Annotated in this window: 62 protein-coding genes (1 of these 62 cut by a window edge); 51 read left to right on the forward strand and 11 right to left on the reverse strand. The window is 65.1% G+C overall.

What is annotated here, in order from left to right; all coding sequences use genetic code 11:
* Positions 1-248: 248 nt before the first annotated feature.
* From ACERNI_RS10660 to ACERNI_RS10670, 3 genes are all read right to left on the reverse strand, one after another.
* Positions 249-872, reverse strand: a complete 624-nt coding sequence (locus tag ACERNI_RS10660; protein WP_448833274.1) for a hypothetical protein — start codon at positions 870-872, stop codon at positions 249-251.
* Positions 873-1018: 146 nt separating this feature from the next.
* Positions 1019-1471 carry a hypothetical protein gene (locus ACERNI_RS10665; protein ID WP_448833275.1) on the reverse strand — a complete coding sequence of 151 codons (453 nt, stop codon included), beginning with the start codon at positions 1469-1471 and terminating at the stop codon, positions 1019-1021.
* 52 nt (positions 1472-1523) lie between these two features.
* Positions 1524-2201: a LexA family protein gene (locus tag ACERNI_RS10670; RefSeq protein ID WP_448833276.1), complete on the reverse strand. Its 678-nt coding sequence runs from the start codon at positions 2199-2201 to the stop codon at positions 1524-1526.
* Positions 2202-2300: 99 nt separating this feature from the next.
* Here ACERNI_RS10670 and ACERNI_RS10675 point away from each other — a divergent pair, with 99 nt between their 5' ends.
* The 24 genes from ACERNI_RS10675 (at position 2301) to ACERNI_RS10790 (ending at position 22951) form a co-directional block, all read left to right on the forward strand.
* Positions 2301-2552, forward strand: coding sequence for a hypothetical protein (locus tag ACERNI_RS10675; RefSeq protein ID WP_448833277.1), 252 nt, complete (start codon positions 2301-2303; stop codon positions 2550-2552).
* Positions 2553-2873: 321 nt separating this feature from the next.
* Positions 2874-3320 carry a hypothetical protein gene (locus ACERNI_RS10680; RefSeq protein WP_448833278.1) on the forward strand — a complete coding sequence of 149 codons (447 nt, stop codon included), beginning with the start codon at positions 2874-2876 and terminating at the stop codon, positions 3318-3320.
* 11 nt (positions 3321-3331) lie between these two features.
* Positions 3332-3565 (forward strand): hypothetical protein, encoded by a 234-nt coding sequence (locus tag ACERNI_RS10685; protein ID WP_448833279.1) that lies wholly within the window; start codon positions 3332-3334, stop codon positions 3563-3565.
* A 7-nt stretch (positions 3566-3572) separates the two neighbouring features.
* Entirely contained in the window at positions 3573-3797 is a 225-nt protein-coding gene (locus ACERNI_RS10690) for a helix-turn-helix domain-containing protein (protein WP_448833280.1), read from the forward strand.
* Positions 3797-4612, forward strand: coding sequence for a DUF5131 family protein (locus ACERNI_RS10695; RefSeq protein ID WP_448833281.1), 816 nt, complete (start codon positions 3797-3799; stop codon positions 4610-4612). The genes ACERNI_RS10690 and ACERNI_RS10695 overlap by 1 nt, the downstream gene beginning before the upstream one ends.
* Complete coding sequence (locus ACERNI_RS10700) at positions 4612-5790, forward strand: DUF7146 domain-containing protein (protein WP_448833282.1); 1179 nt, start codon at positions 4612-4614, stop codon at positions 5788-5790. Before ACERNI_RS10695 ends, ACERNI_RS10700 begins: the two co-directional genes overlap by 1 nt.
* Complete coding sequence (locus ACERNI_RS10705; protein ID WP_448833283.1) at positions 5787-6377, forward strand: MT-A70 family methyltransferase; 591 nt, start codon at positions 5787-5789, stop codon at positions 6375-6377. Before ACERNI_RS10700 ends, ACERNI_RS10705 begins: the two co-directional genes overlap by 4 nt.
* Positions 6378-6379: 2 nt before the next feature.
* Positions 6380-6607 carry a Lar family restriction alleviation protein gene (locus tag ACERNI_RS10710; protein ID WP_448833284.1) on the forward strand — a complete coding sequence of 76 codons (228 nt, stop codon included), beginning with the start codon at positions 6380-6382 and terminating at the stop codon, positions 6605-6607.
* Positions 6604-8328: a DNA primase family protein gene (locus ACERNI_RS10715; RefSeq protein WP_448833285.1), complete on the forward strand. Its 1725-nt coding sequence runs from the start codon at positions 6604-6606 to the stop codon at positions 8326-8328. Before ACERNI_RS10710 ends, ACERNI_RS10715 begins: the two co-directional genes overlap by 4 nt.
* 323 nt (positions 8329-8651) lie before the next feature.
* Positions 8652-9416, forward strand: coding sequence for a hypothetical protein (locus ACERNI_RS10720; protein ID WP_448833286.1), 765 nt, complete (start codon positions 8652-8654; stop codon positions 9414-9416).
* Between the two features lie 235 nt (positions 9417-9651).
* A complete protein-coding gene (locus ACERNI_RS10725; protein ID WP_448833287.1) occupies positions 9652-10230 on the forward strand; it encodes a hypothetical protein in 579 nt (192 codons plus the stop codon).
* A 183-nt stretch (positions 10231-10413) separates the two neighbouring features.
* Positions 10414-10977, forward strand: a complete 564-nt coding sequence (locus ACERNI_RS10730; protein WP_448833288.1) for an ArsR family transcriptional regulator — start codon at positions 10414-10416, stop codon at positions 10975-10977.
* Positions 10974-13079, forward strand: coding sequence for a terminase gpA endonuclease subunit (locus ACERNI_RS10735; RefSeq protein ID WP_448833289.1), 2106 nt, complete (start codon positions 10974-10976; stop codon positions 13077-13079). The genes ACERNI_RS10730 and ACERNI_RS10735 overlap by 4 nt, the downstream gene beginning before the upstream one ends.
* Before the next feature lie 7 nt (positions 13080-13086).
* On the forward strand, positions 13087-13293 hold the full coding sequence (locus ACERNI_RS10740; protein ID WP_448833290.1) for a phage head-tail joining protein: 207 nt from the start codon (positions 13087-13089) through the stop codon (positions 13291-13293).
* A 3-nt stretch (positions 13294-13296) separates the two neighbouring features.
* Positions 13297-14811 (forward strand): phage portal protein, encoded by a 1515-nt coding sequence (locus ACERNI_RS10745; RefSeq protein WP_448833291.1) that lies wholly within the window; start codon positions 13297-13299, stop codon positions 14809-14811.
* Positions 14801-16822 (forward strand): prohead protease/major capsid protein fusion protein, encoded by a 2022-nt coding sequence (locus ACERNI_RS10750; protein WP_448833292.1) that lies wholly within the window; start codon positions 14801-14803, stop codon positions 16820-16822. The genes ACERNI_RS10745 and ACERNI_RS10750 overlap by 11 nt, the downstream gene beginning before the upstream one ends.
* A 59-nt stretch (positions 16823-16881) precedes the next feature.
* On the forward strand, positions 16882-17205 hold the full coding sequence (locus tag ACERNI_RS10755; protein ID WP_448833293.1) for a DUF2190 family protein: 324 nt from the start codon (positions 16882-16884) through the stop codon (positions 17203-17205).
* Position 17206: 1 nt separating this feature from the next.
* Positions 17207-17599 carry a hypothetical protein gene (locus ACERNI_RS10760; RefSeq protein WP_448833294.1) on the forward strand — a complete coding sequence of 131 codons (393 nt, stop codon included), beginning with the start codon at positions 17207-17209 and terminating at the stop codon, positions 17597-17599.
* 2 nt (positions 17600-17601) lie between these two features.
* On the forward strand, positions 17602-18270 hold the full coding sequence (locus ACERNI_RS10765) for a hypothetical protein (protein WP_448833295.1): 669 nt from the start codon (positions 17602-17604) through the stop codon (positions 18268-18270).
* A 19-nt stretch (positions 18271-18289) separates the two neighbouring features.
* Positions 18290-18487 (forward strand): DUF2635 domain-containing protein, encoded by a 198-nt coding sequence (locus ACERNI_RS10770; protein WP_448833296.1) that lies wholly within the window; start codon positions 18290-18292, stop codon positions 18485-18487.
* A 15-nt stretch (positions 18488-18502) separates the two neighbouring features.
* The gene (locus tag ACERNI_RS10775; RefSeq protein WP_448833297.1) at positions 18503-20008 is read left to right on the forward strand and encodes a hypothetical protein; all 1506 of its coding nucleotides are present in this window, start codon (positions 18503-18505) and stop codon (positions 20006-20008) included.
* Between the two features lie 54 nt (positions 20009-20062).
* Positions 20063-20434, forward strand: coding sequence for a hypothetical protein (locus ACERNI_RS10780; protein WP_448833298.1), 372 nt, complete (start codon positions 20063-20065; stop codon positions 20432-20434).
* A gap of 25 nt (positions 20435-20459) precedes the next feature.
* Positions 20460-20828: a hypothetical protein gene (locus ACERNI_RS10785; RefSeq protein ID WP_448833299.1), complete on the forward strand. Its 369-nt coding sequence runs from the start codon at positions 20460-20462 to the stop codon at positions 20826-20828.
* A gap of 86 nt (positions 20829-20914) precedes the next feature.
* A complete protein-coding gene (locus ACERNI_RS10790) occupies positions 20915-22951 on the forward strand; it encodes a phage tail tape measure protein (protein WP_448833300.1) in 2037 nt (678 codons plus the stop codon).
* A 3-nt stretch (positions 22952-22954) separates the two neighbouring features.
* Here ACERNI_RS10790 and ACERNI_RS10795 read toward each other — a convergent pair whose 3' ends face one another.
* Complete coding sequence (locus ACERNI_RS10795) at positions 22955-23446, reverse strand: WYL domain-containing protein (RefSeq protein WP_448833301.1); 492 nt, start codon at positions 23444-23446, stop codon at positions 22955-22957.
* Positions 23447-23517: 71 nt separating this feature from the next.
* Here ACERNI_RS10795 and ACERNI_RS10800 point away from each other — a divergent pair, with 71 nt between their 5' ends.
* The 9 genes from ACERNI_RS10800 (at position 23518) to ACERNI_RS10840 (ending at position 30014) form a co-directional block, all read left to right on the forward strand.
* Positions 23518-23973, forward strand: coding sequence for a DNA circularization N-terminal domain-containing protein (locus ACERNI_RS10800; RefSeq protein ID WP_448833302.1), 456 nt, complete (start codon positions 23518-23520; stop codon positions 23971-23973).
* The gene (locus tag ACERNI_RS10805) at positions 23970-24758 is read left to right on the forward strand and encodes a hypothetical protein (protein WP_448833303.1); all 789 of its coding nucleotides are present in this window, start codon (positions 23970-23972) and stop codon (positions 24756-24758) included. Before ACERNI_RS10800 ends, ACERNI_RS10805 begins: the two co-directional genes overlap by 4 nt.
* An 8-nt stretch (positions 24759-24766) precedes the next feature.
* The gene (locus ACERNI_RS10810) at positions 24767-25864 is read left to right on the forward strand and encodes a hypothetical protein (RefSeq protein WP_448833304.1); all 1098 of its coding nucleotides are present in this window, start codon (positions 24767-24769) and stop codon (positions 25862-25864) included.
* Positions 25861-26295, forward strand: coding sequence for a phage baseplate assembly protein domain-containing protein (locus ACERNI_RS10815; RefSeq protein ID WP_448833305.1), 435 nt, complete (start codon positions 25861-25863; stop codon positions 26293-26295). Before ACERNI_RS10810 ends, ACERNI_RS10815 begins: the two co-directional genes overlap by 4 nt.
* Entirely contained in the window at positions 26292-26855 is a 564-nt protein-coding gene (locus tag ACERNI_RS10820; RefSeq protein WP_448833306.1) for a phage GP46 family protein, read from the forward strand. Before ACERNI_RS10815 ends, ACERNI_RS10820 begins: the two co-directional genes overlap by 4 nt.
* Entirely contained in the window at positions 26824-27897 is a 1074-nt protein-coding gene (locus ACERNI_RS10825; RefSeq protein WP_448833307.1) for a baseplate J/gp47 family protein, read from the forward strand. The genes ACERNI_RS10820 and ACERNI_RS10825 overlap by 32 nt, the downstream gene beginning before the upstream one ends.
* Positions 27897-28646: a hypothetical protein gene (locus tag ACERNI_RS10830; protein WP_448833308.1), complete on the forward strand. Its 750-nt coding sequence runs from the start codon at positions 27897-27899 to the stop codon at positions 28644-28646. The genes ACERNI_RS10825 and ACERNI_RS10830 overlap by 1 nt, the downstream gene beginning before the upstream one ends.
* Positions 28643-29533, forward strand: a complete 891-nt coding sequence (locus ACERNI_RS10835; RefSeq protein WP_448833309.1) for a hypothetical protein — start codon at positions 28643-28645, stop codon at positions 29531-29533. The genes ACERNI_RS10830 and ACERNI_RS10835 overlap by 4 nt, the downstream gene beginning before the upstream one ends.
* Before the next feature lie 85 nt (positions 29534-29618).
* Complete coding sequence (locus tag ACERNI_RS10840; RefSeq protein WP_448833310.1) at positions 29619-30014, forward strand: DUF4376 domain-containing protein; 396 nt, start codon at positions 29619-29621, stop codon at positions 30012-30014.
* Positions 30015-30196: 182 nt separating this feature from the next.
* On the opposite strand, the gene ACERNI_RS10845 is transcribed toward ACERNI_RS10840, so the two are convergent.
* Entirely contained in the window at positions 30197-30691 is a 495-nt protein-coding gene (locus ACERNI_RS10845; RefSeq protein ID WP_448833311.1) for a hypothetical protein, read from the reverse strand.
* A gap of 14 nt (positions 30692-30705) precedes the next feature.
* Positions 30706-31836 carry a hypothetical protein gene (locus tag ACERNI_RS10850; protein ID WP_448833312.1) on the reverse strand — a complete coding sequence of 377 codons (1131 nt, stop codon included), beginning with the start codon at positions 31834-31836 and terminating at the stop codon, positions 30706-30708.
* A gap of 182 nt (positions 31837-32018) precedes the next feature.
* Between ACERNI_RS10850 and ACERNI_RS10855 the strand changes: the two genes are divergently transcribed.
* From ACERNI_RS10855 to ACERNI_RS10875, 5 genes are all read left to right on the forward strand, one after another.
* Positions 32019-32696, forward strand: a complete 678-nt coding sequence (locus ACERNI_RS10855; RefSeq protein ID WP_448833313.1) for a glycoside hydrolase family protein — start codon at positions 32019-32021, stop codon at positions 32694-32696.
* A 35-nt stretch (positions 32697-32731) separates the two neighbouring features.
* Entirely contained in the window at positions 32732-33100 is a 369-nt protein-coding gene (locus ACERNI_RS10860; protein WP_448833314.1) for a hypothetical protein, read from the forward strand.
* On the forward strand, positions 33097-33390 hold the full coding sequence (locus ACERNI_RS10865; protein ID WP_448833315.1) for a Pam3-gp28 family putative phage holin: 294 nt from the start codon (positions 33097-33099) through the stop codon (positions 33388-33390). The genes ACERNI_RS10860 and ACERNI_RS10865 overlap by 4 nt, the downstream gene beginning before the upstream one ends.
* Before the next feature lie 9 nt (positions 33391-33399).
* Complete coding sequence (locus tag ACERNI_RS10870) at positions 33400-33750, forward strand: hypothetical protein (protein WP_191318058.1); 351 nt, start codon at positions 33400-33402, stop codon at positions 33748-33750.
* 439 nt (positions 33751-34189) lie between these two features.
* Entirely contained in the window at positions 34190-34900 is a 711-nt protein-coding gene (locus ACERNI_RS10875; protein ID WP_448833316.1) for an SOS response-associated peptidase, read from the forward strand.
* Here the strand turns inward: ACERNI_RS10875 and ACERNI_RS10880 are convergent.
* The 4 genes from ACERNI_RS10880 to ACERNI_RS10895 form a co-directional block, all read right to left on the reverse strand.
* Positions 34842-35420: a hypothetical protein gene (locus ACERNI_RS10880; RefSeq protein WP_448833317.1), complete on the reverse strand. Its 579-nt coding sequence runs from the start codon at positions 35418-35420 to the stop codon at positions 34842-34844. The two genes, ACERNI_RS10875 and ACERNI_RS10880, sit on opposite strands and share 59 nt — an antisense overlap.
* A gap of 77 nt (positions 35421-35497) precedes the next feature.
* A complete protein-coding gene (locus tag ACERNI_RS10885) occupies positions 35498-35929 on the reverse strand; it encodes a hypothetical protein (protein WP_448833318.1) in 432 nt (143 codons plus the stop codon).
* Positions 35926-37071: a type I-C CRISPR-associated protein Cas8c/Csd1 gene (locus ACERNI_RS10890; protein WP_448833319.1), complete on the reverse strand. Its 1146-nt coding sequence runs from the start codon at positions 37069-37071 to the stop codon at positions 35926-35928. The genes ACERNI_RS10885 and ACERNI_RS10890 overlap by 4 nt, the downstream gene beginning before the upstream one ends.
* Positions 37072-37122: 51 nt before the next feature.
* A complete protein-coding gene (locus ACERNI_RS10895) occupies positions 37123-37530 on the reverse strand; it encodes a hypothetical protein (RefSeq protein ID WP_448833320.1) in 408 nt (135 codons plus the stop codon).
* 128 nt (positions 37531-37658) lie between these two features.
* Between ACERNI_RS10895 and ACERNI_RS10900 the strand changes: the two genes are divergently transcribed.
* The 12 genes from ACERNI_RS10900 to ACERNI_RS10955 all read left to right on the forward strand — a co-directional run bounded on the left by ACERNI_RS10900 (position 37659) and on the right by ACERNI_RS10955 (position 54106).
* Entirely contained in the window at positions 37659-38207 is a 549-nt protein-coding gene (locus ACERNI_RS10900) for a deoxynucleotide monophosphate kinase (protein ID WP_448833321.1), read from the forward strand.
* A 689-nt stretch (positions 38208-38896) separates the two neighbouring features.
* A complete protein-coding gene (locus ACERNI_RS10905; RefSeq protein ID WP_448833322.1) occupies positions 38897-40687 on the forward strand; it encodes an ABC transporter ATP-binding protein in 1791 nt (596 codons plus the stop codon).
* Between the two features lie 219 nt (positions 40688-40906).
* Positions 40907-41872, forward strand: a complete 966-nt coding sequence (locus tag ACERNI_RS10910) for a DUF808 domain-containing protein (RefSeq protein WP_448833323.1) — start codon at positions 40907-40909, stop codon at positions 41870-41872.
* Positions 41873-42045: 173 nt separating this feature from the next.
* Positions 42046-43020 carry a hypothetical protein gene (locus tag ACERNI_RS10915; protein WP_448833324.1) on the forward strand — a complete coding sequence of 325 codons (975 nt, stop codon included), beginning with the start codon at positions 42046-42048 and terminating at the stop codon, positions 43018-43020.
* Positions 43021-43185: 165 nt separating this feature from the next.
* Positions 43186-44013 carry a polyphosphate kinase 2 family protein gene (locus ACERNI_RS10920; protein WP_448833325.1) on the forward strand — a complete coding sequence of 276 codons (828 nt, stop codon included), beginning with the start codon at positions 43186-43188 and terminating at the stop codon, positions 44011-44013.
* Between the two features lie 754 nt (positions 44014-44767).
* Positions 44768-45907 (forward strand): ABC transporter ATP-binding protein, encoded by a 1140-nt coding sequence (locus ACERNI_RS10925; protein ID WP_448833326.1) that lies wholly within the window; start codon positions 44768-44770, stop codon positions 45905-45907.
* Positions 45904-46953 (forward strand): ABC transporter ATP-binding protein, encoded by a 1050-nt coding sequence (locus ACERNI_RS10930; protein WP_448833327.1) that lies wholly within the window; start codon positions 45904-45906, stop codon positions 46951-46953. Before ACERNI_RS10925 ends, ACERNI_RS10930 begins: the two co-directional genes overlap by 4 nt.
* A gap of 84 nt (positions 46954-47037) precedes the next feature.
* The gene (locus tag ACERNI_RS10935; RefSeq protein WP_448833328.1) at positions 47038-48594 is read left to right on the forward strand and encodes an ABC transporter substrate-binding protein; all 1557 of its coding nucleotides are present in this window, start codon (positions 47038-47040) and stop codon (positions 48592-48594) included.
* A 123-nt stretch (positions 48595-48717) separates the two neighbouring features.
* On the forward strand, positions 48718-49647 hold the full coding sequence (locus ACERNI_RS10940) for an ABC transporter permease (RefSeq protein ID WP_448833329.1): 930 nt from the start codon (positions 48718-48720) through the stop codon (positions 49645-49647).
* Positions 49647-50525 carry an ABC transporter permease gene (locus ACERNI_RS10945; protein WP_448833389.1) on the forward strand — a complete coding sequence of 293 codons (879 nt, stop codon included), beginning with the start codon at positions 49647-49649 and terminating at the stop codon, positions 50523-50525. The genes ACERNI_RS10940 and ACERNI_RS10945 overlap by 1 nt, the downstream gene beginning before the upstream one ends.
* Before the next feature lie 93 nt (positions 50526-50618).
* A complete protein-coding gene (locus ACERNI_RS10950) occupies positions 50619-52343 on the forward strand; it encodes a class I adenylate-forming enzyme family protein (protein ID WP_448833330.1) in 1725 nt (574 codons plus the stop codon).
* A 32-nt stretch (positions 52344-52375) separates the two neighbouring features.
* Complete coding sequence (locus ACERNI_RS10955; protein ID WP_448833331.1) at positions 52376-54106, forward strand: AMP-binding protein; 1731 nt, start codon at positions 52376-52378, stop codon at positions 54104-54106.
* 42 nt (positions 54107-54148) lie between these two features.
* Here the strand turns inward: ACERNI_RS10955 and ACERNI_RS10960 are convergent, their stop codons facing one another.
* Entirely contained in the window at positions 54149-54916 is a 768-nt protein-coding gene (locus ACERNI_RS10960) for an enoyl-CoA hydratase/isomerase family protein (protein WP_448833332.1), read from the reverse strand.
* A 276-nt stretch (positions 54917-55192) separates the two neighbouring features.
* Between ACERNI_RS10960 and ACERNI_RS10965 the strand changes: the two genes are divergently transcribed.
* Positions 55193-55276: the 5' portion of a ribonuclease D gene (locus tag ACERNI_RS10965; RefSeq protein ID WP_448833333.1), read on the forward strand. The gene runs 531 nt beyond the window's last position; only the first 84 of its 615 coding nucleotides appear in the window; its start codon is at positions 55193-55195; its stop codon lies beyond the right edge, outside the window.

Genomic DNA, 55276 nt, shown 5'->3' on the forward strand with positions numbered 1-55276 from the left:
GTCCGAGCAGCCCGAGCAGCGCGAGCAGTCCGAGCAGCGCGAGCAGTCCGAGCAGCGCGAGCAGCCCGAGCAGCCCGAGCAGCGCGAGCAGCCCGAGCAGTCCGAGCAGTCCGAGCAGTTGGTGCAATCGCGGCAATTGCTGAGGGTCGCGAGCGAGGCGCGGGCGGCCTCCTCGCTGCCCCACCATGAAATGCTGGCGCGGTTTCCGGCGTCGTCAGTCACCCAGCCGTTTTGGAGGGTTGGCTCGCTCATGCCGCGTCCCTCCGCTTGCCAGCGGTGGCGGCGTCGATGGCGGCGGCGGCGTGCAGGTTGATCTGGCAGTCAGTCCAGCCGCGCCGCCGGAAGTCGTCAGCGCTGATCGTGGCGTCGGCGCCGGCGCGGTTGATCTCCGCCCTCACCTCCCCGGCCATGCGCTTGCGGATCGCCCTGGCGTCCGTCATGCGCTGGCGCGGCTGCGGCCAGATGTGGCCGTCGTGGGTGGCGACCCTGTTTTCGTTGCGCGGGGGGAGCGGCGCGGTAAAGTCGATGGGGCCATTGCCATGGGGGGCAACATGACCACACTCGAATCCGCCGCTTACGCCATCCGACAGCCGCGCAGCATACGGCTTGTCATCAACGCCGGCCGCCTGATGCAGGTTGACCTGAGCGAGGACGAGGCGCAGCGCCTCGTCGCGACCCTGAGCCAGGCACTGGATGACCTCAACCGGCCCGATCTGCCCGACAATGAGGGCAAGGCGGGTTGAGCGCAGCCGCTGGCCGAGCGTGCGGTAGACCACGGGGCGGTCGCCGCCAAGGTGGTCGAGCAGGGATTGGTGGTGAGCCTTGCAGGCTGGCGCGCTATCAGCAGTCTGCGCGCGAAGCGGAAGATACATGTGCGGTCGCCTTCCAGATGTGATCTGGAGCGACCGTAGTTCGGTTTTTATATCGCGTCAATAAAAATGCGATTAATATATCCCATAACCCCGATGCCGGTGCGCGACCGTAGCGAGCTGCCACGATGTGGGAGCGGGGCCCAGGGCTATCGTTCGCCCCTGCTGATCTCCCCCATAATCTGCTTGGCAATTGCATTGGCCTGCGCGGAGCTTGTGACGTAGCGATGCCCGCAATACAGCCGCTGATTGGAGGCGTCGCTGCTATCCATGCTTGCGTGGCGGGATAGGGTAATGACCTGCCGCCATGCGCATCCGCCGTCAGGATCAAAGCGCACAGCTTTGTCGCAAGTCGTTGACATACAAAACGAAACATTGCGCTGGGCTTGGTAGTCACCCTTCATCGCCTTGGCGTGCCAATCTGCAATCTGTTGCCTTGTGGCCTCGCACATCGCTGCATCATTAGCCGATGTGCAGGCTTCACTTCCGGCCTGTGGAGCGCCGGCAGCGTCCGCCCCGGCGTCACTTCCGGCCATCGAGAGCGCCAGGACGCCGAGAAAACCAAAAAGGATGACCACAGCCATCAGATTGCGGCTTACCATGACGCTCCTCCCTGGTGTCCGGGGGCTCTACGACCTGCCTAGATGGCCCGGCTTATAGCTGACGATAAGACCAGAGCACGCGCGCTATGACGGCAACCGTTTCGTCTGGATCCCGCGTGTTGGCCCCAAGAATTATGGGGGTTTGCCACCGGTCATCGTCAGAGTCCGGCCAGAGCTCGATATGCCAATCCCTGCGGCGCAGCCGCTTGGCCGTCGTTTCCACCTGCCCGCCTTGTGCGCGGCGGCGCTCGACAATGCATAGCGCCCCATCAGCAAGGCCGGCGGCAGGCGCGTCGAATCGCAGACAGCGCAGATAGTCGCCCTCACGCGCCACGCGGTTGATCGACGTGCCCCGGACGATCAAATCAAACTGGTCATCCGGGTCGTAGCGCGAATCATACGGGACGGAGGATGTCTCATAGCGCGGCGTATCCACCGCATCACCCACATCCAGCCACTGGCCGGCGGCGACCTCCCCCATCACCGGGACGTTATAGGACGATGGTGTAACCGGGGGCGCTTCATCACCGAAGGCCAGCCAGGCAGGGCTGACTTCAAGCGCAGCGGCAATGTCGCGCACGCTATCAACTCTCGGGAATTGGTCCGGCTTACGTCTAAGGTTGCGAATAAGCCCCGCTGAGCCCCCGGCCTTGAGGCCTGCGGCCCGCTCGGACATACCAAGATCGCGCAGCCGCGTCTCAATGCGCGCCAAAATGTCTTCATTTGTCATCGACTTATCCATGCGCGATAGATTAATCGTATCCAGCGCGAAGGGTTAGCGATCAAAAAACCCCTTGACGATGCGATATTTTAATCCCATCGTCTGAGCATGACTCTCAAAGAGACCCTTCTTGGCCTGATCGAGGCCTATTGCGCGGCGCGCGAGATCAGTCTCGGGCGGGCGTCCACTCTTATTTTCGGCGACGGCACCAAGGTGGCCAAAATGCTGGCCGGGTCGGATATCACGACCGTGCGCCTTGAGGCGGCGGTGCAGTGGCTTTCCGACAACTGGCCCGCCGATCAGCCTTGGCCGCGTGGTTTTGCGCGCCCCGCGCGCTCCCCCGCCGGAGTAGCCGCATGACGTCGTCTGATCGTCTCCAGCCTTTGCACTGCATCGCGCAGGGCCAACATCGTCGGATGGGGACCCGCGTCGGCCACGCCCTTGTGCGCGCCGGCATCGTTTGGGGCGACGGCGTCGCCCTGGCGGCGCTGTGGCTTGGGCGCCCGTCCATCTGGATGGTGTCCGTTGGCGTGTGGCTTGTCCGTCATTCCCGTGCTCCCCCGTAGTTGTTCCGCGCTGATCTGATGCGCTGACCCTGCCCGCAAAACCCGAGTTTCGTAACGAAAATCCAAAGGGGGATTTTTCGTGAGCGCTGATGCTTTGCCTGATGGCCTCTTTTCTTTGATCAAAGCTGCGGTGCGCGCCCAGTTCCTCGCCATGACCGCGCCGGGCTCAACGCCGGCGCAGCGGGTGGCGCAAATCACGGGCGCATCTGCCGGCACGATCAGCCGCTGGCAGGGCGACGCCTATGGCGAGCTGCCGCCGCTCGAGGTGATTTTCCAGCTCGAATACCTCTCCCAAAAACCCATTGTTTCGCGGGCGCTGGCGCAGCTTAGCAGTCACCGGCTCACGCCCATCGCCGACGATGAGGCGGAGCGCGATTGCTTTGTCTCCGACCTGGTGGAGCTGACGGGCACCTCCTCCGGCGTCACCGCCGAGATGTCCGCAGCCCTGGCCGATGGCGTGGTGACGCCGGCCGAGGCCAAGCGGGTGCTGGCGCGGATGGCCCCGCACCAGGACGCGCTGACCCGCGTGACCCGAAAACTCTCCACCGTAGCCAACGATTGAGGACGCGCCCCATGCCTGTGACCGATGTGATGATTGATGAGTTGCCCGAGCAGGAGCGCCTGTATGTCAGCGCCGCCGTGCAACGGATGATAGACTCCAGCGAGGCGCACCTCGCCGATCTGCGCGCCCATTGCGACCGGGAGTATCCCGACGTCGCCGAGGATCCGCGCGACCTGCTGCCGTTCAACTGGCGCGGGCGCCTGCACGGCGTCGCCGCGGCCAATGTCGCGCACTTCCGGCGGTGACGGGGTGATGTCCCGGACCCGCCGCCGCAGGCCGGTGATCGTGGTGCGCCGCAACATGGCGCGCCTGCACCGGGCCGCGCGCCGCCTCCAGGAGGTTGGCTGGCCGCAGCACGCGATTGCCCGCGCGCTGCACCTGAGCCGCGCCACTGTCTCCCGCGCCCTGCGCGGCAACGACATCTGGGGCGGGGATTTTTCGGAATTGATCCGTAGGGCGATGCGGGAGACGGCGTGATGGGTGAAAACACTCTAATCTCGTGGGCAGACCACACCTGGAACCCTTGGGTCGGCTGCACAAAGGTCTCGCCCGCATGCGACGGCTGCTATGCCGAAGCGCTGATGGACAAACGCATGGGTCGCGTCAAATGGGGCCGCCCCGGCGCCGGCGTCGGCGACCGCATCCGCACCGGAGCGCACACTTGGAATGATCCGCTGCGCTGGCAGCGCTGGGCGGAGGCCGAAGGGACACGGCCATTCGTGTTCTGCGCCTCGCTCGCCGACATCTTTGACAGCAAGGTCGATCCGCAATGGCGCGCCGATGCGTTCGCGGTGATGCGGGCGACGCCGAAGCTGGTTTACCTGCTGCTCACAAAGCGGCCGCAGAACATCGCTTGGCTGGCACATGAGGCCGGTGGCCTGCCGCCGAACGCGGCGATCGGCGCTACCGTCGAGGATCAGCCACGCGCAGACAATGGGGTTTTCAACCTCAGCTGCGCGGCAGAGGAACTGGAAGAAGCTGGCACGCCGCCACTGTTCATCTTTCTGTCGTGCGAACCGCTGCTGGGGCCGATCAACTTCGGCTCCAACCTGATCGGGATCGATTGGGTGATCACCGGCGGCGAGACAGATCAGGGCGGCCACGCCGCGCGCCCGTCAAGTCTCGATTGGTTCCGCTCGATCCGCGACCAATGCGCCGCTGACGGCGTGGCCTATCACCACAAGCAAAATGGTGAGTGGCTGGATGGCGTCCGCGTCGGCAAACGCCATTCGGGTCGGCAGATCGACGGCGTCATGCATGACGCGCGTCCCTCGGTTGCGGAGCCTGCGTAATGGCCCGCATCGCCCAATCCGAAATCGATCGCATCCGGTCCGATAAACGCATTGCTGACATTGCCGGCGTGCCGCTGCGCGCCAGCCGCATGGGGCGTGGGCTGACTGGCCCCTGCCCGTTTTGCGGCGGCAGCGACCGGGGCCAGCGCTTTGAGATCCGGCTGGACACCAACACCTTTGTTTGCGCCGTCTGCCAGGCCGGCGGCGACGTCATCCGCTTTGTCGAGCTGCGCGACGGCTGCGATTTTCGCGCCGCCGTTGAGCGGCTGGGCGGCGGGGCCGAGGCTGTTGACCCCGAACTGGAGCGCCAGCGGGCAGCCGAGCGCAGGGCGCGGGAGGCGGAGCGCGCCCAGACGGCGGCGCGGCGGGCCGAGACTGAGCGGCGGCGGCTGTACGACATCTGGCAGCGGGCCGGGCCGCCATCAACGCCATCCATCGCGGGCTATCTGGCGCGACGCGGCATCTGGCAGTTGATGAGCAACCGCCTGCGCGCTGTTGAGGACATGCCCTATTACCACGGGCGCGAGGCCCGGCCCGGGCGTCCGGACAAAGACCGCGCGCGCGTTATCCATCGCGGCCCGGCCATGCTGGCGCCGATCGTCGGGCCGGATGGAGCGTTTTCCGGCCTGCACATCACCTGGATTGATCTGGCGCAGCCCAAGGGCAAAGCGGTGATCCTCGACCCGGACACCGGCGAGGCCCTGCCGGCCAAAAAGGTGCGCGGCGTCAAGGTTGGCGGGCGCATTGAGCTGATCCGCTGCGCCTCCCCGGTTGCCCTGGTGATTGGCGAGGGCATCGAGACGGTGCTGTCCGTGTGGACCGCAATGGCTGCCATTGGACGCGATCTGGATGGCACTGCCTTTTGGTCATCTGTCGACCTCGGCAATCTGGGCGGGCATGCAGCCGGCCTCGCGCTGCACCCAACCGCCAGACGGCCTGACGGAAGCCCCCTACGCATCCCCGGCCCCATGCCGGACATGGACGCCCGCGCCATCCCTGTGCCGGACAGCGTTGAGCGCGTGCTGCTGCTCGGCGACGGCGACAGCGACCGCTTTCTAACTGAGACGACGCTGCAGCGCGCCGCCCGCCGCTATGCGCGGCCGGGGCGCGATATTCGCCGCGCATTTGCGCCGGATGGCAAGGATTTCAACAACTTATTGATGGAGTCGGCGGCGTGATTGATCTGCAGCCATTTGCCTATGACGTGGTGATGATTGACCCACCATGGCCGTGGGAGACGTACTCCACCGCCGGGCAGGCCAAATCCCCCGAAGCTCAATACGACACCATGTCGTTTGACGATATCGAGGCGCTGCGCGCTGGCGATCTCCTCGCGCCGGGCGGCGTGATGATGATGTGGTGCACCTGGCCGCTGTTCGACCGTCAGGCCGCCGTGATGCGCGCCTGGGGCGTCAAGCCAGTGACCGGCGGCGCATGGGCCAAGCGCACCGCCAGCGGCAAGCTGCGCTGGGGGCCAGGCTATGTGCTGCGTAGCGTCTGCGAGCCGTTTTTGATCGGCACGCTCAAGGATTCCGGCGCGCGCGGACCCGGCGTCTCCAACCTCATCGAGACCATAGACGAAGCGCTGGTCGACGGCGTGGCGCGGGAGCACTCGCGCAAGCCGGACGAGGCCTATGCGCTGATCGAGGCCGTCGCGCCCGGCCTGCGCCGCGCCGACATTTTCGCCCGCCAGAGCCGGCCCGGGTGGGACGGCTGGGGCAATGAGATCAGCAAGTTTGACGCCGCCGAGGCGGTGGGGGGCTGACAATGCCACGTATTGCAAAACCAAAGCCGTGCCCATTTTGCCGGTCAGAGGCGACGTTTGTCGAGTGTTTGGACTACGGCAGCTTCGCCATGATCTGCAACGATTGTGGCGCGCGCGGGCCTCAGGCGGATGGTGATGGATGCGACCCGGAGGCTGAGTCCCATCGCGGCGAGCGCGGGGCTATCCGCGCCTGGAACAAGCGCAAGCGTGGTGACGGAGCCCCGGCATGAGCGACGACGCCATGAAAGGCATTGTCGATCTGGTCGACAATGCCGAGCCTTACGACGCCACCGACATGGACGGCGGCGGACCTCCGCAGCCACCCGATGACGGCGGTGACGGGGATGGCGGACCCTCGCCGTTTGGCAAGCCAGACCCGGCCGTGGTGCAGGCCTGCGCCCGCCTCGACCAAAACGACACCGACAACGGCCGGCGGCTGCTTAACCATTTTGGCGACAGGTGGCTGAGCGTGCGCGAGATCGGCGCCCATATCTGGCGCGGCACCCACTGGGACCCAGACGGCGGCGATGAGACGCTGCAGCGCATGGCGCAGGAGACGGCGCGCCGGATCAAGCTGGAGTGTGGCCATATCGTCATGTCGCCAGCAGACGCCCGCATGGTCGCTGAGGCCGCCAGGATCCGCGCAGATGACAGCGCCGAGCAGACGGCGGAGACCAAGGCCCTGCTGGGCCGCGCCGAGGCCGCCGAAAAGCGCAACGGCAAGCGCCGCGGCGACCGGCACAGCTTTGCCGTCTCCAGCGGCAACCGCAACCGCACCATGTCCATGATCTCCCAGGCGCTGCCGCACCGCTCCTGCGCGCCGGCGGATCTGGATGCCGACCACATGCTGTTCAACGTGGGCAACGGGACGCTGCGATTCCGCAAGTGGGTTGAGGAGGATCTGGAGTGTCCGGACCCGGATGCGCGGCGCATGATCGCGCACGCCAGCGTCGAGCTGCTGCCCCATAACCCGGAGCACCTGATCGCCAAGATATCGCCCTGCACCTATGACCCGAAGGCCGTGGCGCACCTGTTTTTGGCGTGGCTGGAGCGGTTTCAGCCGGATGCGGAGGTGCGGCGGTTTATTCAGACGGCCGTTGGCCGGGCGTTGCTCGGCGGGGCGACGACGCAGGTGCTGATCTTTTTGTACGGAGACGGGGCCAACGGCAAATCAGTGTTTATGGAGATCATTTCGGAAGTTTTGGGCACCTATGGCGGCCGGCTAAAGCCGGAATCCATCGCTGGCGCGCTTGAGGGGCGCGGAGACCAGGCTACGCCCGACTTTGCTCGCCTCGCCGGCAAGAGGTTTGTCGCCATCTCAGAGCTGCCGCGCAATTCGCCGCTGCGCGAGGGATTGGTAAAAACCATGACTGGTGGCGAGCCGATGCCGGTCCGCAACCTGCACAAGGGGTTTTTCGACCTTTTGCCGGAGTTTATCCCCTTCATGTCCGGCAACGACTTGCCGGATGTTGGCGGTCTGGATCACGGCATCTGGCGGCGGCTCAAATTTGTGCTCTGGCCGGTCAAGGTGCCGGCGAATGAGCAGCGACCGCTCAAAGAGGTGGTTGGCGAGATGATGGCGGAGGCCCCTGGCATCCTCAATTGGGCCATTGAGGGGGCGCTGCGCTTTCTGCGGGAGGGCTTGCACGAGCCGCCCGCCGTGTCCTCGCTGACAGAGGCGCACCGGGAGGATCTTGACCCGGTGGGCGCCTTTGTCACCACGTGCGTGCGCGAGTGCATCACCACGGATGTGCAGGCCCGCGATATGTACGAGGCGTTCAAGCTGTTCTGCGAGGCCAACGCCATAAGACCTTGGACGGAAAAGACTTTTAGCCTCGCCCTGAAGAAAAAGGGGTTCAGGCGGGAGGATAAACGCGTCCGGAAATGGCTTGGCATCGAGCTTGTAGACGTGCCCAGGCCCCGCAGCCCCTATGGCTCGCTGGACCCGTGACGGACGCTCACGCCCGGATTTGGCGCGCGATGGTTGCGAGGGTCGCGCGATAGACAAACCAACACCCTCGCACTGGTTTTTGCGCGTGTTTTCAAATGGTTGCTGGCGTTGCGCGAGGGTTGCGAGGGTTGCGCGCGCCTATACATAAGCAACCGGGGCTACGGGGTGTGATTATCAATCGTTTTTATACGCACTATAGACCTTAACCCTCGCAACCCTCGCAAATACAAAACAAACTACTGATATCAAACACAAAATTGAGCGCGAGGGTTGTTGGGCGTCTATCGCATAACCCTCGCAACCATCGCACAGGGGCAAATGGCATGGCCAAGACCACAATCGATATCGAGGCGTTGCTCCACTGGGCCTATGGCGTGCAACGGGTTGATCGCTGGGCGGCGCAGGCTGATCGCGATCTGGCAGGGCCGTCTCTGTCCTCCAGCGACATGGCCGGCGTCGCGGCGCTGGGCGTCCGGGTGCAGTCCAGCGGGCGCTGGCTGACCAGCATGGGGGCCAAGATCGCCGACGACGCGGTGACCGTGCATGACGCTGTGCTGGCGCTGGACGACATGTTTTGCGAGACGCAGCGCGACGGAGCGGTGCGGATCTGGCTGCGGGATGAGATCGCCGCCGCCGGCATGGACGTGCGCAATACCGCCCACGGCCCGGCCCTTGTGCGTGTCTCCACCCTCTCCGGTCGCGTGGATTGGTCGGATGCGCGCCCGGTCAGCAAGGCGGTGACGTCGGTGCTGGTGATCCAGCATGCGCGGATCTCGGAGCGGCCGGAGTGCTATGCGGAGGCGCGGCGTCCAGCTTCGCGGCCTGGCCCCTCTGGCGGTGTCGATGCCCATGGTCGCAAGCGCGCGGTGCGTTCCGGCCCGTCGTGGGAGAGCGTGATTGCAGCGCGCGCCGAGTACCATGTCTGGCACTGCGCCCTGTCCGCACTGGCCGCCAAGCTGGCTGATCGCCTCGCGTTTTATGCGCCGCTACCGCCCTCCGCACCTGCGTCGCCGTGGATTCGTGATCGCCGCCCGGGCCAAAACAGCCCTTCCCGCACAAAAGTCAGCGGAGAAATTTCACATATATAACAACAGCTTACAACGCGCTTGACACGCTCACCCCATTGACGCATATTCCCCCACAGACGAATACGTCCAAATCACCCCGCCGGAACGATCCGGGCGGGGTTTTTTGTTGGCCGGGAGGCAACGATGTGACCGGAGCCAATTTGATGCTGGCAGCCATCCTGCTCGCTGGCGTTGTCATGAGCGTTGCCGGCATGCTGACCGTCGCCAGCAGGTATGACCAAACCATGGTGTTGCGGTGATCGAGATCAAGGTCGACGCCGCCGACTACCTGCGGCTGGGCAACATGATCGCCGCCGCCCGCAGCAAGGCCCCCGATGCCCTGCGGCGGGCGGTCAACCACACGGGCGAGCGGGCCAAAACCCAGATGACGCGGTCTCTGACCGCCCAGACTGGCCTCAAGCGGCAGGTCATCGTGCGCGCCCTCAAGGCCAACAAGGCCTATTCCGGCGGCCCAACGGGCGGCGGTAGCGGCTCCTACGTGATCGCCGTCAAGGGCGGCAACGTCTCGCTCAAATTCTTTTCCGCCCGTGAGACCCGGCGCGGCGTATCGGCCGCCCCGTGGAACAGTCGCCGGGTTTTTCCCAGCGTGTTCCTCAAGGGCGGACGCTTTCCGGGACGTAAAGCGCTGTCGCTTGGCGGCCACGCCTACAAGCGCGCCGCCGGCGGTCGCCTTCCGATTGCCCGGGAGAAGTCGGGGCTGTTCATCCCAGAGGAGATGGTCGCCGGAGCAACGCGCAATGCGTTCTTCGACACGGTGCGCGCCCGCCTCCCCGACCGCCTCGCCCATGAGCTTGCCCGCCTGTTCGGCGGGTGATCCGCCCTCCTGTGAAACATTCCGCTGCCTGATGTTTCACATGAGGGTCGCGGGTCCCTCCTGGCCCCCAGGGGGTCCGGTCGGGCAGGAAGCGCCCGGGATTTCGTCAGTTAACCACCTCAAAAATCAGGGCTAACGGTGCTAACGATCGACCAAACAGGGGCTAACACACCACGAACGGTGATGATGACCCTAGCCGATCTCGCGCGCCGCGATGGGGTGTCCAAGCCCACCGTATCCGCCAAGGTCAAGCGGCTCTGCCAGCAGCATGGTCTTGAAGTTGAGCGTGATCATCTGGGCCGGGTGAGCGCCATCAACGTGGCGCACTACGACAGCCTGCTTGAACGGACCTCAGACCCATCAAAGGCGCAGGGGCCGCAGCGGGCAGCGCCCATCTCACTGCTGCCGCCGGGGGAAGACTCATACGATGAGGCCCTGCGGAAAAAGACGGTCTACGAGGGCGAGCGCAAGCGCATCGATCTGGAGCGCCAGAAAGGCAATCTGGTCGAGGTCGCTCGCGTCGCCGATGCGGCGGTGACGTGCGCAACCACGATCACGCGCACGATCGACCGGTTGCCCAACGCCGCCGACGATATCGCCGCCGCAGTCGCCCGTGACGGCGCCCACGGCGTGCGGGTGCTGCTCAAGACCATAGCCGCCAAGATGCGCGCTGACGTTGCCGACGCGCTCGCCGGCCTGTCCGGCGGTGCGAACCCCGACAACTCAGATCCGGACGAACCTGAATGAGTGGATATGCGGATGCGCTGGCGCTGATCGCCGAGACGATCGCCGGCGCCGTCCGACCGCAGCCGCCTGTGCCTGTCAGCCAGTGGCTGGCAAGCAACCTTGTCCTGGTCGACGGACCCAATGCCGGAGAGTTGTGGAGCCCGGGCGGCGCCCCGTATCTGGCGGAAATCGCCGACCGGCTGTCAGACGATCACCCGTGCAATCTGGTGACCATCCGCAAAAGCCAGCAGACAGGCGCGTCAATCCTCGCCCTGGGCTGGTGCCTGTATGTCGCCGACCGCGAGCCGGCCAACATGCTCTACGCCGTGCCGGGCCTCGATGCCCTGCGCGATCTCAACGGCCAAAAGCTGGGTCCGCTGATCGACGCCTGGCACAATCATCTCGCCCGCCAACGCCCCCGGCGCGGGCCGGTGATCCAGCCGCAGACGTCACGCTCTGGCGTCGGCAGCACGACGTTTGAAAAAAAATATGTCGGCGGATACATGGCGCTGGCCAACGCCAACGCCGCCATGGACCTGTCGTCCAAGACGGTTAAAAAGGGCGTCAAGGATGAGATGTCCAAATGGCAGGACATCCCCGGTTTTGGCGACCCGGAGACACTGTTCTTCGGGCGCTTCACGGCCTTCCGCCGGACGCGCGACTACAAGATCCTCGAGATCTCGACGCCCGAGGAAGACAGCGGCGACGAACTGGGCGATGGTCCCAACCATTGCCGCATCGACCGCTCATTCCGGAGGTCGGATCAGCGTTACTGGCACCTGGCCTGCCCAGAGTGCGGATGCGAGCAGACATGGACGCACAAGCCGACGATTTCGACGCGCGACCTCGCCAGCGGCGATGCCGCCGTTGGCAAAGGCGGGGTATTTTTGGTCGATCTGGATCACCCGCACAAATCGGTGCTGGTGTGCGCAGGCTGCGGCCATCTGATCAGCGAGCCGGAGCGGGTCGCCATGGTGCGGGCCGGACGCTGGATCCCGACGGCGACAGAGCCTGACCGCCATCCCGGCTATCACCTCGACGCCTACATCTCGCTGATGATGAGCCTGGAGGCGATGGGCGAGGACTGGCGCAAGATGCAGCGCGCCGGGACCGAGAAGGCCGAGAAAGACTACAGCAACCTGGTGCTCGGCCTGCCGTATCGCTATCGCGGCGACGCCCCGGACCACATGCGTTTGATGGAGCGCCGCGAGGACTACCCGCGCAGCAAGGTGCCAGCCAGAGCGCTGATGGTCACCGTGTTTTGCGACGTGCAGCACTCCGGCATCTATTTCGAGGTAGTCGCCTGGGCGCCGGATCGCGCATCGTGGACCATCGACGTCGGCTTTTTGACTGGCGATACCACGGACCATCGCCGCGGCGCATGGGCGTCTCTGGCCGAGGTGTACGAGCGCACCTATGAGACGTGCTGGGGCCAGCGCATGCCGGCTGACGCCTTTGGCGTCGACGCCGGCGACGCATCAGGTGGCCGGGCCAATCAGGTTTACGCCTGGTGCGCGGCCCGCATCAACGCCTACGCCATGAAGGGACAGGACGGCTGGGCGACGCCGGCCATCTCGTCGCAGGCCAAGCCGGTTGATATCGATCTTGACGGGCGCCTGCAAAAGAATGGCGCACAGCTCTGGCGCACCGGCACATGGCCGCTAAAGCGCGAGTTTTACGACAATCTGCGCAAGGGGATGATGGGTGACAACGGCCTGGTGGATTATCCACCTGGCTTCTGTCACTTCGGCCTCTGGCTCGATGAGGTGTATTTCAAGCAAATCACCTCTGAATACCTTCAGGACACTGTCGTTCGTGGCAAGGTAACTGGCCGAAAATGGGCCAAGCGCGGCGAAAACCACTACCTTGACTGCCGCATCGGCAACATGGCGCTGGCGGAGCATCTCGGCCTCACCGCCATGTCGGAAGATGACTGGCGCACCCTCGCCCGCGCCCGTCAGGCGCCTGACGACATACTCACGCCGGATCTGTTTGCTCCGGAGCCCATCAAGGCGCGGGCAGCTGCGCCGCCACCACAATCGCCAGAGCCGCCGCCCCCGCCGCCGGATGACCCGGGTGACGGCGGCTGGATCGCGCCGCGCAGCAACTGGTTTGACCGCTGAGGACGCCATGGCCACCTGGACGCAGTCCGATATCGACAACCTCAAGAAGGCCATCGCCGAAGGTGTGCTGGAGGTGCGCTTCGCGGACGGCCGCCATGTCCGTTACCGCTCGCTGAAGGACATGCGCGAGACGCTCGAGATGATGGATGACGAGGTCAATCCGTCCGCCGCCCCGCGCCAGATGGCGACATTTGCCGTCCACTACCGGGATTGATCCATGCATCCTATCGACTGGCTGGTGTCGCAGGTCTCGCCTGCGGCAGGGCTGCGCCGTGCTCATGCCCGATCGGTGCTGGCCGAGTTGCGCTCCTACGAGGGGGCAAAGCTCGGCCGGCGCACGCAGGGCTGGCGCGCGCCCGGCGGCAGCGCCAATGACGCCATCCGGGGCAGCCTGCCCCGGCTGGTCAATCGCAGCCGCGACGTCATGCGCAACACCTGGTGGGGTCCACGAATCAAAACCACCTTTGTCAGCCACGCCGTTGGCTCCGGCATCACGCCGACCGTCAAGACGGGCAGCAAGGCCGCCAACAAGCGGGCCATCAAGGTGTGGCGCGAGTGGAGCAAGGCGGCGGACACCGAGGATCAGCTTGATATCAACGGTCTGATCGCCCTGGCCGCTGGCACGATCGTGGAGTCAGGCGAGGTGTTGGTGCGACGCCAGCACACGAAATTCGCACGCGGCAAGGTGCCGTTGCGCCTCCAGTTGCTCGAGGGGGACCATCTCGACACGTCTCGCGCCGGGCCGATGACGGATCAGGGCATCGCGTTTAACGCTGACGGCAGCCGCTCTGGCTACTGGCTCATGCCATTTCATCCTGACAACCGGATGATGGGCATGTTGCGCGGCGCGTCATCGTTGGTGCCGGCCAATGACGTGCTGCATGTCTATCGCAAGGACAGGATTGGTCAGGCGCGCGGTGTGCCGTGGGTGGCGCCGGTGCTGCTCAAGGGGCGGGATATCGCTGACCTTGAGGACGCAATTGCCGTAAAGGCAAAAACGGAAGCTTGCCTGTCGGTTTTCGTCAAGCGCACGCCCGGCAGTAATGCGACGCTCGCGCAAACGGTTGAGGAGCGCGTCGACAGCAAGCGCGGCGACGTTCGGCGGCGGCTCGAGATGCTGTCCCCAGGCATGATCAACTACCTGGAAGATGGCGAGGACATCGGCGCGGTGACGCCCTCGTCGTCGCTGGCATTTGACTCGGTGCAGGTTAACAACTGGATGACCCTCGCCGCTGGCGCAGGCATCACTTACGACCAGCTCACCGGCGATCTGAGGCAGGCAAACTACTCCAGCCTGCGCGCCGGAAAGATCGAGTTTCGACGTTTGATCGAGCAAATCCAGTGGCTGACGCTCGTACCGATGCTGCTGGATAAGATCTGGCGCTGGTTTGTCGACGCTGCACAGGATGCTGGCGTGCTGCCGCGCCGGGCCGATGGCTATCCGGTCGAGTGGATCATGCCGGCGGTCGAGCCAATCGACCCTCTGAAGGATCTGCAAGCCGACATCCTCGCCGTGCGCAGCGGTCGGATGACCTGGCAGCAATTCGTGGCCGGCTGTGGCTTTGATCCAGATGACCAGCTCGATGAGATCGAGAGCTGGCTCAAGGATATCGACGCCAGGGGCGTCGTGCTCGACGCCGATCCGCGCCGTGCGGCGCGCGGCGTCAAGGGCGCGGCTCAGACCGACGCCAAAACCCAGAACGACAATGAGGACTTAGCCGATGCCGCTTGATATTCCCGGCGCACTGCCGATGCAGACGCGCGATCTGCCCATTGGCGCGTCGGCTGTCAACGCCGACACGCGCACCGTCAGAGTCGTATTTTCGACAGGCGCTTCGGTCCGGCGCATGCGCTGGACGGGGTGGGATACAGCTGTGCCCTTTGACGAGGTGCTGGAGGTCAGCGCCAGGGCCGTGGATCTGACCCGCATGAATGCCGGCGGCCCGGTGCTCGACAGCCACTCAACCTGGTCGACAGGGTCGCAGGTCGCCGTGGTGGAGCGGGCATGGATTGCCGGCAACGAGGCTCTCGCCGAAATCCGGTTCCCGGCGGCTGGCATCGATGAGCGAGCCGACCGAATGTTTGGCCTCGTGTCTGACGGCATCATCCGCAACGTGTCGGTGGGATACATCATCGACCAGGCGCGGGTCATCGATGCCGAAAAGCGCGGCGAGGTCGAAAAGCGCATCGTTGAGCGATGGACGCCCACCGAAATCAGTTTTGTCACCGTCCCCGCTGATGCAGGCGCGCAAGTGCGCTCCGGCGCTGGCGAAGCTGTCACCTACCCCATTACCGTTACGCGGGCTGCGGCCCCAACTCAGGAGATCAGCATGCCAGGCGCTGCTGCGGCCGCAAACGGCCAGACCAACGACACCCCGACCCCAGAAACCCGGGCCGCGCCGATCGCGCCGCCCGCGGCTCCCGCTCCGGCGCCATCTGCTCAGGCCCCGGTCGCAGAGAATACCAGCGCCCGCGCTGCAGAGATCATCACCCTCGCCGAGCGCCACGGCATGCCGCAGGGCTGGGCGGCCGAACAGATCCGCTCGACCGCCACGCTCGACGCCGTGCGGGCCATTGTCCTCGACGCTGTCGCCGAGCGCTCCGCCGCGAATCAGATCAACAATCGCGTCCAGGTGATCACCGACGCCGGCGACACCCTGCGCGCCGCCGTCCAGAACGCCATCCTGCACCGCGCCAACCCGCAGGCCGTCCAGCTTGACGACGCCGCGCGGCAGTGGCGCGGCATGCGCCTGCTGGAGATGGGCCGGGTTTACCACGAGGAGACCACGGGCGAGCGCCTGCGCGACACCAGCTCCATGGAGCTGGCCGGACGACTGCTCGGTCTGGGCGGTGGCCTGTCGGTGCGCTCCGGCGGCATGTCGACCTCGGATTTTCCGATCCTGCTCGCCAACGTCGCCAGCAAGCGCATGCGCGATGCTTACGGCGCGGCCGTGCAGACCTGGAAGCCGTTCTCGCGCCAGTCAAACCTTCCAGATTTCAAGGAGCGGGCGGTTGTCGCGCTTAACGGCATCCCTGAGCTGAAGAAGATCCGGGAGGGCGGCGAGTACACCCATGCAACGCTTGGCGAGGGGGCGGAAAAGTACGCCCTGGCGACCTATGGGCGAAAGATCGCCATCACCCGCCAGACCCTGATCAACGATGACCTGGGCGCCTTCGATCGCCTGCCGTCGTTGTTCGCCCGTGCCGCCGCCGAGCTGGAAAGCGACATCGTCTGGGGCGTGCTGCTCAAGGCCCACAAGATGGGAGACGGCAAGGATCTGTTCCACACCGACCATGGCAACACCGGCACGGCGGGCGATCCGAGCGAAACCACGGTCAACGAGCTTGAACTGCTGATGGGCCAGCAGGTCGATGCGGCCGGAAAGCCACTCAATCTACCGATCAAGTTCCTGGCGGTCTCGCGCAAGCACAAGCTTGCGGCGCTCAAGCTGGTGTCGGCGATCACGGCCGCCAATACCGGCGACGTCAACGTCTATGCCAACAGCTTCGACATCATCGTGGAGGATCGGCTGTACAACAAGGCGGGCGCCTCGCCGTGGTTTGCCATTACCGACCCCGGCCGGTGGGACACGATCGAGTATGCCTATCTCGAGGGCGAGCAAGGCCTCTATACCGAGGAGCGCATCGGCTTTGACGTCGATGGCATCGAGATCAAGGGCCGCCTCGACTTCGCGGCCAAGGCCATCGACTTCCGCGGCTTTGGCAAAAATCCCGGCAATTGATCTGACCCGGGCCGCCTGACGGCCCGCCTCACCACCTATCCCGACATCGGAGCAACCCCATGAAAAACATGGTGCAACGCGGTCACTCGATGACCGTGACGGCGACGGCTGCCGTCAAATCCGGCGACCTTGTCCTGTCCGGCCTCGTACCGGGCGTCGCCTACACGGACGCAGCCAACGGCGAGGAGTTTGAGGCGGCGACGGACGGCGTCTTTGACCTGCCAAAGGCGGCTGGCGCAATCACGATCGGCGCCAAGGTCTACTTTGACGCCGCCGCCAAGAACGTCACCACCACGGCCAGCGGCAATACCGCCATCGGCCACGCGTGGGCCGCCGCCGCCAATGGCGACGCCAGCGTGTCCGTCAAACTGGCGGCGCTCTGACGTGACCATCTTCGACCGGCTCGCCGCCAAAACCGACAGCGTGTTTTTGCGGCACGGCGGCGAGCCGGTGATCATCCGCCCCATGGTCCCCGCCCGGGGCGCACGGATTGTCGCCGGCACAGATCTGGAGCGCGGCCCCGACGTCGAGACGACAGGCGTCCTGACGCTGGAGGCCCGCGTCGCCGGCCGGTCGCCGGTGATGGAGGCGGAGGAGACGGCCCGCCGCCCCGGCGCGCAGTCCGATCGTTGGATTTTGTCGCTGCCGTCCGGCTCGCTGCCCTGGCTCCCCAAGGTCGGCGATCTGGTCACCCGCGTCCGCAATGGCCAAGTGCTCAAGGTGGCGTCAGACGCCGCCCAGGATGAGACCTGGCTGCGCATTACCCTGTCTGGATAGATATGCTCGCCCAGCTTGTCCTGCGCCGCGCCGCCCTCGCCGCCATCTGCCCGCCAGCCTCCATCGGCGGCGTGTGGCCGACGATGGCGCAGGACAGGGTCTTTGACAGCCGTCTCGACGGGTATGACAAGTTCTCGGCCGCCGAGCCGCGCATCGCCATCGTCATCTACACCGAGGAGATGCGCTCGCAGCCTGGGTCATCAGTCAACGGACACCCCCACATACCGACCGTGCAGCTCATCTTGCAGGTCACCGCCCGGCAGCTGGTCGACGTCGACGATGATTTGTCACTCGGCATGCCATCGTCTGATCCTTTGCTCGAGGCGGCGATCGACACCACGTGCAGCCAGATCCTGCATCGCCTGATGATCAAACCTCAGGCGGTATTTTATCAGGCGCGCGCCAAGGTGGCAGACCAGAGCAGCGAGCCCTACCGCGAGTCGGAGGGCGGCTCGCCCCTCGCCGCACGCGCCGTCATCCTCAGTTGCCAGATGCCGCGTGACTACGGATCGCCCGCCTGGGCGCGCAAGGTCGCGGCGTTGCTCCCAGACGGTGACGCCGGCCGTCAGATCATCGAGGCCGCCGCCGCCGCGCTCGAGGCGACCATGGCCCTCGACATCCAGACGCCGCTGACCGGCGTCGACATCACCAAGGTCACGCCGATCGGCTGACCGCCGCTGGAGCATCCCCATGGAGATCTACGTCAAGCCCGCGCCCCGGCGCCGGGTGCGCGTCCCTGCGCGCGCTTACGCCGTCCTGCCGCCGGCGGGCGACAGCCTGCCGCGCGACGCCTGGCTGATCCGCCGCCTCGCCGCTGGCGACCTTGTCGAGGCGACCAACCCCAACAGCGAGCCGGCGGCAACGCCTGCGCCCGCCCCGAAAAAGTAACCGGAGCCGCAGCCCATGGCCGTGTCCTTTAATCAGATCCCCGCCTCGCTCCGGGTCCCCGGCATGCGGATGGAGGTCAACAGCGGTGAGCGGCCCTATCAGGGCCAGTCCCGCATCCTGTTTATCGCTCCCAAGCTCGCCGCTGGCACTGCGCCAGCCGGCGCGCCGATCCGTATGCCGTCCAATCCCATCGCGGCGTTTGGCGCGGGATCGATCGCCGCCGAGGTGGCGTTGCTGGCCCGCCGTCAGGCGGCGGTCTACGAGATGTGGTTTTTGCCGGTTGCTGATCCGTCCGGCACGGCAGGGGCGCAGACGGTTACCGTCAACAGCGTGCCGGCCGCTGGGGCGTATCCATTGTGGGTGCATGGTCGCCGTCGCAGCATCACCGTCGCCGGCGCCGACACCACGGCGACCCTCGCCGGCAAGATCGCCGCCGCGATCCAGTCGCCCTACTATCTGTCTGGCCTGGCCACGGCCATCACTCCGCCGGTCACGGCGGCGGCGACAACCAACGTCGTCACCATCACCGACCGGCACACGGGCGTGGTCACCGGCACGGATAGCCGCGTCGACTTTGCGCTCTATGACGAGACGTCGGCGCTCGCCGCCGCCGTGACGGTCGGGGCGGTCACGGCCGGCACCGGCGCGCCTGATCTCGCCATGGCCCTCGCCGCGCTCGGCGACACCGCGATTGACTGGTACGGCTGCGTCTTTGACGACTCCGCCAGCATCGATGCGCTCAGTGATTTTGTCACCGCGCGCTGGGACCCGATGTCGATGCAGTACGGCCTTGCCGTGTTTGCGCGGCAGGATACCTATGGCGCCCTCGCTGCTGCTGGCGACACCATGAACGATCGGGCGCGCATCCTCATCGGCCAGTACGACAGCCCGGACAGCAAGTGGGCCATCCTGGCGCAATGCACGGCCGGCCTCGCCGAGTATTACGATCTGGGCGCCACACTCACTGAGGCGCAGCGGCTGGCGAGACCGTGCAACGGCCGCATCTTGCGCGATCTCAACCCGCCCAGATCCGGCGGCAATGCCTTTGACACGTCCGAGCGCAACGCCCTGTATTATGACGGCGTCTCGCCCCTGACCTGTACGGCTGATGGCAAGGTGACGTTCGAGCGGGTGATCACGACGTATCAGCATGACGATCAGGGCATGGACGATATCAACTATCTCGATATCAACTACCCGCTGATCGACATCTACACCGTCCGCTACACCGCCAACTATGTCTGGGGCGTCCATGCCAACACCTCGGCGGCGGGCGATATGGAGCCGTATCACCCGGCCCAGTCGCGCCCCAAGGATGTGCGCGCCAGCTTTGGCCACGCGCTTAGCAAGCTGCGCAACGAGGCGCACATCCTCGAGGACATCGACGGCATGCTCAAGCGGCTGGTGGTCGAGCGCTCGAGCGATCCGACCCGCATCAACGCCGAGATGTCCATTGACCGGGTCAATCCGCTGCACGTGCTGGCGGTTAACGTCCAGGCGTCCGCCCAGTTTCAGTCCTGATTCACTGGCCGGCATCGCCGGCCAGCCCCCTGACCATCGCCCCGGAGAGACCCGATGCAAACCTTTGGCGAGTGCAGCTTCACGATCGGCGGGCGGTCTTACACCGCCCGCGCCTCGGCCGAATTGACCAATGTCGGTCTGGAGACCGCCGTCGAGGGCAATATCGACGGCAGCGTCTACCAGACCGCCAAGACCAAACCGTCCGTCATCAAGCTGGACCTCGAGGATCCGCTGGAGGGCACGTTTACCGCGGCAGACATGGTGACGCCGCAGGACGTGACCTTTGTCGAGGAGCACCGTGGCGTGACGCACCTCTACACCGCCGCCAAGGCAATCGGCGAGCCGCAATATGCTCCCGACAGTGGCGCGATCACCAACATCAGCTTTGGCTGTCAGCGCGCGAATTACCGCCGCGTCGGCGGCTGACGCATATATATAAGGAGCCCGCGCCATGGCCGAGGCCGTCGTCAAACTCATCAAGCCACTTACTGGCCACAAGGGGCCGATCACCGAGTTGCGCTTCCGCGAGCCGGTTTTCGGAGACCTGAGACGCCACGGAGAACCATTCGCGCAAGCCTTTGGCCGCGATGGGATGGTGATGCGCAGTATCGATCATCAGGTGGTCAGCGGCTATGCCCGCGATCTCGTTGATGACGTTGATCCACTTCTGCTCGACCGCTGCAGCATTCAGGACTCGATCGCCATTTCGGACGTGATTATCGGTTTTTTCTTACCGCCGGCGGCAGAGCCGGCATCGAGCAGCGAGCCGACGAACTCGTTTTCGCCCTCGGATGGGACGCCGCCGCTGTCGATCGGATGACCCTATCCTCCTTGATCTGGTGGCACGGGCGGGCAGTCAAATATCACGAGACGCGCCGCAAGCGCGGTAAGTAAGGGGGCTCTACCGTGGCCGATAAGGTGATGACCGCCGAGGCCCGCATCACGGCCTCTGACCGTACTGGCGGAGTTTTCGCCAAGCTGGCGCGACAGATGGGGATGATGTCATCCTCGGCGCGTGCTTTGTCAGGCACCCGCTTTGCGAATGCAGGCGCCGCCGCCATGGGCCGCCAGATGCGCATGGCGGAAAAAATGAATGCCTCCATGACCGCTCTCGCGCCAATGGCTGCGCGGTACATCGGTCCGGCGGCGGCGGCTTACGGGGCAACCAAGGCTGTGCGTGCATACGCGGACGTCGAAATGGCTATGACCCGCGTGGCCATCACAGCCAATGCCACCGATCAGCAGGCTACTAAGGCGCTCCAATCTTTCCGCACGCAGGGGCCCGCCATGGGCGTCACCGCGAAGGAGATGGCGAGTGCCGCAGATATCTTTGTTGCTGCGGGTCTTGAATGGGATACCGCCATCGGCTCAGTACCAGCCACCGTCAAGGCCGCCAAGGCCTCCGGCGGCACGATAAGCGACCTCACCGGCGCTGGCGTGGCAGCTATCCAGCAGTTTGGATTTACCGCCAACACGCTCGGCGAAGCGTTCGACCTCATGGCTTACGGCGGCAAGATGGGTCGCTATGAGCTGAACAGCATGGCGAAAGATTTGCCAAGCATCGGCGCTGGCGCAAAGCAGCTTGGTCTTACCGGAGCTGCCGGTTTGGCAAAGACAGTGGCAGCGCTGGAAATTATCCGCGAGTATACCGGCACATCCGATGAGGCCGCCAACAGGTGGGAAAATATTGCCCAGAAGGCTTTTGCGCCAGAGACGATCAAGAACTTCAAAAAATTTGGCATCGACCTTGAAAAGCGGATCAAGGAGGGCGCGAAGCGCGGCGTCGATGGCCTACAGGTGCTCCTCGAAGAAACCATGAAAGCGACGGGCGGCGACCGCTTCAAGGTGGGTCAGCTGTTCGGCGATGCGCAGGTACTGCAGGGCATGATGGCGCTGCTGCCAAATTTAAGGAGATTGGCCGACGACACCAGCAAGATCCGGACTAATTCTGCCGGCACAATTGACCAAGATGCAGCGAGAGTAGCCAAAACTGCGGATGCAGCGATAAACAGGATGTCTGCATCGTTCGATAGGTTGATGGGGCTGTCTGGAGAGCTGCTATCAAAAGTTGCAGTCCCCGTCATGGATACGGCCTCGGATATCATTGAAAGCCCGAACAAGCCTCGTGATCCAAACTGGAACGCACGCGCCAATAAATGGTTGAATTATTTGACGACTGGCGAAGCTTCTCCGTTGCCATTGGATGAACACGTCAAAAATTGGGGACCAAAGGAAGATGAGCGCTTGTGGCGCGCAAAGCTTGAGCGGGAGAAGCAGGCCAACAGCAAGGAGCTTGAAAAGCCAGAGCTAGACGAAAAAAGATGGGCGCCCCCGTCTATGCGGAGACATGTGCGCGAAAAGCGCAGCCGTCTGGAGGCGGCAAATCGCGATATAGATAGGCGCTTGGCTGACATGGACCGCTTCAAGGCGGAAGCTGACGCCATAGCGCATCGCGCAACGGTAATGTCTGCGGCCAATGCCAAATGGGACATGCGGTCACAACCAGTTGCCCCAATCGGCTCGCCACTCCGCGGGGATGGCATCGCCAACGTGGGAGGTGATTTTTCATTATCCCGGCGTCTGCCAGCGCCGGGGGCATGGGACAGAAAGCCGGAGCCTTACATCAAACTGCCTGCCACTTCCCCTATGCCACCTGAGCGACCAGCATCACTGGCCCCTTCCTCCGCTCCCATTCTTGGCAACATCAACGACGTGCTGGGCGGTGGAAAAATCGAAGCATCCATCAAACCAGATCAGGTCAAGGCCGAGCTCTTCGGGTCCGCCGACGTCAAGGGCGAGGCGCAGGTCAATGTCGTCGTCAAGATTGATGACGGTGCGCTTGTGCGTGGGTTCGCCGAATTGAAGCAGGGGATGATGCAATTGCGCGGCGAGATCCGGGCCGGGAAGTCATCGGCCACCTCCATGCCGATGTATGAAAAGTGAGTGCTATGAGAACAGGTATGGCGACAGGCTCTCGATACTCTTACCCGTCATCAAATCCGACGCAGACAAAATCCGGTCTGCCCGCAAGGTCCGCGCGTCGTTGCGCACGAAGCACCACACGATGCAGTAGACTAGGTCGCCATCCTCTCGAATCGCGAGAAGGAAAACGTCCCGCTCAGTAACCACCCCGTCCTCATCGGCATATTCGATCCTAAACTGCGGCTTGATCGCCGCGTTGACCGTACCATTGATCGTCCTGCGGTGGGCTTTGATGGCAAAGTTGGTCGGGCGCACCCTCTCCGGGCGTTTCATCGCGCCATCTGAGGCTGCCGGGGCTGGTGGCTCGTAACGCACACCCGCGCCCCGCGATGTCAGGCGCTCAGGGTCTATGTCGACGGGCGGCGGCGGCGGCTTGGGCTGTCTCAACCATGCCCGGACGCAGAGATAGATAACGCACGCCGCGACCGCCACCAGAAAGATGCCGCCAATATCCATGATGCCCCCCCCAGCTCCAAGTATAAAGTACACATCCTGCCCATCCACTAAAGCGAATAAGGATCACGCCCATGACGGCGCTGGACGAATTGTCACCGGCGTCGTTTGCCGGCGTGCCTTTTCACATCGAGCGCGAGGTCACGTCCGGATCCCGCGCCGTCGCCATCCATGAGCTGGCGGGCGCCGACGATTGGGTGACGCAGGATCGCGGTCTCAAGGCATCGCGCGCCCGGTTGCTCTGCTATGTGGCGGAGATGGCCGGCGTCAAACCCAACAGCTACGCGCTTTGGGCGGCGTGCGAATCCGGCGTTGGCCTGCTCTCACTGCCCCATGCGCCCCCGCGCATGGCCTGGCCGCTTGAATGGGAGCGCGCGCAGGAACGCGACAAGATTGGATTTGTTGCCTTTGAGATCAGCTTTGCGGATGAGCCGCCAGCCATGCTTGGCGTCTCTCCGCTGCTGGCGCCCGCAGCCGTTGCCAGCGGCTTTGTCGCCCTCACCTCCGCGCTCGGGAGCGCTCTGTCATGATGCAGCTGGATACGGCCCGCGCCCGCCTTGCCTGGCTGTCGACGGCGGCGGCGATCGGCGCGGCGCTGCAAAGCCGCGCGGCGCGTTTTGTGGACGGCGACGTGCGCAAAGCTGTCTCCGCCGCCATGCCAGGCTTTATCGGCGTCGACCTGTCTGACCCGGATCGCGGCCACATCCTTGCGGGCGCCATTGCGCAGGTGATGGATGCTCTGCGCGTCTCCGCTGACCCGGAGGCGGCGCAACTGCTGGTGGATTGCGCCGCTGATATCTCTGCGGCGGACATCGCCGCCGCACCGCAACGCCCGCCGGTGGCCGATCAGGCCATTGTGCTGCCGACGCCCTCGCCGCCTGGGCCCGCCCCCCGCGCTCTATCGCGCCAGCTGGCGCGGCAAACTGCGGCGGCGGTGCGCGATGCGCTCCGCGCTATGGCCTGCGTCGCCTATGCCCGCCGGGTGATGGCGACGACATACGCCACACGCGATGACGCCCTGCACGCCCGGGCGGGACTGACCGCGTTGTTTGCGCCGCTGCTCGATACCGGCGCGCTGGATCAGGTCAGTTACGGGCTGGTCGCCAAGGCATGGGGCGACGCATCAGGCCATCTGCTGGATCAGGCCGCCGGGCTCAAGCGGATCATCCGCGTCGAGTCCTCACGCCCCCTGCCCGCCACTCTGCTGGCCTGGCAGATCTATGGCGACACCACCCGGGCCGGCGAGCTTGTTGCCCGCAACCGCGTCGCCACCCCGGCATTTATGCCGACCATCATTGAGGCAATCTCCCCATAGGAGCCGCGATGGCAGACGAGTCAGTTGTCATCGAGGCGGACGGCGCGCCGCTCGACGGCGTGCTGCGCCTCACGTTGAGCTATGGAGCGACCGAAGGCGTGCGCAAAGCCTCCATCACCATGGTGGAGCGTGATCGACGCTTTGTCGCCCCGCCCGGCGCCAAGATCCGGATTACCGATGACGGCGCCCCCGTGCTCACCGGCATTGTGCGGGACTACAGCAGCGCCGCGATCAAGGAAGGCCGCGAGATCACCCTGTCGATCGAGAGCAATACCTGCGACCTGGCCGAGTGCTCCTGCGTCCACAAAACCGGCAGCGTCAAACGAAAAAAGCTGCACGAGGCAGCCGACGAACTGGCCAAAGGCGACGGCGACGGCTTTGCCGCCAAAATCAAATCCGAGGGCGCGTTTGACCCGATCGACAAGGTGACCACGGTCCCCGGCGAGACGGTGTTTGAGCTGATGGAGCGCTATGCCCGATCGCAGGGCGCCTACATCACCGACGACGCCAACGGCGATCAGGTGCTGTTCAAGGGGGTTCGCGGCCGGCACTCCGGCGTGCTGGCCCTGCCTGGCAACGTCATTGCGGCGCCCAACGCCACCTTGAGCGAGCGCAACAAATTTAGCGAGACCCGGGTGCGCGGCCAGTCCGCCCGCAAGCACGGCAAGGCCGACCTGCGCTCCGAAGGCATCACCAAAAACACCGCCGTCAAACGCTACCGCCCGCAGGTGATCAACCATGAGGGCGAGGCGGATGCCCAGCGCCTGCGCAAGCGGGCTGGCTATGACCAGCAACGCGCTGGCGCAGCCTCGGCGACCGCCACCATGATCGCGCCAGGCTGGCGCGCCGACGACGGAAAGCACTGGCAACCCGGTTACATCATCGCCGTCGACGCCTGGGATGAGCTGCGCATCGAGGGCGACATGGCGATATCCAGCGTCGTCCTGCGTTGGGACAAAGAGGACAAGGTGGGCAAGACCGCCGTCCTCGAGCTGCGCGACCCCGGATCGTTTGGCGAGCAGGCCAAAAAAGGCGCGTCGGAGCGATACGAATCCGCCTGGGATTTTGTCGACCCCGAACCCTATCTCAATATGGATGGCCCATGATCCGCATCGAGATCACGTCCGTCCGTGACGACGGCGACCTGCAGCTCATCAGCGGCAGGACGCAGGCGGGCGAGGAGATTGAGGACGCCGTGCGCATCCAGGGGCACGGCCTCACCACCCATCCGCCCGTGGGCGCCATCGGCATCGTGGTGTTTTTGTACGGGCGGCGCGACATGCCCTCCTGCATTGGCATCGAGGACCCGAGCCTGCGCGTCAAAAACCAGCAGGCCGGCGGCGCGACGCTTTATGACCACAAGGGCAATGCCCTGCGCCTCTCCGGTGACGGCGGCTCCGCTCTGGTGAGCGAGGCCGGCAACACTGTCGTCGGCGCCAAGGCCGGGCAAACCCGTGTCGGCGGCGACGGCTCGGGCTCCTATGTCCGCGTCATGACCGAGAGTGGCCCCTCCAGCACGGTGTTTGCCCGCCTATGACCCGCATCCTTGACCCGGCCGGCAACGCCGCGCCGTCATCGCCGGATCTTGTGTTGATCGCAGATCCGGTGCTCGGGGCCGATCGCGCCGATTTTGCCCTTTCCGGGCCCAGCGACCAGCACAATCCGCTGGGGCTCCGCGCCGGCCAGACCCTGGCCACGGCCATCGCGCTCTGTCTGATGACCGACGCGCGCGGCGCGGCTGATCCGGATGACGGCGACCAGATCGACCTGCGCGGCTGGCCCGGTGATGGCTTTGACGTCGACGCCGCGCGCGGCGAAGCGGCGCTCGGCAACACGGTGTGGGAGCGATTCCGCTGGCCGGCCGACGCAGCCAACGCGAGCCAGATCGCCGCCAGATTTACCGCGGCGCTCGAGCCATTGCGCCGTCAGCGCGCCATCGGCGAGACCCGGTTTGAGGCGACCCCAGATCCGGCCAGCAACCGGATCACCATCAACGTCCGCATCGCCGCCCCATCGGGTCGCGTGATCTACGACGGCCCCTTTGCCGGGCTGTGGGAGGCCATCCTTGCCGTTCGCGATCCCCTCTCTCCTCGATAAATCACGGGCGGTCTGGGGCTACATCCGCGCCCGCCTCCCCGGCGCTGACGGCGAGATCTGGCCCAACAATCTGCGCATCATCGGCAAGGTCATCAGCATGGCAGTCCACGATGTGGACCTGCGGGCGGAGTACCTTTTCCGGCAGATTTTTACCTCGACCGCCGAGCGCGCCTATCTCGACCTGCACGCGTACGAGGTCGGCCTCGTGCGCCGGCCTGCGGCGCAAGCAACCGGCAACGTCATCATGGCGGCCACGCCGGGCGTCACCTTTGCAGCCGGCATCCGCCTGGTGCGCAACGACGGCGTATTTTTTGTCACCACGGCTCCGGCCACGGCGGTCGGCAACTCTGTCACCTTAGCCGTGCAGGCGGAGGATGCTGGCGCGGACGGCAACACGCCCGCTGCCGCGGCCATGCGCGTGGCGGCAAGCGTGCCCGATCTTGCAGATTCCGGAGAGGTTGGCCCTGCCGGGCTTGGCGCTGGCGCTGACGGCGAGCTGGATGACCTGCTGCGCGGGCGCATCCTCTACCGCAAGCGCAACCGCACGCGCGGTGGCAATGACAATGACTACAAGGAGTGGGCGACAGAGGTCCCGGGTATCGCCCGGGCGTTTGTGCGCGGCTGGATGCCGGGGGCTGGCGCCGTGTCAGTCTATCCGATCCTGACCGGCTCGGGCTCCGCCGCCATCCCGACCGTCCCGGATCTGGAGGCGGTCGCCGCCCACATCGAGACCAAACGGCCAGCGACGGCCACCGTCTACGTGTTGCAGGCGACCGCCCGGGTGATCGACGTGTCGGTGCATATCCGGCCAGACACGACGGCGATCCGCGCCGAGGTCGTCGCCGAGTTGCAGGACATGTTTGATGAGCGCGCCGTAGTCGCCTTGCCCAGCGATGGTGACCGCTTTGACGTGGAGTGGATCAGCGCCGCTATCCAGTCCGCCATTGGACTGGATAGCCATGACCTGATTGCGCCAGCCGCCGACATCATGCTGACCACCGGCCAGTATCCGGTGCTTGGCAGCGTCACGTGGATGCCCTGATGCCGTCCCGCACCTTTGTCGTTCCGGCGGCGTCGCCCGGCTATCGCTGGCCGGCGACGCTGCCCCCTATCACCTGCCCCGCTATCCTCGGCGGCGTCCCTCCCATCCCCCTTGATCGCCTGTCGGCTCCAACCGGCGACGTCCTGTTGCCACAAGTCATCGCGGTCGCGCCGCGTGGTCGCGCCTGGCAGACTGATGAGACCAGCGGCCCAGTTGGCGCGACGGTGCAGCACAAGCTCTGGGCCGTAGTGGCTGACGCCGTTGCTGGCGCTTACGCCACTCTGACCCGTGCAGTCGGCGCGGCGTTTCCGTCCGCAGCCGACGAGGGTGGGATCGCGTCGTGGGAGTATGACTACGGCCTCCCCGACCCTTGCCTTGGCCAGACGCCGGGCCTCGAGGCGCGGCGACAGGCGGTGCGTGGCGCATTGGTCTCGGCCGATGACGCCAGCATCCAGGCGATGGTCTGCGCCGCCGCGGCGATTGGCTACGACATCCAGATTGAGGAGTGGGACGCCTTTGAGTGCGGTTGGACCGGCTTTGGCGAGGCCGGATTTGGCAGCCCCGATCTGGCGTTTGAGTTTCTGGTCATCGCCCCAAATCTGCCCCTGACGTGGATCGCGTTTGGCGAAATTGGCTTTGGTAATGAAGGCTTTGGCTCGTTTCCGCCGGATGGCCTCGTCTGCCTGATCCAGCACATCAAGCACTCCCACACGTGGGCGCACTACAGCATCGAAGGAATCATGGCATGAAAAAGTGGTCGCCCATTGCATACCCGGGCCCGGGCGATACGCACGTCAACGCCGACATGAGCCTTGGCCAGCGCGGCTCATGGCCTGACGGCGTAGGCTATCAGCAGATGATGGATGAGCTTTGCGCCGTCGTCGACAAATCCGGCATGACGCTGGATGGCGCTGCCTCCACCCAGCTCGCCCAGGCCATCCGCTCCCAGTCTCTCAACTACCGGGAGGCCGCCGGCACGGCCAACGCCCTGACGGTGGCGCTTGATCCGGCTGTGACGGATGCCCCGGCGGATGGCATGGTGCTGAGGGTGTTGCCATCAGCGACCAACACCGGCGCTGCAACACTCAATGCTGGCTGGGGGGCAATGCCAATCAGGTATCCAGGCGGCGGTGCGATTGCGGCTGGTGAGCTGGTATCTGGGGTCGCGGTGTATCTGATCTATGTCGGCGGCGTCTGGCAGGTCGTCAATCCGATCAAGCTTTTCGAGCGTCAGACGCCGGTGCGCGCCAAAAAGACCGCGCTGTTTACGCCGGGATATCCATTGGCTGACATCCCGGCGGGGAGCGTCCTGACCGAGGTCATGGTTATAACCGTCAGCGGCACCCGATACGCCGACATCCTGATGTACTGCGGGTTTAAAAATAACCACGCGTCCGCATCTGTTGACTGCCGTGGCCGGGTGCGGGTCAAAGACGGGGCCACCGTCGTAGAGACGTCACAGTATCTCGGCGTCGTTGTTGCGCCAAACGGCATCCAGTCATCGGTCACCGTCCGCCACGTGGCCCAAAACCTCGATCCGGCCAAGGCCTACACAATCCAGCTTGTCGTGGACAAGGGCGCGGCCGTTGGCCCGCTTGCCGTCGCTGACCCCTATCTCCTTGCCCTGACGGAGTGACGCCATGACTTACTATACTCAGACGCTCAGCAATGGAGCTGTGGCCTTTGGCGAGGGGGATACCGTCCCAGATGGCGCGGCGATCATGAGCGAGGCAGACTGGCATGCTCAGCGCGAGGCTGCGATTGCGGCGGCCATCCCCGCGCGATCACTCACCGAGATCGCGGCGGACAAGCGCTGGCAGATCGAGACAGGCGGGATCACGGTGGGCGGCGTGCCGGTTGCGACGGATGATCGCTCCAAGACCATGATCATGGGCGCTCGCATAAAGGCGGATGCGGACCCGGATTATAGCGTCGGCTGGAAAGGCGCGGACGGCAGTTTTGTCAGCCTGGCCGCTCCGGAGATCATCGCCATCAGTGATGCGGTGCTGGCCCACGTGGACGCCTGCTTTGCCGCTGAGGCGGCGGTGACCGCTGCCATCGCTGGCGGCGACATCACCACGACGCAGCAGATCGATGACTGGCCTTGGCCGGCCTGATCCACGGCACAATTTGACCATTACTCACCCGCTCATCTGGCGAGGCTTTTTTCTTGGAGCGAGCAATGCGCATGACCTTAGTGGTGCCGATGAAGATACCGGTTAGCCAAAATGGTTCGACCGCAGCACAGGTTCGCAAGGCGTGCCGGCGCACAGACCGCAAGGTTCAGCCTAATGATGGATCATGAAGCCCCTTCCTCTTCATCCAATTCAGTTGAGTCACTGGCTTTGCGCCATTCCACATCCGGTGCGAAGTCAAGCGCGATTTGAATTGGCTCTAAGTCGGGATTCTGTGAATTCCATCGGTCAGCATCGTAGGTCAAATGCACCGCGTCACCCACCATCTGCTCACGTCGTTTGGTAAGCGAGCGATGCATTTGCGGCCTCGTGGCATCATCGATGTCTACAAATACGAATGACACCTGCCCATCTGCATGTTCGATGGGCAATGAATGATATGCGCGATATGGCCTGTTGGTCTTTTCATCTCGACGCAGTTCTTCGCGAGCGGCAACGCTTATCTCACGTGCCAAGAGCTCGCGAGGATCCTTCGGCTGGGGCAATTCTACCCCATTCTTTAGGGCGAATTCCGCGATCCTTTTCGGATCTAGCTCGGTCTCCCCCGTCATAGCCCGATAGAGAGCTATGATCTTTTGGAGCTGCTTTTTGCCGGCCAAGTCTTGTTCCCCCTTTACATTTCGATCGGGTGGACATTTCCCCAGCCGTCAACCTCAGCAGTGGGGAGAATGAAGTCGCGAACAGGCGCGAGGTGGCTCCGGAACTGAGCAAACTTTCCCGTTCGGAACTGGAGTTGTCCTGCAACAAGGCCAGGGTGAACTTTGATTGCCTTGGCGAAGCCGATCAGATCTCGCTCAGAGAAATAAGGAGCTTTTCGGGCGATGAAAGCATCCATGTCCCTTTTAGGAACGCAGAACTCACGTGCTTCTTCGTTTGCAATGCGCTCCCGAACGTCCAGTTCGCTATCCAGTTGCCGTGCGATGTCAACGTCGATGACAGCGCCATCGAGGCCATCGCGACGGCGGACATGTTCAAGTTCATGCCGGAGAACAAACAGGAAATTGTCGATCCTGTCGAACCGGATGGACATGCCGATCACAGGGGCTTTCTCGTTGAGCCAAAAACAGGCCCCGTCGATCTTGCCTCCAGGGAGGCCCTCTACGACCACAAATCGTATGCCAGATTCAGCCAGTATCCGTGGAACTCGGGCCATGTGTTCCGGATGGGAACGAAGCACATGAATCTTGGAGATTGCGTCCTCGACCCTTTGCGGAGAATAGGGGCCAATCAGCATTTCGCTCGCGATCGTTCTTACACGATGCAACCAAGCCATTTGCGCCGGCGTCGCGCTTGCATGGACTTCCGTCTTTTTCGCAGCAAATGCGAAGCCAGAAACATCTTCGATCCGGTTCACCTTGAAGAAGCGACAAAGCGCGGCCTCAACTGCGTCTGGATCCCGTGTGTCGTCAGTATCGATCCAGCCACGCTTGATCATTTCAGCAACGGGCAAGCCCCCATAGATATTCGCGCGGATTGCACGTTTGGGATCGGGCCTCGTTTCAATGCGGGCCTTGGCCAAGTCATAGCTGGCCTGCAGGCTGACAAACTGCTGGGCTGGAATTCCAAAGACTTCCTCAAGAGCGATTGCCATCGCAGCATCGACGGGGCGCTTGTCGCTCGCGAGTTTGCTTACAATCGGATCATTCACGCCAAGCACTATCGCCAACACGCGGTTCGTCCAACCACGCTCGCGAAGAAGCTCGGTTATCAGTTGCCCTGGTGTCCGCGCGTCCGAATTGCTCATGATCCACCTAAAATAGCGAGTTTGCGCAAAAAGGCAAACTGACAATACGCAGCATCGGGTTGTGCACGTGGCCCGGTTAAATGATCGTGAACCGGCCCGCTGCAAGGCCCGGCTGTCGCAGGGTGCGCAACCAAGTCCCAAGACATTTCGCTGCCGTTGGGCGGCCTCTCAATAGGTGATCCATGCAAATCGAGGATCTACAGCGCGCCCTCCTGGCGCGGGGCTTTGACGTGGGTAAAGCTGGAGCTGACGGCGATTTTGGCCCATCGACCCTGGCGGCGCTCAAGGCATATCAGCGCGCCAACGGCCTGACGGATGGCATCTGGCCCGGGCCCGAGACGCTGGCTCTGCTCGCCACGCCGCCGCCCGCCGAACAGCGGATGAGCGCTCTCGGCCTGGCCGCTCTGATCGCCCGCGAGGGGCGCAAGCTCACCGCCTACAAGGATAGTGTTGGCGTCTGGACCATCGGCGTTGGCCACACTGCCGCGGCGGGCGCACCAGCCCCTAAGGCCAGCATGACCATAACGGCGGCCGAGGCAGACGCCATCTTTGCCCGCGATATTGTCCAGTACGAGCGGGCAGTGCGGTCAGCCATCAAGGTCCAACTGGCTGACCATGAGTTCGATGCGCTGGGCTCCATTTGCTACAACATCGGCCAATCCGGGTTCGCCGGGTCGACCTTTGTCAGGCGGATCAACGAGCGAGCGTCAGCTGCCAGCATCCGCGAAGCCATTCAGATGTGGCGCAAGCCGGCGGAGATCATCTCGCGCCGAACGGCCGAGGCGGATCAGTTCGCCACGCCATACAGCGTCGCCATGCCGAAGGCACGCTCGACCGACGCGACCCGCGTCAAGGTCTGATCCTCGCGGCCCCGCCGCAAACTCCCGGAGACAACATGCATATCCTCAAACTGATGGCAGCCGCCATCGGCATGCTGGCGCTCGCCGCGTGCCAGTCGGCCAACAACCCAACCGCATGGGGCCAGATCGCGGCAGGCGTCGCCACCGTGGTCGGCGAAACCAAAATCGACCCCAAGATTGAGCAGGTGAGCAGCAAGCTCGCCCGCTACTGCGTCGAGGTGCAGACGGCGGCGCTGGCTGTCGACCTGTTTGCGCCGGTCAAGGTGCAGCAGGCGGCCATGGACGCCCGGGCCGTGGTCCGCACGTTTTGCGCGAGCCCGCCCATGTCTGTTGCGACGGCGATCACCAGTCTTGCCGCGGCGTATGCGGCCATTGAGGCCGCCCGCAAGGGAGGCGGCGCATGAATACCAATCTTACCCTGCCAATCCGGCAGGCGCTGATCGGGCTGGGGCCGCTGATCGCGATGCTTGGCGTGATGGATGAGGCCCGCTGGGCCGATATCTCCGGTCCACTCGCCGTGGCGATCGGAGCTATCGTCTGGCTGACTGGCACTCTCTGGCAGTGGTGGGTAAGCCGCCCGGCCGCAAAGGTCGCCCAGGTAGCGGCGCTCCCTGGCGTCATCCACGTGGTGACCGACGATCCCAAACTCGCGGCTGCGGCCGACGCGGGCAGCAGGGCCAACAAGGTCCCATAAGGAGACGTCATGGCTGATGCGCCGCCGCCTGATCTGCTGGCCTATTGGCTGGGAGTGCGTGCGATTGATGTTGCGGCCGGCCTCGGCGGCGGGCTTGTCCGCGGGCTGGTCAATCCCTCGTACACCTGGCCCATGCGGCTGACGTCCGCCGTCGTGGGCGCCATCACCGCCGGCTATCTCACCCCGCCGGCCGCCCGGGTCGCCGCCCAATGGTATGCGGCATGGGGCGGCACGTCGGGCGAGGTGACCGGAGCCGTGGGGTTTTTTCTCGGCCTTTGCGGGATGACGGTAGCCGAGATGCTGCTGCGCTGGGCGCGACACTGGCGGGATAAGGCCCCGCCTCCGGCCCTGCCACGATGAGATTTACCTGCGCCGGTCTCTGGCGCGGGGCTACGTCGTCGCATTGACTCTTCGCCGCCAATGTTCCTATTTCGTTCTCATTATAGCGAGATGGGATCATGCCTGACAAGTCCCCACTTACCTTCGCGAATCCGCCTACACTCGAAACGGAATTGCGAGAATATCCCTACGTTTCCATACGGTTTCGCTGCTATTTCTGCCCCCGCCATGCGGACGTCAGGGCCGTGGCCTGCGCGGCAAAATACGGCCACCGCGTCACCATGGGTCGCCTGCTGTTCCTCTTCCGGAAAAGGTGCCGGTGGTCTGACGAGCGCATTCGGAAGCCGCAAAAATATGGGATGCGGTGCAGCGGGTATTGCTATGATCTGTTTCGCGAGCGGCCGGCGGACGTGCCGCCGTTCGGGGATCAGGTCAAGCCATTTCCGTAGAGGTCCGGACGATGTGCAACCTATACACCCAGACCAAGGGGCCACAGGCGATCATCGAGCTTGCACGGGCCATGCGGTCGGACGCCGGCAATCTCCAGCCTGCCGACATCTATCCGGATTATCTCGCCCCGATCGTCCGCAACGACGACGGGCAGCGCGTATTGGCCATGGCCCGCTGGGGCATGCCATCATCGCGTCAGGCAATCTATGAGGCAGCGACCAAGCGGGCCGACAAGCTTCGCGCCAAGGGCAAGGACGTCGATTTTGACGAGTTGCTCAGGATGGAGCCGGACAGCGGCACAACCAATGTGCGCAACACCAAGTCCCGACACTGGCAGTCATGGCTCAAGCCTGAGCATCGCTGCCTTGTGCCGCTTACGGCCTTCAGCGAGCCAGGCCGCGATGCCGGCGGCAAATACAAGCCAATCTGGTTTCGGCTCCGCAGCGATGATCCGGAGCCGCTGGCGTTTTTTGCCGGGATCGAGCTAAGGGGCTGGGAGGGTGTCCGCAAGATCAAGACAGGTTGGGAGACGGCGGACCTGTTTGCGTTTTTGACCTGCGAGCCCAATGGCGTGGTGCGGCCAATCCACCCCAAGGCCATGCCAGTGATCCTGACGGCTCCCGATGAGATCGAGGCGTGGATGCGGGCGCCGTGGGCCGAGGCTAGCGCACTACAGCGTCCGCTGGCGGATGACGCGCTGGAGGTGTTTGAGCGGAGATAGACCAGCCGTGCTCCACCGGCCGCGTCGGGATATCCGCCAGCGACCAGCCACGCCAGGTGCTGATTTGGCTGTCAGACTTGCCCCTCAACCATTTGGCAACCTGGCGCAGGCCGGCGTAGGCGTTGCGCCACGGATGGGGCGCAAACAGATCCGCATTGTGCTCGCACCAGAGGCGCAGGTTACGGACCTCGCGGCGGTAGCCGGTCGGGTCAATGACGATCCAGACGCTGGCGTTGATATTGGTCTCAAATCTCCCTGATCGGGGCGACAGCTTTGCGGCCGCAACGCCAATTGGCTGCACGCGGCTCGCCCGCTCCCGCCGCTCCCGGGCAATACGGACCTTTGACCCCTCGCCGTCCCACATCTCGCGGATGCTGGCCCATCCCTCGGCGCGCAACTCTGCCGCGCAGGGAGCGGAGCAGGCAATCTTGCGGGATTTTATCTGAGCCTCAAATGTGGTCAGGCAGGTCGGGCAGGCGCGAGTGCGCAAGGCATTGCGGCTGCGGCTTGCAGGCGGCATGGATCAATCCCTGAGATTGAGGAGACAATGGGGCGTCTTTTGATCCACGCCGTGAGGCGACAAGGCAGGTTAACCTGTCACTTTCCGTCGTCAACATCCCCCAATGCCAGCATGAGCAGTTTTGCATACCGAAATGGTCTGCCGCTCTCGATCCCGTCCAGCGTCCTCACGGGGATGCCCAGGGCATCGGCGGCCTCCTGTCGCGACCGCTTGCCGCGCCATGCGCGCAGCTTCCCGGCGACCTCGGCGTCAGTCGGGCCAGTATTAACTGGCGCGCCAAGAGTCTCGCTCTCCATCAAGCCCAGGGCCGCGCGCACCCGTTGCGGCTTGTCTGTTTCGATCCACGCCCCCAAGCCATCGCGCAGGGCGCGGAAGGCCCGGCCATCGAGCAACCCGCTCGTATTACGGTAGATCAGCACGCCATTGCCGTAGCTCGACAGCGGGTGATTGACGGTCCAGCGGAGCGCCCGCGAGCGCTCGCCCGGAATCTGGAGGATATAGGGCATCATCTGGCCTCACTGTGTCGGTCAAAATTGAGGGCGATGGTCAACAGGGGGATGCGCCCCCTCATCTTGCTCGGGCTGGCCCGGTTGAGCCTGACGATCTCGCTCAGGACGCTATGCGGCAGTTCATCGCCCAACATCACCGCCTGGATGACGCCAGCGATCAACTGCTCACGGCGGGGGCTGTCAATCAGGCTGTAGGCCCAACCTATAGTGCGGTTGCTTTGCGGGTCGGCGGCGCGAAGCCGCGCCCGGAACATCGCAAAATTGCGCCCTGCCTGCTGACCATCGATCACATGATACAGGCGCGCCCACAGCCGGCCCGGCGCTGTGACTGACACGACGGCAACATGCACATCGCCCGGATAGGCCCCGTCTCCCGCATCAACCGCGCGCAGCTCTGCCAGGTCGCGCATGGCGATCAGATCTGGCGTCGGATCAATATGCGGATGACCCTCTACCCAAGCCATGATCGCAGTGTCATTGATGCGGACGGTGGACGGACGGTCGGCCAGCCAGCGCAACGCCGCTGCATAGGCCGCGCCGTCGATGGCAGGCGGCAGCACAGCCTCCTCCTGCTCGTAGCTTGACGCAGCGGGCAGATTGGCGCTGACAAGTCGGGTCATGGCAGAGCCAGGCATGATCTGAACGCGGGGGTTTGAGCCCGTGTCCGGCGCATAGGCTCGCGACCAGGCCGCGCGAATGGCATGGTTATTCTGCGGCGACCGGCCGTCGATCCGGAGCGCGATAAATCCGGCCATTGGCCCCACGTCAATGGCGGGCGGCGACGCAGCGAGAAACGCCAGAATTGCCCGCGCATCGGCGTCATTGACGCCAGCCAGCACGCTCTTGTGCAGCTCCTGCATGGCGCGCCGGCAGGTCTGGGCGCGAGGCCTGTTGCCGCCAAACCAGTAATCCCGTCCGCCCGACAAGAACGCCGCGGCGACATTGCTGGAGCGCGCTGGCGGGATAGGCAGGATGTCCGCCGTATCCCCCTTGGCGCGTGGTTGCAGCCCGAGAAACGCCCCATCTGCCGACAGCAGGATATCAGCCGCAACCGATGCCGCGGCAAACCCCTTGGCTGGCAGCTTCCGGGTTGCCGTCAGATCGCCATGCAGGCGCACGAGAGCGGAGAGCAAATCTGGCATCGCTGGCCTCCTGCTGGCGCGGCGCAGATGCGCCACGCTCTGGTGCCACGATCAGGCGTGGTTGGCGGCGACCTCGGCCTGCATGGCAGCGATCACGTCGTCCATGTCGCCATTGGCCTCGCGCATCTGGTCGATCTCGACAAACACATCCAGCAGCTCGCAATCATCGTGGGCGCTGTCGATCAGGTCGTATTCTTCGGAGGTCAGGTCTTCCGGCAGCCAAACCACCTCGACGCCATCAAAGCCAATGGCGGCCGCCAGGCGGTGCGCGCCGCTGAAAGCGATGTCGTGGTCGCCAGCGCGATACATGATGACCGGGCGGCCCTGCCAGCCGTCGCGCTCCAGGCTTTCGCGGATGCGGACGATCTTGTCAGCGTCTTCCGGCTGGTGCGGCAGGATGACAGTGCCCAGATGAATGTTGTCGGAGGTGCGGGCGTTGAGGGCGATGTCGTAGGTCATCTTGAATGCTCCAGCCTCTCAACCGGGAGGCGCCGGCGTCAGTCGCTGCTGACAAAATAGTTATGCCACTTATGCGCACCCTGCGCAATAAAATAATGCGCAGGGCGCGCATTATTTTTGGAGGAAACATGCTGATTGGACTGATGGGGTACGCCGGGGTCGGCAAGAGCACCGTGGCGCGCATCCTCTGCGCAGAGCATGGGTTTGTGGCCCCACATATCGCAGCGCCGATCAAGACGATGCTGGGCGCCCTCCTCCAAGCAACAGGCTATGACGCCCAGACCATCGCCCGCTTTGTCGACGGCGATCTCAAGCGGGAGATCATCCCGGAGCTTGGCGTCACCGCCACCGAGGCGCAACAGACAATCGGCGATTGGGGCCGCGCCTGCCGGCCGGATCTTTGGCTGTCGCTCTGGCTGGCCAAGGCTGACGCGATTATTGCGGCCGGCGGGAGAGTGGTGCAGGAGAGCGTGCGCTTTGCCGATGAGGCGGCTGCGATCAGAGTGCGCGGCGGGATCCTGATTGAGGTGCGGCGACCAGGCTATGGGCCGCTGTCGGGCCATGCCTCGGAGGCAGTGCCAGCGGCGGCAAATCTGCTGTTTGACAATGCGAGCGGCGAGATCGATATGGCAAGGCACATAGAGCATTACATTGCCTTACATTTGGCCTTACAATAAAATTGGCAACGCGATTATCTTGCTGTTTATATTTAATAAAATTACTTCCAATGCATAAATCGAACCCTTTCCTGGGCACCAACTGACTGCAACAACCAGTCAGCAGAATTCGAAACGGTTGTTTCTGAGTTCACCAAATATCCCGTTAAATACGAAGCAATATTACAGCAGCCTAAAGGCTGCGGTAATGATTGCTTTGTCGTTTGTGGCGCGACGCCCACCAGAGCGCTGGCTTTCCCCAGACAGGGCGCGGTCGCCCTGCCCGTGCTGTTGCGGGCGCGCCTTTGGCGACCGGCCTGACCAGACCTGTGGGCAGCCGGAGCGCCCGCGGTCCAGGTTCGTGCGGCCGGCAGCCAATCCCGCCAGCATGGATCGTGTCAGCGCCGCAGACCTTTGAGCCCTCATCCGGGAGGCCCGTCCCACGGGCGCCACGCGCCTGTCGATCCGCCACCCCGCCATCTGCATTTAATGGCGAGGCGCAAATAAGGGGCGGACATAAAACAGCCCCAACCATTCTTGTTATTATAATTCAAAACTGCGTACCCCGGCATTCATTCTCACAGCGGAGCCGAATGCGGACGGCGTATTTGACTATATTTGTCGACTGCCCGGCGCAACGACGTTATCACCAGCCAGCGCCGCAACAATTGCTCTCCACCACTGCGACGCCTACGTCAGGCTTGCCTTTTATGACTGATCTGCTGAAACGCTTCGCGTCCTACTATCGCCCGCACAAGGGCCTGTTCGCGCTGGATTTCGGAAGCGCCATCCTCGCCGGCCTGCTCGAACTCGGTTTCCCGATCGCGGTGATGCTGTTTGTCGACCGGCTGCTGCCAACCGGCCAGCTTGGCCTCATCACCTTCGCGGCGCTTGGCCTGCTGGCGATTTACGCCGTCAGCGCCGGCCTTCAGGTGGTGGTGACCTATTGGGGCCACATGCTGGGCGTCAGGATCGAAACGGAAATGCGCCGGCGGGCGTTCGATCACCTGCAAAAACTGTCGTTCGGCTATTTCGACAACGTCAAGACCGGCCATCTGGTGGCGCGGCTGACCAAGGATCTGGAAGAGATCGGCGAAGTCGCCCACCACGGCCCCGAAGACCTGTTCCTCGCTGTCATGACGCTGATCGGCGCTTTTGTGCTGATGCTCGGCGTACACGCGCCGCTGGCGATCATCACGGCGGTGATCGTGCCGCTGACAGCCCTCATCACCCTGCGTTATGGCGCGCGCATGACCGCCACCTGGCGGGCCATTTACGGGCGCGTCGCCGACTTCAACGCCCGCATCGAGGAAAATGTCGGCGGCATCCGCGTGGTGCAGGCCTTCGCCAATGAGGACCACGAACGCGCCCTGTTCGCCCGCAGCAACAGCGCCTATCTCGCCACCAAGCTCGACGCCTACCGGGTGATGGCGCTGTCCCAGTCCCTGTCCTATCTCTCCATGCGCTTCGTCCAGGTGGTGGTGATGCTGTCCGGCGCCTGGTTTGTGGTGCGCGGTGAACTTTCCGCCGGCGGCTTTGTCGGTTTTCTGCTGCTGGTCAATGTATTCTTCCGCCCGCTCGACAAGATCAGCATGGTCATCGAGATGTACCCCAAGGGCATCGCCGGCTTTCAGCGCTATCTGAAGCTGCTCGACACCCGGCCGGAGATCACCGACCGACCCGGCGCCATGGCGGCGGGGCGCCTGCGCGGCGACATCGCCTATCAGAACGTGAGCTTTGGCTACGCGGGCGGCGCGCCCATTCTGCGGAGCGTCGATTTCTCCTGTCAGGCGGGCGAAACCGTCGCTTTCGTCGGCCCGTCCGGCGCCGGCAAGACGACCATCTGTTCGCTGTTGCCGCGCTTTTATGAGGCAAACGCCGGAACCATCGCCATCGATGGCGTCGATATCCGCGACATGACCCTGCGGTCGCTGCGTGAAAACATCGGCATCGTCAGTCAGGACGTGTTTCTGTTCGCCGGAACCCTGCGTGAGAACATCGCCTATGGCCGGCTGGAGGCAAACGAGGACGCGATTCTGGCGGCGGCCCGCCATGCCCGCCTCGACAGCCTGATCGCCGACCTGCCGGCGGGTCTCGACACTGTCGTTGGCGAGCGCGGCGTCAAGCTGTCCGGCGGCCAGAAGCAGCGCGTCGCCATCGCCCGGGTGTTTCTGAAGAACCCCCCGATCCTGATTCTCGATGAGGCCACCAGCGCCCTGGACACAGAGACGGAACGGGCGATCCAGCAGTCGCTGGCCGATCTGTCGCGCGGGCGCACGACGCTGGTCATCGCCCACCGCCTCGCCACCATCGCCGACGCTGATCGCGTGCTGGTGGTGGAGGGCGGCCAGATCGTCGAACAGGGCGATCACGCCACCCTGCTCAACCGCGCCGGCGGCCGCTATCGCCGCCTGCACGCCGCCCAGACCGGCAGGGTCAGTTCCGGCGCAGACGCGTCCAGCGCTGGGGCCATGCCCAGCCAGGGGGCCAATTCGGGTTGAGAAACCAGGTTCAGCAAAGCGGCCATGTCAGGCGCGCTGGCCCCCACATCGATTGAGCAGTCGCCGTGACCAGGCGACCGGGTCGCTTGTCATCACTCCACGACGCCGGGTTCATGAACCGCTTTCCAGGCTACCCCCGCCACGCGGCTATCGGGCCGGGCGTTCACCGCTTACAGTGCTTCATCGCCCTGCCGGAAGCATGCCATGAGTGTTCCCTGAATGAGCGGTCTGCTCGCCCTGCTTGACGACGTCGCCGCGCTGACGCGGCTGACGGCGGCCTCCCTTGACGACATCGCGGCGAATGCGGCGAAGGCCGGGTCGAAAGCCCTGGGCGTGGTGATCGACGACGCCGCGGTGACGCCGGCCTATGTCAACGGCGTCCACGCCAGCCGCGAGTTGCCGATGATCGGCCGCATCGCGCTTGGCAGCCTGCGCAACAAGGCGGCGCTGGCGCCGGCGCTGCTGTTCCTCAACTGGTTTTATCCGCCCGCCATCACCGCCCTGCTGCTGGTGGGCGGCGCCTATCTGTGCTTCGAGGGGGCTGAGAAAATCTGGCATTTGCTGGCCGCCGGCGCAGATCACGCGGTGAGCGGGGACATGTCGCCGGGCGACCCTGCCTCGCTGGAGCAGGAGCGCGTTCAGGGCGCGATCAAGACGGATTTTATCCTGTCGGCGGAAATCATGACCATGGCCCTGTCGGTCATCACCACCCCCTCCCCCTGGCTTCAGGCCGCCGCCCTGCTCGCTGTCGGCGTCATGGTGACGGCCGGCGTCTATGGCGTCGTTGCGGTCATCGTCAAACTGGACGACGCCGGGCTGTTCATGGCCCGCGCCGGTCGCCTCGCCGCAACCCGCGCCCTCGGCCGCCTGATGGTGAGGAGCCTGCCCTGGATATTGGGAGCGCTGTCCATCATCGGCACGGCGGCGATGCTGTGGGTGGGCGGCAGCATTGTGCTGCACAGCCTGCACGTTTTCGGCCTGCACGCCCCCGCCGACCTCATCGCGCGCACCTCCACCGCAGCCGGGGCGCTGGCGCCGGCGGCCGGCGGCGCTGCAGTGACCTGGCTCGCCAGCGCGACGCTCGACGGCATCGTCGGCCTGGCGCTCGGTCTGGCGCTGGTTCCGCTGGCAAGCCGCCTCTTGAGCCCCCTGTTGCGGCTGGTGACAGGCAGAAAACCCGCCTGACGTCGCCATACGCCATGAACATGGGCCTGACGCCGCCGCCAACCGCGCCAGGGTACGGCTTTCCCCGGTGTGATGACGGGCGTGTTTCGACGCTGCCCGGGTCATGCCGCATCGCATTTTTACGGTTGGACCGATATCGTCGGACCAGCACAACGCCGCAACAGGACCAGCGCTTGCAAACCGCCCGTTTTCTTTGGCTCATCATTCTTGCGGCGGCGCTTGGCGGCGGCGCGACGGGGGTTCGCGCGGCGGAAACGCCGCAGGCGGGCGTGGCTGGCGGACACGATTCTGACGAGGCCGCGTCGAAGCCGGCTGCCGGAACGAAGGCGGACAAGGACAGCGATTCGTCGGATGATGACGATGACGACGACGACGATGATGATGACGACAGGGCGCCGGGCGCTCCACCGGATTCCTGGCCGACAACCTATGTGGATCTGGAAACCGGCTGGTCGTCCACGCCTGGCAATACGGTCGGCCTTGGCCGGAACAACCTGCGCTTTCTCACCGGCCAGAAATCGCGCGGCCTTTACATGTCCGCGCCGCTCACCATCGAACTCAGCGACCGCCTGACCGTTTTCGCCGGTCTCGATGGTTCGGGCTCGCAAACGCTGGGCGACAAATGGAGCAAGTTCACGCCCGCCTCGTGGAGCGTTGGCGGCTCGGCCGAGATCATCGAACAGTCGGGCTTCATGCCTGGCGTCACCCTGTCAGCGTCGGTGTCGCGACCGTTTGAGCCTATCGCACTCAGCGTGTTCAACACCACCTGGACCGGCGGCGTCGATCTCGACTATGCCTTCGACGCGGACCAGACGCGCGGCGTCACGGCGGGCGTCAGCTACAGCCGCACGCAGGTGACCTCCAGCTTTGTCCGGGTGGGGCCGCAACTTGGCGGCTATATCGGCGCCTACTGGAGCCCGTCGGAACTGTTCAATGTTTCCACGCAGGTTGGCGTGCAATATTTCGGCGGCGCGGAGGCCGCGTCGCTGCTGCACCTGAAGCCGGTAACAACGCCCTATGCCCTGGTCGAACTGGAGCACGTCGATGATGACGACAACCGGGTCTTCGCCATGAGCCTTGGGCTCGGCTGGTCGCCAAAGCCGGTGGTGCAGTTCACCTTCTCGACGCCGCTCTACCTCGTCCGCTGATCTGGAGCCGGATAGCGCGCCCCCGCCAGGAACAGGCGGCAAGGGGCGACACGGCCAGAAGCGACACGGCAAGGGGCGCGCGTGGAATTCACGCTTGCAAGCCGCAGCGGCTTTTGCCGGTATCGTGCGCTGGCTGGCAAAAAGCAGCGGCGGAAAGGATCTCCCATGAGCGACAGGACACACTCCATGCGGCGCCACGGGTCGGCGACAGGCGCGCAAGCGCTGGCCGACCTCGACATGACCCTGAGCCTCGGCGACAAACAGTACGCCGCGCAGCTCAAGGAGTTGCAGTTGCGCTTCGAGCGGATCCAGCAGGCTTATCTCTACCACGGGCACAAGGGCCTGGTGGCCTTTGAAGGCTGGGACGCGGCGGGCAAGGGCGGCGCGATCCGGCGGATTTCCGCGGTGATGGACCCGCGCGGGTTCAAGGTCTGGCCCATCGCGGCCCCCGAACCCCAGGATCAGAAGCGCCACTACATGGCCCGTTTCTGGGACCGGGCGCCGGCGCGCGGCGAAATCTGCATCTTCGACCGGTCCTGGTATGGCCGCGTGCTGGTGGAGCGCGTCGAAGGGTTCGCCAGCGCCGCGGAATGGCGGCGCGCCTATGATGAGATCAATGATTTTGAGCAGTTGATGGCCGATGACGGCGCCCGCATCGCCAAGGTATTTCTGTATATCACTCCAGACGAACAGTTACGCCGCTTCCGTGACCGGCTCGAAAACCCGTTAAAACGCTGGAAGTTGAGTTATGAGGACTTCCGCAACCGTGAGAAATGGGGCGAATACGAAGCGGCGGTGAATGACATGCTGGCGCGAACCGACACGGACGCCGCGCCGTGGAAAGTCGTTCCGGCCAATTGCAAGCGTTACGCCCGCATCGCCGCCATGACCGAAATTGCAGACAGGCTTGAAGCCGGCGTTGATCTCGCCCCCCGGCCGCTCGACCCCGAAATCCGCCGCCGGTTCCGCAGCATGGAAAAAAGTCAGGACTGAGCGAAAGCCCGGTCAACCGGCCGGCCGTCACTGCAAAAACCAGCGGTTTCACCCGGTTTCCACAGCCGATGCGCCCGGCTGTCCGCACGGGAGCGCCAGCCGCCCTATCAGCCTGATGTGGAAGACATTTCCCACGCCGCGCCAGCCCCGGGGCGCGGCCAGGCCGCGCCCGGCCATTTTCATCCCGAAGCCGGAAACGTCACGCTTGCGCAGGCGCTTGCCAGGGTCTCGCCGGCCTCAGGGCGGCGGCAACGCCCAAAATGGGGGAAAGGGTCGCAACCCCGCGAGCATTGACAGGCCCGCATATGTGATCTCAGATAAAATATAAATACGGACTCCGGTCACTGGCCGCGTCCAGAATAACCCCTGACTGCCAGCGGCCGCACGGCCGTCGCCGGTCCAGGGACGGCGCTCCGAGGGGGGGACGCCACTGCAGCCCGCATGCTGCGCCAGAGCATTCTCGCACGAGGCGACGGCGCCTTGCGCGAACGTGTGTCACGGGTGCGGATGACGCGTCGCGTTGTCCTGACCTGTTCTGGTGCGTGCGCGGCTCATGGTGCGCGCGCCGGCTTGCGGGCAGTTCGACGACCAGCATGCCTGGCGCGCTTTCCAGGAACGAATTCCAAGGGCGAGCAGACGCTGCGACCACAGACGCTGCGACCCCGGAAGAAAGCGTTCATCACCAACAGGTCCGGACAGGCTTCCGCTTTGACGCGAGCGGCCGCCTGTTCAGGGAACCGGCGGGAGGGCCGTCATGACCGATATTCCGGCGAAGCTGTCGTTCGCTCCGGACAACGCTGGCCATTTGACCGGCCGCGCGTCCGCCGGCCAGCCAGCCACGGGCGCAGCGCCCCTGCTGGAGGTGCGCGAGCTGTCGACGGCTTTCCTCACCAGCACCGGGGAACTGCCGATTACCCGCCAGATCAGCTTCAGCATCAATGCCGGCGAGCGGGTTGGCCTCGTCGGCGAAAGCGGTTGCGGCAAATCGGTCACCGGCCTGTCGCTGATGCGGCTTCTGCCGCCGCACACGGCGCGCATCACCGGCGAAGCGCGCCTCGCCGGACAAAACCTGATGGCCCTGTCCGCCCGCCAGATGCGGGCCGTGCGCGGCCGCGACGTCGCCATGATCTTCCAGGAGCCGATGAGCGCGCTCGACCCGGTGTTCACCGTGGGCGAGCAGATCGCTGAGGCATATCGCGTGCATTTCCCCGTCAGCAAGGCGGAAGCGCGCCAGCGGGCCATCGCGGCGCTGGTGGAGGTGGGTATTCCGGCGCCGGAGCGGCGTTATGACGAATATCCTCACCAGCTGTCCGGCGGCATGCGCCAGCGGGTGATGATCGCCATGGCGCTGATCTGCGAACCGAAGCTCATCATCGCCGATGAGCCGACCACGGCGCTGGACGTCACCATCCAGGCGCAGATCACCGACCTGTTGCGCTCCCTGAGCGAACGCACCGGCGCCGCCCTCATCTTCATCACCCACGACCTGGGCGTCGTCGCCGAGACCTGCACGCGCATGATCACCATGTACGCCGGCGAGATTGTCGAGGACGCGCCGGTGGACGATGCGCTGATGCGGCCGCGCCACCCCTACACCTCCGGCCTGCTGCGGTCCCTGCCCGGTCTCAGCGCCCGGCGCGGCGTATTGCCGTCGATCCCCGGGCGGGTGCCGTCGCCGGGCCGCATGCCGGACGGCTGCCGGTTTCGCGAGCGCTGCGGCCACGCCATGGCCGGGTGCGAACGCGAGCAGGCGTTGCTGCCCATGGCGGCGGACCATCTGGCGCGCTGCTGGCGCGCCCGCGACCTGCGCCTGCCAGGCTCGGTGAACGACATGGCCGCGGACAGTCCCGTCGCCCACAATCTGGCCGCCGCCGCAGGAGAGCTTCGCCCATGAGCATGCACCAGCCAGCCGCGAAGCAGGCGCAAATCCAGGCCCTGCCCCAGGGAGCAGAGCAGCAGCCCCCAGTGCTGCGGGTGGAAGACCTGCGCATCCGCTTTCCTGTCAACAATGGCCTGGAGACGGTGAAGGCTGTCGATGGCGTGGACTTCGAGGTTCGTCAGGGCGAAACCTTCGGCGTCATCGGGGAGTCCGGCTCAGGCAAGACCACCATCGGCCGGGCGCTGGTCTGCCTGCTGCAACCCACGTCCGGGCGCATTCTTCACGATGGCGTCGACCCGGCCACCCTGAGCCGGTCCGCCTTCCGCAAGCGCCGCCGCGACTACCAGATCATTTTCCAGGATCCGAACGCTGCGTTGAACCCGCGCATGACCATCCTCGACAGCGTCATGGAGCCCTTGTGGGCGGCGGGCGAAGGCGACGACGCCACGCGCCGCCGCGTGGCCACCGAGGCGCTGGTCCGCGTCGGCCTGCCGCCGGAGGCGGGCGGGCGCTATCCGCACCAGCTTTCCGGCGGCCAGAAGCAGCGCGTCAATATCGCCCGGGTGCTCACGCTGCGGCCGCGCATGATCGTCTGCGACGAGGTGGTGGCGGCGCTGGACGTGTCGATCCGCGGCGACGTGCTCAACCTGTTCGCCGACCTGCAGCGCGAGTTCGGCCTCACCTATGTGTTCATCACCCACGACATTTCCGTGGTGTCGCACATCTCCGACCGCATCGCCGTCACCTATCTCGGCAAGTTCATGGAGCTGGGGCCGGCTGACGCCGTGACGGAAAAACCGCTGCACCCCTACACCCAGGCGCTGCTCTCGGCCGAGCCCACGCCGCTGCCATCCAGCATGCGGGTCAACCGGCGGATCATGCTGGAGGGTGAAATCCCGAGCCCAGTGTCGCCGCCCTCGGGCTGCCGTTTCCGCACGCGCTGCCCATCGGCGCAGGCGCGTTGCGCCTCGGAAGAGCCGGCCTGGCGCGAATTGCGGCCGGACCACTGGGTCGCCTGCCATTTCGCGACCCCGGAAGGACCGCCGCCGCCCAACGCCTGAACCACAGGTCGCATCACGCATTCAGCCAGACAAATAAAGGCGCGGCCCGGAGAAGGGTCTCACGCCGCAGCAGGGGAAACGTCCATGAGCCAAGACCTTATCCGCGCGCCGCTTGCCAGCATGCTGGACCGCCGTTCGTTTCTTGCCCTGGTCAGCGCCGCCGGCGCGGCGACGCTGGCCGGCGGCTCCGCCCTCGCCGCAGAGCCAAAGCGCGGCGGCGTGCTGCGGCTCGCCGCGGGCATCAATCCCTCGTCGCTTGACCCGGCGACCGGCGGCTCCGGTTTCGACCACTGCTATCTGTGGACGATGTACGACACGCTGGTGGAGTGGGACTACGACACGCTGAAGCCGAAGCCCGGCCTGGCGAAATGGGCCTTCCCCGATCCAAAGACCATGGTGCTCGACCTGCAGCCCAACGTGAAATTCCACGACGGCACGCCGCTCGACGCAGAGGCCGTGAAGTTCAATCTCGACCGCAGCCGTCAGGACCAGCGCTCCAACGTCAAGGCCGACCTGACCAGCATCGCCGAGGTTGTGGTCAGCGGCCCGTTGCAGGTGACGCTGAAACTGAAAAACCCTGACGCGGCCCTCCCGGCCATCCTGTCCGACCGTTGCGGCATGATCATCTCGCCAACCGCTGTCAAAACCCATGGCGCTGCCAGCGACCGCAACCCGGTCGGCGCCGGTCCGTGGAAATTCGTCAGCTGGGCCGACAACCAGAAGGTCGTCGTCACCCGCAACGACAATTACTGGCGCAAGGATCGCGGCTTCGTCGACGGCATTGATTTCAACATCATCCCGGAGCAGGCCACGGGCCTGCGCTCGGTCGTCGCGGGCCAGAACGACATGGCGTTCTCCCTGCCGGCGCGGCTGAAGCCTGTCATCGAAAAGGCCAAGGATTTGCAGAGCGTCTCGGCGCCGACGCTGTACTGCATCCAGTTCTACTTCAATACGAAGCGCAAGCCGCTCGACAATCTGAAGGTGCGCCAGGCGATCAACTTCGCCCTCGATCGCGACGCCTTCGTGCGCGCCACCATGGGCGGCCTTGGCGAGGCGGCGACCATGACCCTGCCCAAATCACACTGGGCCTGGTCCGAGGCGGCCTCGAAGCTCTATCCCCACAACGTTGAGAAGGCGAAGCAGCTGCTGGCCGAAGCCGGCTTTCCCCAGGGCATCGAGCTGACCGTCGGCTCCTACACCGACCAGGATTCCGTGCGCCGCGCCGAGGTGCTGCAGGAGCAGCTCGGCAAGGCTGGCATCCGCCTGAAGTTCACCCGCGGCACCGTGGCCGAGATCAGCGCCAATTTCTTCAACCAGGGCTATGACATGCTGCTGTCCGCCTGGACCGGGCGGCCTGACCCGAGCATGACCTACGCCCTCGGCTTCGACAAAGGCGCCTATTACAACGCCAGTCGCGAGGCCACCGAGGAACTGAGCGACCTCATCCGCCGCAGCCGTGAGAGCGAGGACCTGAAGGAGCGCGCGGCGGTGTTCGACAAGATCCAGCAGATCACCATGGGCCAGGCGCTGTCGGCGCCGGTTGCCTTCCAGTACGAACTCTCGGCGATGACGCCAAAGGTCAAGGGCTATCGTCCCAACCTGCTTGGCAAGCCAAAGTTCGAGTTCGTCAGCCTGGAGTAAGCAGCCGGCGACCACGCCCGACGGCCGCCGCGAGGCTCACGTCCCGCCCCCTGACGGGCGCGGCGGCCGGAACCTTCCCCCTGTCGACCACGGTATCAGATGCTCGCTCCAGCCAAACGCCGGATGATCCGGAGGCGCCTGCTGCAGGCGATTCCGGTCATCATTCTCGCCACCTTCATCGTCTTCGGCCTGCTCAAGCTGGTGCCTGGCGACATCGCCGTGACCCTGGCCGGCGACAACGCCACCGACGCCCGCATCGCCGAGATCCGTTCGATGTATGGCCTCGACCAGCCGTTCCTGGTCCAGTACGGCGGCTGGCTGATGAAGGCGGTGCAGGGCGACCTGTCGAAATCCCTGTTGTCAGGCGAGGCGGTGCTCACCTCCATCGCGCGCTGCCTGCCCAACACCATGCTCATCGTCGTGCTGGCGCTGATGCTCGCCATGGCGATCGGCATTCCCCTGGGCATTCTGGCCGCCAGCCGCCCCGGCGGCTGGATCGACGGCTTTGTCATGTCCGTGGCCTCGCTCGGCGTCGCCATTCCCAATTTCTGGCTGGCGATGCTGCTGGTGGCCTGGCTGTCGCTGAGCATGGGCTGGCTGCCGGCGACCGGCTCGGTTCCATTCACGGAGAACCCTTGGGAATCCTTGCGGCACGCCATATTGCCCGCCGTGGCGCTGGCCTCCGGCGGCATCGCCGAGGTGGCGCGCCAGTTGCGCTCGTCCCTGGTGGAGGTGCTGTCATCGCAGCAGGTGCGCACCCTGCACGCCAAGGGCGTTGGCCCGGCCTCCATCCTCTGGAAGCACGGCCTGAAAAACGTCAGCGTCAACCTGCTCACCGTCATCAGCCTGCTGGCCAACCGCATCCTCGCCGCCACGGTGGTGGTTGAGGCGGTGTTCGCCATCCCGGGCATGGGCGGCCTGATCGTGCACGCCGCCATCCAGCGCGATTTTCCGGTGGTTCAGGGCGTGGTGTTCGTCATGGTGCTGATTGTCGTCAGCATCAACCTGCTGACCGACGTGCTCTACAGCGTGCTCGATCCGAGGATTTCATGATGACTGACGTCACGTTGTCCACGGCCCTCGCCCGTCCGCGACGCCTCAGCGGCTTCGCCCGCTGGCTGCGCACAGACCGGCGCGGCGCCATTTCGCTCTTCTTCCTGCTGGCCCTCGTCGCCGTCGCCATCGCCGCGCCGCTGCTGGCGCCGTATTCGCCGACGGAGCAGAACATCGACGCGGCGCTCGCGCCCATGTCGGCGCAGCACTGGCTTGGCGCCGACGATCTCGGCCGCGACACCCTCAGCCGCCTGCTCTATGGCGCCCGCGCCAGCCTCTACGCCAGCGTGCTGGCGGTGGCCATCGCCATCGCCATCGGCGTGCCGGTGGGGCTGATCGCCGGTTACGCCGGCGGCTGGACGGATGAGATCATCAGCCGCGTCATCGACAGCCTGCTGTCGTTCCCGGCCATCGTGCTGGCCATCGCCGTCACCGGCGCCCTCGGCATTGGCCTCACCAATGGCATGATCTCGGTCGGCATCGTCTTCTCGCCCATGCTGGCGCGGCTGGTGCGGGCCCGGACGCTGGTGGTGCGCAACGATCTCTATGTGGACGCCGCCCGCTGCTTCGGCCTGCCCACCTGGCAAATCCTGTGGCGCCACGTGCTGCCCAACACCATCCAGCCGGTCATCGTTCAGGTCACGCTGCTGCTGGCGGCGGCGCTGCTGGCCGAGGCCAGCCTCAGCTTCCTCGGCCTCGGCATCCAGCCGCCCGAGCCAAGCTGGGGCGCCATGCTGGCCCGCGCTTACCAGAACATGGAGATTTCGCCCGAGCAGATGTATCCGCCCGGCCTCATCATCATGTTCACCGCCCTCGCCTTCAACACCCTGGGCGAATCGCTGCGCACCGCGCTGGATCCGACCATGAAGCGCCTGTGAGCGCCCATTGCGCCAATCCCGGCAAGACCCGGGGTTGGCCCGATGATTTTTGCACCGACGCACGACACAACAATAAAATCGCGTGAGGAAACAATGACGCCCGAGGAACTGTTCGCCGACATGCTGGCGCATGGCGAGATGGTGCTGGAACGCCTGGATGACATTGCCGCGCGCCTGCCGGACAAGACCTTCATCCATTATGGCGAGGACAATGTCCGCCTGAGCTTCGCGGAATTTCGCAACCAGTCCGACGCCATCGCCGCCGGCCTTGTCGCCATGGGGTTGCCGCGCGGCCAGCCGGTCAGCGTGCTCACCCGCAATTCACTGGTGGCGGCGCTGGCCATGTTCGGCGTCTGGCGGGCCGGCGGCGTCTATGCGCCGGTGAATTTCAACTTCACCGGGCCGCTGCTCTCCTACCAGCTGCGCGACACCAACCCGTTCGCGTTGATCACCGACCCCAGCTTCGCGCCGGTTCTGGGCGGCATTGTCGATGAAATCCCGCTGCAGCGCCTGATCGTCCACACGCCGGCCCCGGCCGATCACGACGCCACGGGCGAGCGTTTCGGCGCCGGCTTCAGCCGCCTTGAGATCAGCGACTTCGCCGCCTTGCTGAAATCGCCTGGACCCGCGCCGCGTTTCGACTTCCGCCCGTTTGATCCGGCCAACATCGTCTACACGTCCGGCACCACCGGCCCGTCCAAGGGCGTGTTGCAGCCGTTCCGCTGGCTGAACAATTACCTGCACCTGATGCGGCGCATGACCACCGCCGACGACGTGATCTATTGCGATCTGCCGATGTATCACGTGGGCGGCGCCTTTTTCCTGCTGGCCCGCGCCGTCTGGCAGGGCAACACCGTCGGCCTGTGGGACAAGTTCAGCCCCAACAAATTCTGGGACCGCATCGCGGAATGCGGCGCCAGCACCTGCGTGCTGCTCGACGTCATGGTGCCCTGGCTGATGTCGGCGCCGCCGCGCGACAGCGACCGCGCCAACACCCTGAACAAGGTGCACATGCAGCCGCTGCCGCCCAATCACCACGAGGTGGCGCAGCGCTTTGGCTTCGACTTCGTCACCTCCGGCTTCGGCCAGACCGAATCCGGCCTCGGCTTCGCCGGCCTCATCGACCAGTTCGGCGAGGCCGAGGGCACGCCTGCGCATATGTGGAAGGGCTACTCCAAAGCCGACGTGCTTGCCCGCAGTCGCGCGAGCGGCCGGCCGGTTCTCAATGGCGCCGAGCCCGCGCCCAAGGGCTTCATGGGCGCGCCCAACCAGGTTTACGAGGTCGCCGTCCTCGATGAGGACGACAACCGCCTGCCGCCGGGCGAAGTCGGCCAGCTGGCCTTCCGCCCGCGCTATCCCGGCCTGTTGCTGCTGGAATATTTCGGCAAGCCCGAAGCCACCGCGAAAGTGCTGCGCACCTGCTGGTTCCACACCGGCGACGCCTGCCGCGAACTGCCGGAGATGCCTGGCGTCTACAGTTTCGTTGACCGCATGGGCGGCTTCTTCCGCGTGCGCGGCGAGAACGTCTCGTCCTACGAAGTGGAGGCCCTGCTCGCCCGGCACGACAAGGTGCGCGCCGCCGCCGCCGTTCCCATTCCGGCGCGCGTGGGCTCTGAAGAGGACATCGCCGTGTTCATCGAACTGGTCGAAGGCGAGACCATGGACGAGGCGGAGCTGCGCGACCACGCCCGGGCGATGATGCCGAAATACATGCAGCCGGCCCACGTCCGCTTCATCGACGCCCTGCCGCTGACGCCGACCAGCAAGATCGAGAAGTACAAGCTGAAGCGCCAGATCATGGACGAGCTGGGCCTCTGATCCGCCAACCGGAACCGACCAGGAAAGACGCCATGACCCTGAACGTCGAAAACCAGACGCGTCCGGCAACCGATGAGGACGCCTACCTCGCCCACCTGCGCGACCTGCATGACAGGGCGTGGCCCGCCGGCGTTCCGCGCACGCCGACGTATGTACACGGCGAAATCCCGCTCAGCGAATATCTGCGCACATGGGCCAGGCTGCAGCCGGACCGCGACGCGCTGATCTTCTATGGCCGCCGCTACACCTGGCGACAGCTGGACGATCTCAGCGACCGTTTCGCCGCGCTGCTGCAGCGCCTCAATGTCCAGGCCGGCGACCGCGTCGCCGTGTTCATGCCCAACTGCCCGCAGTTCCACGTCGTCTTTTTCGGCATTCTCAAGCTTGGCGCCGTGCACGTGCCGGTCAGCCCGCTGTCGCGCGCCTTTGAGCTGGCCTATGAGCTGAACGACACCGGCGCCGAAGTCATCGTGGCGCTGGATGAACTCACGGACATCGTCGATGCGGTGCGCGGCGAAACCAGCCTGCGCGAGGTCATCGTTACCGGCTTCGCCGACGCGCTGCCGGAGAATCCGGAAATCCCGGTTCCGGCCTCGCTGCTGACGGCGCGGACGCTGCCGGCCGGCGCCACCGACCTGATGCCGGCGCTGGCGGCGATCACCGACGCCGCGCCGCTGCCGCCGCCTGATATCGACGCCGTGGCGGCGCTGAACTACACCGGCGGCACCACCGGCATGCCCAAGGGCTGCGTCCACACCCAGCGCGACATGGTCTACACCGCCGCCGCCAATTACGGCGTCTCGCTGCGCATGTCGCCGGACAATGTCTCCCTCTCGTTCTTCCCGGAATTCTGGATCGCCGGCGAGAACGCCGGGCTGATCTTCCCCACCTTCGCCGGCTCGACCCTGGTGCTGCTGGCGCGCTGGGATCCGCTGGGCGTGCTGGCGGCCATCGACCGCTACAAGGTCAACACCATGGCCATGCCGGTGGACGGCGCCGTCGAGCTGATGGAGCATCCGCGTTTCGGCGATTTCGACCTGTCGTCGCTGGCCCAGGTGCGCGTCGTCTCCTTCGTCAAGAAGCTCAACGCCGGATATCGCGACCGTTGGAAAGCGCTTACCGGCCTCACCCTGGTGGAGAGTTCGTGGGGCATGACCGAGACCCACACCTCCAACACCTTCACGGTCGGCTTCCAGAACCACGATTTTGACCTGAACACCCGGCCGGTGTTCGTCGGCCTGCCGGTGCCCGGGGCCGAATTCAAGATCACCGATTTCGAGACGGGCGACCTGGTTCCCCTCGACGGCGAAGGCGAAATCCGCGTGCGGACGCCGTCACTGCTCAAGGCCTACTGGAACAAGCCGGAAGCAACGGCCGAGGCGCTCGGCGACGGCTGGCTGCGCACCGGCGACATCGGCTGCATCGACGCTGACGGCTTCCTGCATTTTCTCGGCCGCCGCAAGGAAATGCTGAAGGTGAAGGGCATGAGCGTGTTCCCGCCGGAGATCGAGGCGGTGCTCGGCCAGCACCCGGCGATTCTCGGCTCAGGCGTCGTCGGCCGCGCCGACCCGGACAGGGGCCAGGTTCCGGTAGCCTTCATCCAGCTGAAGCCGGAGGCGGCGCACGAGGTCACGGCGGCCGATATCGAAGCCTGGTGCCGCGAGCGCATGGCCAGCTACAAGACGCCGGAGGTGCGCCTGGTCGAGGCCCTGCCGATGACCGCCACCGGCAAGGTGCGCAAGCAGGACCTCAGCGCCGATTGATGCGCGATGCGGCCAGGGGCGCGCCCTGGCCCGCCGGCGCCCTTATTTCCTGACGAAGCGATCGATTGCCTCGCGGAACGCCGGCGTCTGCATGCACTGGGCCATGGCTTCCATCTCGGCGTCGAGCTGGGCCGCCGCCGGGGTCCGCGACGCCTGCTGCACCAGTTGCTTGGTCAGGCGGATGGCGTCCGGCGTGTTGCGGGCGAGGCGCGCCGCCATGTCGGCGGTGGCGGCCTCAAGCTGGTCGGCGGGCACAACCTGATTGACCAGGCCCAGCTCCAGCGCCTGCTGCGCCGTCAGGCTGTCGGTGGCGAGAAACAGCTCCAGCGCCTTGCGGGGACCGATGCGCTCGACAATGCCGATGGAGCCGCCGCCGTCCGGCGTAACGCCCAGCTTGTTGTAGGCGGTGGTGAAGCGGGCGCTGTCCGCGGCGATGCAGATGTCGCCGAGCGCCGCGATCGAGAAGCCGGCGCCGGCGGCGGCGCCATGAACGCTGGTCAGCAGGATGCGCGGCCCGTCGCGCAGCGCCATCAGGAAGACGTGCAGCGCCTCCAGCAGTTCGCGCACCATCGGCTCGATATTGTCGATATGGGCGACGAAGCAGCGGATGTCGCCGCCGGCGCAGAACGCCGGCCCGTTGCCGCGCAGCACCACGACGCGAATGTCGGGATTGCCCGTGATCTGCGGGGCCAGCGTCGCGAGATATTTCGCCTCGTCAAGACCGATGGAATTGTAGCCCTGCGGCTTGTTGAAGGTGACGGTGGCGATGGCGCCCTGAATATCGAGCAGCGCGAACGGTTCAGCGGTCACGGCGTTCCCCTCTCCCGAATGGTGTTTCCCGGCTCATGTTGTCCGCAGCCATGGCGCGTTTCGCCGGTACAGGCAACCCGCTGCGGCATGGGCGCCCAGGCGGCGCCGGGCGCCCCCGGGGCGTCCGCCATTTTGCCGGGCGGTGATTTTGCGCGGTGACTGGGCGCGGGACGCGGAGTATGAGACCATTCCAGACAAGCCTCACAACGCAACACGCCATGATGGAGCGGCCCGCATCTGCCCCAGGCAGAAACGCTCCAGGGAGCATTGCAGCCCATGACCAACCGGGTCCACCGCGGCGACCTGCCCGCCGACGTCGATTTTGGTTCTTCCGTCGCCATCGACACCGAAACGCTCGGC

It is taken from the genome of Camelimonas sp. ID_303_24 (assembly GCF_053543495.1).

Excerpts from the sequence above, each read along its gene's own strand:
- ACERNI_RS10750 (WP_448833292.1), top strand. The coding sequence starts at position 14,801 with ATGCCGCTTGATATTCCCGGCGCACTGCCGATGCAGACGCGCGATCTG.
- ACERNI_RS10950 (WP_448833330.1), top strand. The coding sequence starts at position 50,619 with ATGACGCCCGAGGAACTGTTCGCCGACATGCTGGCGCATGGCGAGATG.
- ACERNI_RS10835 (WP_448833309.1), top strand. The coding sequence starts at position 28,643 with ATGAAAAAGTGGTCGCCCATTGCATACCCGGGCCCGGGCGATACGCAC.
- ACERNI_RS10675 (WP_448833277.1), top strand. The coding sequence starts at position 2,301 with ATGACTCTCAAAGAGACCCTTCTTGGCCTGATCGAGGCCTATTGCGCG.
- ACERNI_RS10945 (WP_448833389.1), top strand. The coding sequence starts at position 49,647 with ATGACTGACGTCACGTTGTCCACGGCCCTCGCCCGTCCGCGACGCCTC.
- ACERNI_RS10795 (WP_448833301.1), bottom strand. The coding sequence starts at position 23,446 with ATGGATATTGGCGGCATCTTTCTGGTGGCGGTCGCGGCGTGCGTTATC.
- ACERNI_RS10855 (WP_448833313.1), top strand. The coding sequence starts at position 32,019 with ATGCAAATCGAGGATCTACAGCGCGCCCTCCTGGCGCGGGGCTTTGAC.
- ACERNI_RS10815 (WP_448833305.1), top strand. The coding sequence starts at position 25,861 with ATGATCCGCATCGAGATCACGTCCGTCCGTGACGACGGCGACCTGCAG.
- ACERNI_RS10865 (WP_448833315.1), top strand. The coding sequence starts at position 33,097 with ATGAATACCAATCTTACCCTGCCAATCCGGCAGGCGCTGATCGGGCTG.
- ACERNI_RS10890 (WP_448833319.1), bottom strand. The coding sequence starts at position 37,071 with ATGCCAGATTTGCTCTCCGCTCTCGTGCGCCTGCATGGCGATCTGACG.
- ACERNI_RS10670 (WP_448833276.1), bottom strand. The coding sequence starts at position 2,201 with ATGACAAATGAAGACATTTTGGCGCGCATTGAGACGCGGCTGCGCGAT.
- ACERNI_RS10765 (WP_448833295.1), top strand. The coding sequence starts at position 17,602 with ATGCTCGCCCAGCTTGTCCTGCGCCGCGCCGCCCTCGCCGCCATCTGC.
- ACERNI_RS10780 (WP_448833298.1), top strand. The coding sequence starts at position 20,063 with ATGCAAACCTTTGGCGAGTGCAGCTTCACGATCGGCGGGCGGTCTTAC.
- ACERNI_RS10920 (WP_448833325.1), top strand. The coding sequence starts at position 43,186 with ATGAGCGACAGGACACACTCCATGCGGCGCCACGGGTCGGCGACAGGC.
- ACERNI_RS10775 (WP_448833297.1), top strand. The coding sequence starts at position 18,503 with ATGGCCGTGTCCTTTAATCAGATCCCCGCCTCGCTCCGGGTCCCCGGC.
- ACERNI_RS10685 (WP_448833279.1), top strand. The coding sequence starts at position 3,332 with ATGCCTGTGACCGATGTGATGATTGATGAGTTGCCCGAGCAGGAGCGC.
- ACERNI_RS10745 (WP_448833291.1), top strand. The coding sequence starts at position 13,297 with ATGCATCCTATCGACTGGCTGGTGTCGCAGGTCTCGCCTGCGGCAGGG.
- ACERNI_RS10955 (WP_448833331.1), top strand. The coding sequence starts at position 52,376 with ATGACCCTGAACGTCGAAAACCAGACGCGTCCGGCAACCGATGAGGAC.
- ACERNI_RS10850 (WP_448833312.1), bottom strand. The coding sequence starts at position 31,836 with ATGAGCAATTCGGACGCGCGGACACCAGGGCAACTGATAACCGAGCTT.
- ACERNI_RS10715 (WP_448833285.1), top strand. The coding sequence starts at position 6,604 with ATGAGCGACGACGCCATGAAAGGCATTGTCGATCTGGTCGACAATGCC.
- ACERNI_RS10770 (WP_448833296.1), top strand. The coding sequence starts at position 18,290 with ATGGAGATCTACGTCAAGCCCGCGCCCCGGCGCCGGGTGCGCGTCCCT.
- ACERNI_RS10805 (WP_448833303.1), top strand. The coding sequence starts at position 23,970 with ATGATGCAGCTGGATACGGCCCGCGCCCGCCTTGCCTGGCTGTCGACG.
- ACERNI_RS10885 (WP_448833318.1), bottom strand. The coding sequence starts at position 35,929 with ATGATGCCCTATATCCTCCAGATTCCGGGCGAGCGCTCGCGGGCGCTC.
- ACERNI_RS10700 (WP_448833282.1), top strand. The coding sequence starts at position 4,612 with ATGGCCCGCATCGCCCAATCCGAAATCGATCGCATCCGGTCCGATAAA.
- ACERNI_RS10930 (WP_448833327.1), top strand. The coding sequence starts at position 45,904 with ATGAGCATGCACCAGCCAGCCGCGAAGCAGGCGCAAATCCAGGCCCTG.
- ACERNI_RS10660 (WP_448833274.1), bottom strand. The coding sequence starts at position 872 with ATGTATCTTCCGCTTCGCGCGCAGACTGCTGATAGCGCGCCAGCCTGC.
- ACERNI_RS10925 (WP_448833326.1), top strand. The coding sequence starts at position 44,768 with ATGACCGATATTCCGGCGAAGCTGTCGTTCGCTCCGGACAACGCTGGC.
- ACERNI_RS10720 (WP_448833286.1), top strand. The coding sequence starts at position 8,652 with ATGGCCAAGACCACAATCGATATCGAGGCGTTGCTCCACTGGGCCTAT.
- ACERNI_RS10695 (WP_448833281.1), top strand. The coding sequence starts at position 3,797 with ATGGGTGAAAACACTCTAATCTCGTGGGCAGACCACACCTGGAACCCT.
- ACERNI_RS10935 (WP_448833328.1), top strand. The coding sequence starts at position 47,038 with ATGAGCCAAGACCTTATCCGCGCGCCGCTTGCCAGCATGCTGGACCGC.
- ACERNI_RS10730 (WP_448833288.1), top strand. The coding sequence starts at position 10,414 with ATGATGACCCTAGCCGATCTCGCGCGCCGCGATGGGGTGTCCAAGCCC.
- ACERNI_RS10665 (WP_448833275.1), bottom strand. The coding sequence starts at position 1,471 with ATGGTAAGCCGCAATCTGATGGCTGTGGTCATCCTTTTTGGTTTTCTC.
- ACERNI_RS10710 (WP_448833284.1), top strand. The coding sequence starts at position 6,380 with ATGCCACGTATTGCAAAACCAAAGCCGTGCCCATTTTGCCGGTCAGAG.
- ACERNI_RS10940 (WP_448833329.1), top strand. The coding sequence starts at position 48,718 with ATGATCCGGAGGCGCCTGCTGCAGGCGATTCCGGTCATCATTCTCGCC.
- ACERNI_RS10870 (WP_191318058.1), top strand. The coding sequence starts at position 33,400 with ATGGCTGATGCGCCGCCGCCTGATCTGCTGGCCTATTGGCTGGGAGTG.
- ACERNI_RS10785 (WP_448833299.1), top strand. The coding sequence starts at position 20,460 with ATGGCCGAGGCCGTCGTCAAACTCATCAAGCCACTTACTGGCCACAAG.
- ACERNI_RS10735 (WP_448833289.1), top strand. The coding sequence starts at position 10,974 with ATGAGTGGATATGCGGATGCGCTGGCGCTGATCGCCGAGACGATCGCC.
- ACERNI_RS10755 (WP_448833293.1), top strand. The coding sequence starts at position 16,882 with ATGAAAAACATGGTGCAACGCGGTCACTCGATGACCGTGACGGCGACG.
- ACERNI_RS10895 (WP_448833320.1), bottom strand. The coding sequence starts at position 37,530 with ATGACCTACGACATCGCCCTCAACGCCCGCACCTCCGACAACATTCAT.
- ACERNI_RS10690 (WP_448833280.1), top strand. The coding sequence starts at position 3,573 with ATGTCCCGGACCCGCCGCCGCAGGCCGGTGATCGTGGTGCGCCGCAAC.
- ACERNI_RS10840 (WP_448833310.1), top strand. The coding sequence starts at position 29,619 with ATGAGCGAGGCAGACTGGCATGCTCAGCGCGAGGCTGCGATTGCGGCG.
- ACERNI_RS10875 (WP_448833316.1), top strand. The coding sequence starts at position 34,190 with ATGTGCAACCTATACACCCAGACCAAGGGGCCACAGGCGATCATCGAG.
- ACERNI_RS10830 (WP_448833308.1), top strand. The coding sequence starts at position 27,897 with ATGCCGTCCCGCACCTTTGTCGTTCCGGCGGCGTCGCCCGGCTATCGC.
- ACERNI_RS10905 (WP_448833322.1), top strand. The coding sequence starts at position 38,897 with ATGACTGATCTGCTGAAACGCTTCGCGTCCTACTATCGCCCGCACAAG.
- ACERNI_RS10880 (WP_448833317.1), bottom strand. The coding sequence starts at position 35,420 with ATGCCGCCTGCAAGCCGCAGCCGCAATGCCTTGCGCACTCGCGCCTGC.
- ACERNI_RS10740 (WP_448833290.1), top strand. The coding sequence starts at position 13,087 with ATGGCCACCTGGACGCAGTCCGATATCGACAACCTCAAGAAGGCCATC.
- ACERNI_RS10810 (WP_448833304.1), top strand. The coding sequence starts at position 24,767 with ATGGCAGACGAGTCAGTTGTCATCGAGGCGGACGGCGCGCCGCTCGAC.
- ACERNI_RS10820 (WP_448833306.1), top strand. The coding sequence starts at position 26,292 with ATGACCCGCATCCTTGACCCGGCCGGCAACGCCGCGCCGTCATCGCCG.
- ACERNI_RS10800 (WP_448833302.1), top strand. The coding sequence starts at position 23,518 with ATGACGGCGCTGGACGAATTGTCACCGGCGTCGTTTGCCGGCGTGCCT.
- ACERNI_RS10900 (WP_448833321.1), top strand. The coding sequence starts at position 37,659 with ATGCTGATTGGACTGATGGGGTACGCCGGGGTCGGCAAGAGCACCGTG.
- ACERNI_RS10860 (WP_448833314.1), top strand. The coding sequence starts at position 32,732 with ATGCATATCCTCAAACTGATGGCAGCCGCCATCGGCATGCTGGCGCTC.
- ACERNI_RS10910 (WP_448833323.1), top strand. The coding sequence starts at position 40,907 with ATGAGCGGTCTGCTCGCCCTGCTTGACGACGTCGCCGCGCTGACGCGG.